General features: G+C 73.5%; 51 protein-coding genes (2 of these 51 only partly in view). 25 read left to right on the top strand and 26 right to left on the bottom strand.

All coding sequences use genetic code 11. The features are described from left to right. The 10 genes from QFW80_RS11030 to QFW80_RS10985 all read right to left on the bottom strand — a co-directional run. Positions 1-212 carry the 5' end (the start) of a hypothetical protein gene (locus QFW80_RS11030; protein WP_280601998.1) on the bottom strand. It extends 256 nt beyond the left edge of the window, so the window shows 212 of its 468 coding nt (coding positions 1-212); its start codon is at positions 210-212; its stop codon lies off the left edge, out of view. An 88-nt stretch (positions 213-300) separates the two neighbouring features. Then, positions 301-1,020 carry a 3-oxoacyl-ACP reductase FabG gene (gene fabG, locus QFW80_RS11025; RefSeq protein ID WP_280601996.1) on the bottom strand — a complete coding sequence of 240 codons (720 nt, stop codon included), beginning with the start codon at positions 1,018-1,020 and terminating at the stop codon, positions 301-303. 109 nt (positions 1,021-1,129) lie between these two features. After that, positions 1,130-1,606 (bottom strand): hotdog family protein, encoded by a 477-nt coding sequence (locus QFW80_RS11020; protein ID WP_331488501.1) that lies wholly within the window; start codon positions 1,604-1,606, stop codon positions 1,130-1,132. Further along, positions 1,603-3,963, bottom strand: a complete 2,361-nt coding sequence (locus QFW80_RS11015) for an MMPL family transporter (protein ID WP_280601994.1) — start codon at positions 3,961-3,963, stop codon at positions 1,603-1,605. The genes QFW80_RS11020 and QFW80_RS11015 overlap by 4 nt, the downstream gene beginning before the upstream one ends. After that, positions 3,960-4,607 (bottom strand): LolA-related protein, encoded by a 648-nt coding sequence (locus QFW80_RS11010; RefSeq protein WP_280601992.1) that lies wholly within the window; start codon positions 4,605-4,607, stop codon positions 3,960-3,962. The genes QFW80_RS11015 and QFW80_RS11010 overlap by 4 nt, the downstream gene beginning before the upstream one ends. Then, positions 4,525-5,541, bottom strand: coding sequence for a lysophospholipid acyltransferase family protein (locus tag QFW80_RS11005; RefSeq protein ID WP_331488500.1), 1,017 nt, complete (start codon positions 5,539-5,541; stop codon positions 4,525-4,527). The genes QFW80_RS11010 and QFW80_RS11005 overlap by 83 nt, the downstream gene beginning before the upstream one ends. Beyond that, complete coding sequence (locus QFW80_RS11000; RefSeq protein ID WP_280601991.1) at positions 5,538-5,837, bottom strand: ApeI family dehydratase; 300 nt, start codon at positions 5,835-5,837, stop codon at positions 5,538-5,540. The genes QFW80_RS11005 and QFW80_RS11000 overlap by 4 nt, the downstream gene beginning before the upstream one ends. Before the next feature lie 7 nt (positions 5,838-5,844). Further along, positions 5,845-6,573 (bottom strand): lysophospholipid acyltransferase family protein, encoded by a 729-nt coding sequence (locus tag QFW80_RS10995; RefSeq protein ID WP_280602221.1) that lies wholly within the window; start codon positions 6,571-6,573, stop codon positions 5,845-5,847. A gap of 122 nt (positions 6,574-6,695) precedes the next feature. Further along, on the bottom strand, positions 6,696-7,379 hold the full coding sequence (locus QFW80_RS10990; RefSeq protein WP_280601990.1) for a ketosynthase: 684 nt from the start codon (positions 7,377-7,379) through the stop codon (positions 6,696-6,698). Next, positions 7,376-7,645, bottom strand: coding sequence for a phosphopantetheine-binding protein (locus QFW80_RS10985; RefSeq protein WP_280601989.1), 270 nt, complete (start codon positions 7,643-7,645; stop codon positions 7,376-7,378). The genes QFW80_RS10990 and QFW80_RS10985 overlap by 4 nt, the downstream gene beginning before the upstream one ends. 179 nt (positions 7,646-7,824) lie before the next feature. Between QFW80_RS10985 and QFW80_RS10980 the strand changes: the two genes are divergently transcribed. The 6 genes from QFW80_RS10980 (at position 7,825) to aroE (ending at position 13,111) form a co-directional block, all read left to right on the top strand. Next, positions 7,825-9,195, top strand: a complete 1,371-nt coding sequence (locus QFW80_RS10980) for an NAD(P)/FAD-dependent oxidoreductase (RefSeq protein ID WP_280601987.1) — start codon at positions 7,825-7,827, stop codon at positions 9,193-9,195. After that, positions 9,192-10,241, top strand: a complete 1,050-nt coding sequence (locus QFW80_RS10975) for a chorismate transformation FkbO/Hyg5 family protein (RefSeq protein WP_280601985.1) — start codon at positions 9,192-9,194, stop codon at positions 10,239-10,241. The genes QFW80_RS10980 and QFW80_RS10975 overlap by 4 nt, the downstream gene beginning before the upstream one ends. 144 nt (positions 10,242-10,385) lie before the next feature. Next, positions 10,386-10,634, top strand: a complete 249-nt coding sequence (locus tag QFW80_RS10970; RefSeq protein WP_280601984.1) for a hypothetical protein — start codon at positions 10,386-10,388, stop codon at positions 10,632-10,634. A gap of 170 nt (positions 10,635-10,804) precedes the next feature. Then, on the top strand, positions 10,805-11,794 hold the full coding sequence (gene hemB / locus QFW80_RS10965) for a porphobilinogen synthase (protein ID WP_280601982.1): 990 nt from the start codon (positions 10,805-10,807) through the stop codon (positions 11,792-11,794). Next, positions 11,791-12,213 carry a GNAT family N-acetyltransferase gene (locus QFW80_RS10960; protein ID WP_280601980.1) on the top strand — a complete coding sequence of 141 codons (423 nt, stop codon included), beginning with the start codon at positions 11,791-11,793 and terminating at the stop codon, positions 12,211-12,213. The genes hemB and QFW80_RS10960 overlap by 4 nt, the downstream gene beginning before the upstream one ends. Positions 12,214-12,268: 55 nt before the next feature. After that, positions 12,269-13,111, top strand: coding sequence for a shikimate dehydrogenase (gene aroE, locus QFW80_RS10955; RefSeq protein WP_280601978.1), 843 nt, complete (start codon positions 12,269-12,271; stop codon positions 13,109-13,111). A 317-nt stretch (positions 13,112-13,428) separates the two neighbouring features. Here the strand turns inward: aroE and QFW80_RS10950 are convergent, their stop codons facing one another. The 7 genes from QFW80_RS10950 to QFW80_RS10920 form a co-directional block, all read right to left on the bottom strand. Continuing rightward, positions 13,429-14,799 (bottom strand): DUF58 domain-containing protein, encoded by a 1,371-nt coding sequence (locus QFW80_RS10950; RefSeq protein ID WP_425603555.1) that lies wholly within the window; start codon positions 14,797-14,799, stop codon positions 13,429-13,431. Beyond that, entirely contained in the window at positions 14,796-15,785 is a 990-nt protein-coding gene (locus tag QFW80_RS10945; protein WP_280601976.1) for an AAA family ATPase, read from the bottom strand. The genes QFW80_RS10950 and QFW80_RS10945 overlap by 4 nt, the downstream gene beginning before the upstream one ends. Further along, entirely contained in the window at positions 15,782-16,903 is a 1,122-nt protein-coding gene (locus tag QFW80_RS10940; protein ID WP_280601975.1) for a DUF4350 domain-containing protein, read from the bottom strand. Before QFW80_RS10940 ends, QFW80_RS10945 begins: the two co-directional genes overlap by 4 nt. Beyond that, positions 16,900-18,507: a DUF4129 domain-containing protein gene (locus QFW80_RS10935; protein ID WP_280601973.1), complete on the bottom strand. Its 1,608-nt coding sequence runs from the start codon at positions 18,505-18,507 to the stop codon at positions 16,900-16,902. Before QFW80_RS10935 ends, QFW80_RS10940 begins: the two co-directional genes overlap by 4 nt. Further along, complete coding sequence (locus QFW80_RS10930; RefSeq protein WP_280601972.1) at positions 18,497-19,555, bottom strand: stage II sporulation protein M; 1,059 nt, start codon at positions 19,553-19,555, stop codon at positions 18,497-18,499. The genes QFW80_RS10935 and QFW80_RS10930 overlap by 11 nt, the downstream gene beginning before the upstream one ends. Then, positions 19,552-20,235 carry an RDD family protein gene (locus QFW80_RS10925; RefSeq protein ID WP_280601971.1) on the bottom strand — a complete coding sequence of 228 codons (684 nt, stop codon included), beginning with the start codon at positions 20,233-20,235 and terminating at the stop codon, positions 19,552-19,554. Before QFW80_RS10925 ends, QFW80_RS10930 begins: the two co-directional genes overlap by 4 nt. 126 nt (positions 20,236-20,361) lie before the next feature. Continuing rightward, the gene (locus QFW80_RS10920; RefSeq protein ID WP_425603554.1) at positions 20,362-20,931 is read right to left on the bottom strand and encodes a gamma carbonic anhydrase family protein; all 570 of its coding nucleotides are present in this window, start codon (positions 20,929-20,931) and stop codon (positions 20,362-20,364) included. A gap of 42 nt (positions 20,932-20,973) precedes the next feature. On the opposite strand from QFW80_RS10920, the gene QFW80_RS10915 reads away from it, so the two are divergent. The 7 genes from QFW80_RS10915 to xth all read left to right on the top strand — a co-directional run bounded on the left by QFW80_RS10915 (position 20,974) and on the right by xth (position 31,109). Beyond that, complete coding sequence (locus tag QFW80_RS10915; protein ID WP_425603553.1) at positions 20,974-22,389, top strand: aldehyde dehydrogenase family protein; 1,416 nt, start codon at positions 20,974-20,976, stop codon at positions 22,387-22,389. A 3-nt stretch (positions 22,390-22,392) separates the two neighbouring features. Further along, a complete protein-coding gene (locus QFW80_RS10910) occupies positions 22,393-23,322 on the top strand; it encodes a hypothetical protein (protein WP_280601969.1) in 930 nt (309 codons plus the stop codon). Between the two features lie 110 nt (positions 23,323-23,432). Beyond that, a complete protein-coding gene (locus QFW80_RS10905) occupies positions 23,433-25,445 on the top strand; it encodes a TonB-dependent receptor plug domain-containing protein (RefSeq protein ID WP_280601968.1) in 2,013 nt (670 codons plus the stop codon). Between the two features lie 29 nt (positions 25,446-25,474). Next, a complete protein-coding gene (locus QFW80_RS10900; RefSeq protein WP_280601966.1) occupies positions 25,475-25,942 on the top strand; it encodes a YfiR family protein in 468 nt (155 codons plus the stop codon). Further along, on the top strand, positions 25,939-27,834 hold the full coding sequence (locus QFW80_RS10895) for a putative bifunctional diguanylate cyclase/phosphodiesterase (RefSeq protein ID WP_280601964.1): 1,896 nt from the start codon (positions 25,939-25,941) through the stop codon (positions 27,832-27,834). Before QFW80_RS10900 ends, QFW80_RS10895 begins: the two co-directional genes overlap by 4 nt. Positions 27,835-28,069: 235 nt before the next feature. After that, positions 28,070-30,217 (top strand): putative bifunctional diguanylate cyclase/phosphodiesterase, encoded by a 2,148-nt coding sequence (locus tag QFW80_RS10890; RefSeq protein WP_280601962.1) that lies wholly within the window; start codon positions 28,070-28,072, stop codon positions 30,215-30,217. A 118-nt stretch (positions 30,218-30,335) separates the two neighbouring features. Next, the gene (gene xth, locus QFW80_RS10885) at positions 30,336-31,109 is read left to right on the top strand and encodes an exodeoxyribonuclease III (protein ID WP_280601960.1); all 774 of its coding nucleotides are present in this window, start codon (positions 30,336-30,338) and stop codon (positions 31,107-31,109) included. 375 nt (positions 31,110-31,484) lie between these two features. Here xth and QFW80_RS10880 read toward each other — a convergent pair whose 3' ends face one another. The 4 genes from QFW80_RS10880 to QFW80_RS10865 form a co-directional block, all read right to left on the bottom strand. After that, positions 31,485-31,958 carry a hypothetical protein gene (locus QFW80_RS10880; RefSeq protein WP_280601958.1) on the bottom strand — a complete coding sequence of 158 codons (474 nt, stop codon included), beginning with the start codon at positions 31,956-31,958 and terminating at the stop codon, positions 31,485-31,487. Then, positions 31,955-32,599, bottom strand: coding sequence for a DUF5671 domain-containing protein (locus QFW80_RS10875; protein ID WP_280601956.1), 645 nt, complete (start codon positions 32,597-32,599; stop codon positions 31,955-31,957). Before QFW80_RS10875 ends, QFW80_RS10880 begins: the two co-directional genes overlap by 4 nt. Before the next feature lie 237 nt (positions 32,600-32,836). Then, positions 32,837-34,981, bottom strand: coding sequence for a hypothetical protein (locus QFW80_RS10870; RefSeq protein ID WP_280601954.1), 2,145 nt, complete (start codon positions 34,979-34,981; stop codon positions 32,837-32,839). A 172-nt stretch (positions 34,982-35,153) separates the two neighbouring features. Further along, a complete protein-coding gene (locus QFW80_RS10865; RefSeq protein ID WP_280601951.1) occupies positions 35,154-35,705 on the bottom strand; it encodes an NADPH-dependent FMN reductase in 552 nt (183 codons plus the stop codon). Positions 35,706-35,824: 119 nt separating this feature from the next. Here QFW80_RS10865 and QFW80_RS10860 point away from each other — a divergent pair, with 119 nt between their 5' ends. Continuing rightward, positions 35,825-36,400 (top strand): dihydrofolate reductase family protein, encoded by a 576-nt coding sequence (locus QFW80_RS10860; protein ID WP_280601950.1) that lies wholly within the window; start codon positions 35,825-35,827, stop codon positions 36,398-36,400. Between the two features lie 70 nt (positions 36,401-36,470). Here QFW80_RS10860 and QFW80_RS10855 read toward each other — a convergent pair whose 3' ends face one another. The 3 genes from QFW80_RS10855 to QFW80_RS10845 form a co-directional block, all read right to left on the bottom strand. Next, entirely contained in the window at positions 36,471-36,905 is a 435-nt protein-coding gene (locus QFW80_RS10855; RefSeq protein ID WP_280601948.1) for a PepSY domain-containing protein, read from the bottom strand. Positions 36,906-37,355: 450 nt separating this feature from the next. Then, entirely contained in the window at positions 37,356-37,622 is a 267-nt protein-coding gene (locus QFW80_RS10850) for a GlsB/YeaQ/YmgE family stress response membrane protein (protein ID WP_280601946.1), read from the bottom strand. A gap of 92 nt (positions 37,623-37,714) precedes the next feature. Further along, the gene (locus tag QFW80_RS10845) at positions 37,715-39,109 is read right to left on the bottom strand and encodes an AMP-binding protein (protein WP_280601944.1); all 1,395 of its coding nucleotides are present in this window, start codon (positions 39,107-39,109) and stop codon (positions 37,715-37,717) included. 82 nt (positions 39,110-39,191) lie between these two features. On the opposite strand from QFW80_RS10845, the gene QFW80_RS10840 reads away from it, so the two are divergent. The 10 genes from QFW80_RS10840 (at position 39,192) to QFW80_RS10795 (ending at position 52,159) form a co-directional block, all read left to right on the top strand. After that, complete coding sequence (locus tag QFW80_RS10840) at positions 39,192-39,809, top strand: 4'-phosphopantetheinyl transferase family protein (protein WP_280601943.1); 618 nt, start codon at positions 39,192-39,194, stop codon at positions 39,807-39,809. 37 nt (positions 39,810-39,846) lie between these two features. Next, positions 39,847-40,488, top strand: a complete 642-nt coding sequence (gene rsmG / locus QFW80_RS10835; protein ID WP_280601942.1) for a 16S rRNA (guanine(527)-N(7))-methyltransferase RsmG — start codon at positions 39,847-39,849, stop codon at positions 40,486-40,488. Positions 40,489-40,648: 160 nt separating this feature from the next. After that, entirely contained in the window at positions 40,649-41,470 is an 822-nt protein-coding gene (locus QFW80_RS10830) for a ParA family protein (protein ID WP_280601941.1), read from the top strand. After that, the gene (locus tag QFW80_RS10825) at positions 41,467-42,378 is read left to right on the top strand and encodes a ParB/RepB/Spo0J family partition protein (protein ID WP_280601940.1); all 912 of its coding nucleotides are present in this window, start codon (positions 41,467-41,469) and stop codon (positions 42,376-42,378) included. Before QFW80_RS10830 ends, QFW80_RS10825 begins: the two co-directional genes overlap by 4 nt. A 29-nt stretch (positions 42,379-42,407) precedes the next feature. After that, positions 42,408-42,794, top strand: a complete 387-nt coding sequence (locus tag QFW80_RS10820; protein ID WP_280601939.1) for a hypothetical protein — start codon at positions 42,408-42,410, stop codon at positions 42,792-42,794. A gap of 256 nt (positions 42,795-43,050) precedes the next feature. Beyond that, positions 43,051-45,750 (top strand): bifunctional acetate--CoA ligase family protein/GNAT family N-acetyltransferase, encoded by a 2,700-nt coding sequence (locus QFW80_RS10815; RefSeq protein WP_280601937.1) that lies wholly within the window; start codon positions 43,051-43,053, stop codon positions 45,748-45,750. Between the two features lie 377 nt (positions 45,751-46,127). Continuing rightward, positions 46,128-46,364, top strand: coding sequence for a 50S ribosomal protein L28 (rpmB, locus tag QFW80_RS10810; RefSeq protein ID WP_146385816.1), 237 nt, complete (start codon positions 46,128-46,130; stop codon positions 46,362-46,364). 13 nt (positions 46,365-46,377) lie between these two features. Next, positions 46,378-46,542, top strand: a complete 165-nt coding sequence (rpmG, locus tag QFW80_RS10805; RefSeq protein ID WP_280576833.1) for a 50S ribosomal protein L33 — start codon at positions 46,378-46,380, stop codon at positions 46,540-46,542. A 529-nt stretch (positions 46,543-47,071) separates the two neighbouring features. Continuing rightward, positions 47,072-48,493 carry a cardiolipin synthase gene (gene cls, locus QFW80_RS10800; RefSeq protein ID WP_280601935.1) on the top strand — a complete coding sequence of 474 codons (1,422 nt, stop codon included), beginning with the start codon at positions 47,072-47,074 and terminating at the stop codon, positions 48,491-48,493. 207 nt (positions 48,494-48,700) lie between these two features. After that, entirely contained in the window at positions 48,701-52,159 is a 3,459-nt protein-coding gene (locus QFW80_RS10795; protein WP_280601933.1) for a NahK/ErcS family hybrid sensor histidine kinase/response regulator, read from the top strand. Between the two features lie 12 nt (positions 52,160-52,171). On the opposite strand, the gene QFW80_RS10790 is transcribed toward QFW80_RS10795, so the two are convergent. Both QFW80_RS10790 and acs read right to left on the bottom strand, forming a co-directional pair. Beyond that, a complete protein-coding gene (locus QFW80_RS10790) occupies positions 52,172-52,840 on the bottom strand; it encodes a response regulator (RefSeq protein WP_280601932.1) in 669 nt (222 codons plus the stop codon). Positions 52,841-53,047: 207 nt separating this feature from the next. Next, a complete protein-coding gene (gene acs / locus QFW80_RS10785; protein ID WP_280601931.1) occupies positions 53,048-54,991 on the bottom strand; it encodes an acetate--CoA ligase in 1,944 nt (647 codons plus the stop codon). A gap of 209 nt (positions 54,992-55,200) precedes the next feature. Here acs and QFW80_RS10780 point away from each other — a divergent pair, with 209 nt between their 5' ends. Beyond that, on the top strand, positions 55,201-56,372 hold the 5' portion of the coding sequence (locus QFW80_RS10780; protein WP_280601930.1) for a DcaP family trimeric outer membrane transporter. 232 nt of this gene lie beyond the right edge of the window; 1,172 of the gene's 1,404 nt are visible here — the first part of the coding sequence; it begins with the start codon at positions 55,201-55,203; the stop codon falls past the right edge of the window.

The following is a 56,372-nucleotide window of genomic DNA, read 5'->3' as shown; positions in this document are numbered from 1 at the left end:
TCGGTCTTGTTCTGCTCGCCGTAGGTGAGCGCGCCACTGGCGACCTCCAGCCGCGCGATCTCCTCGAAGCCGCCCGGCGGCGGACCGTAGTACAGCCGCACCTGCGCCGGATCGATCGGCGGGCGCGGCGTGCCGGTGAGCACGTGGGAACTGGAACAGGCCGCCAGCACGGCGACCGCGGCGAGCAGGACGGGAACCATCAGGCGGCGCATGGGCAACGACTCCAGCCGGAAGGCGGCCATCATCCGCCCGCACGCGTGAACGGGGCGCGACACGCCCGCGCGCCCTCGGCGGGCGCCTTCAGCTCATGCCGCCGTCGATGCCGATCACCTGGCCGTTGATGTAGCCGGCCTCGTCCGAACACAGGAAACCGACCAGCGCCGCCACCTCGTCCGGCGTGCCCGCGCGCCCCGCGGGCACCATCTGCCGGATCGCCTCGGGCGCGAACACGCCTGCGGCCATGCCGCCGCCGATCACGCCCGGCGCGACCACGTTGGCGGTGATGCCGCGCGAGCCCATTTCGCGCGCCAGCGACTTGCTCGCGCCGTGCAGCGCCGCCTTGGCCGCGGCGTAGTTCGCCTGGCCGCGGTTGCCGAGCACCGCGGCCACGCTGGAGATGCTGACGATGCGCCCCCAGCGCATGCGCGCCATCGGCAGCAGCAGCGGCCGGGTGACGTGGAAGAAGCCGTGCAGCGAGACGTCCACCACCCGCTTCCACTGCGCGTCCGACATGCCGGCCATCGGCGCGTCGTCGTGGATGCCGGCATTGTTGACCACCGCCTGGATCGTGCCGCCGCCGAGCAGCCCGTCCATCGCCGCGGCGGCGGCGTCGCCGTCGGCGACGTCGAACGCGATCGCCTCGGCGCTGCCGCCATCGGCAACGATGTCGGCGACGATGTCGCCCGCGCGCGCGAGGTTGGCGTTGGCGTGCACGATCACGTGCCAGTGCGCGGCCGCGAGCCGGCGGCAGATCGCGCTGCCGAGCTCTCCGCTGCCGCCGGTGACGAGGGCACGCTTCATCCGGGTTCCTCCGTATCGAGACGGGATTATGCAGACTCGCGCAGGCGCGCGCCGGGCGATCCGCGGGCGCGCCTCGCTTGGACGTCGTTCCGCGCGGACAGCGCGACCGTCAGCGCAGCATCGCGGTCGCGCGGCCCTCGGCCAGCAGGTCGCCGGCGTGGTGGATGCGGAAGGCGTACTGCTGGCTGGCCTCGCCCGCGGCGAGCAGTTCCGCCGCGCATTCGATCGCGCCGGGCAGGCGATCGATGCGGTCGACGTGCAGGCGCACGTCACGCAGCGCCACCAGCAGGCCGGCGCGCGCCACGCCGCCGGCCCCGCTCGCCAGCAGGCCGCCGTGCACCGCCATGGCCTGGGCGCCGTATTCGCACAGGTGCACCGCGCGCAGCCGGTCGCCGCTGCGCAGCGGATGGCCGGGGTCGCGATGGTTGCGCGCGCGCAGGTGGATGCGGCCCGCGTTCCAGGCCAGCACTTCGTCCCACAGGCACATCGCGTGCTTGTGCGGCACCAGCGCTTCGAGCACGGCGCGGCCGATCGGCGCAACCGGCGCCGTCGCCGGATCGGCGCCTGCAGGACCGGATGTGCTCATGTCGCCTCCCGGGGAGTACCGGCGTGCGCGACTGGTCCGGCGCCCACCGGCGCGCGCGCCACCAGCAGCGCCAGCACGAAGTTGAACACCACGCCCAGCGCCACCGTGCTGCCGATCGCGCGCAGCACCGGGATCGACGACAGCGCCAGCAGGCTGAACACCAGCAGGGTCATCAGGCTGCACACGATCACCGCATGCAGGGTGCGCAGCTGGTCGTCGCGATCCTCGCCGGCATGTTCGAAGAACAGCGCGTAGTCCAGCCCCAACCCGGCGGCCAGGATCAGCGAGACCAGGTGGAACAGGTTGAGTTCGACGCCGACGGCGCGCAGCACCGCCACCACCAGCAGCGTGGTCAGCGCCATCGGCAGCAGCACGCGCACCACCCGGCGCGGCGTGCGCAGCGCGAACCAGACCGTCGCCACCAGCGCCAGCGCCGCCAGCGCCAGCGCACCGAGGATGCGCACCCGGTAGTCGGCCACCAGCGATTCGCTGGCCTGCTTCATGTCGAGCAGCTGCGCGCCGTGCGCGGACGCCACCCGCGCCACCGCGTCCACGTCGCGCAGGCCGGTGAGCGAGACCAGCGCGGTTGCGCGGCCGTCGCCGGCCAGCAGCAGTCCTTCGACGCGCGTGGCCAGCGGCGTGCCCGCCAGGTCCGCCGCCTGCAGCGGCGGCGCGGTGCGCGCGCGTTCGACATCGGCGAGGAAGGGGCCGAACGCGTCGGCGCGGAACGGCGAGTCCGCCAGCGCGGCGTCGAGCGCCGCCTGCAGTGCGTCCGGGGCCGGCAGCGCCTGCTGCCGCGCACGCTGGCGCGCGGCGCTGGGCAGGTAGCGCGCGGCCAGGTCGTAGCCGTCGATCGCATCCTCGGCCACCAGCGCGTCGAGCGCCGGCCGCAGCCGCTCGCTGGCGCCCAGCGCGGCATCGGCATCGGTTGCCTGCAGCGTGAGCACGTAGCGCACGTCGGGCGCGCCGAGTTCATCGCGCAGTTGCGCGTCGCGCTGCAGCAACGGTTCGGGCACCGGGGTCAGGCGCGAGAGGTCGTTCTGCCAGAACTCGCCCGGGCGCAGCGCCACCACCGCCAGCGCCGCCACGGCCAGCGCCAGCAGAGACCAGCGCGGCCGCGGCAGCCGCTCGATCCGCTGCCACAGCGCCAGCAGCCGCGGCGAGGCGGCGGCGTCGCGCTGCGCCGGATCGATCAGCCCCGGCAGCGCGAAGCGCGTGCACAGCGCCGCGGTCGCCAGCGCCACGATGGTGAACACCGCCAGCTGGCGCAGGCCGTCGACCCCGGAGAACAGGAACGTGAGGTACGCGATGCAGGTGGCGGCGACGCCGGTCGCCAGCGCCGGCCACAGCCGGCGCACGCTGTGCCACGGCGACAGCCCCGCGCGCTGGTGGCTGAAGAAATGGATCGGGTAGTCCTGCACCACGCCGATCAGGGTGAAGCCGAAGGCGATGGTGATGCCGTGCACGCGGTCGCCGAACAGCAGCATCAGCGTCGCCATGCCGGCCAGGCCGGCGCTGGCCAGGGGCAGCACGCCCAGCAGCGGGATCTTCCAGCTGCGGTAGGCGAGCAGCAGCAGCAGCACCAGGCCGACGCTGTCGACGGTGCCGATCCAGCGCGCCTCGCGCGCGGTACGGGTGCCGATCTCGTCGGCGAAGGCGCCCGGGCCGCTGATCTCCAGCGCGCTGCCGGTCGAGCCGCGTGCGGCGGCGAACGCGGCCTCGATCGCATCCACCGCCAGGCGCTGGCCGTCGGGATCGAAGCCCGCCGCGCGCGTTTCCGCCAGCAGCAGCGCCTGGGTGCCGGCGCGGTCGAACCAGGCCTCGTGCAGGGTGCGCGGCGCATGCGCCGGCATCCACGCCTCGGCCAGCGCCAGGGTCTCGAGCGTGGGATCGGAGGGCAGCAGCGGCTCGACCAGGTCGGCCGTCGGCGAACCCAGGTCCTGCACCCGCGCCTCCAGCGCCTCGCCCAGGAACGCGGCGTCGAGCGCCTGCGCATCGAGCGTGGGCGACAGCAGGTAGCGGTACGGCCGCAGCCGTTCGGGGATCGCGTCCAGGCCCGCGTCGGCGCCGTTGGCTACGAAGCTGAAGCGGGGATCGCCGGCCAGCGCCTCGCGCATCGCGTGCGACTGCGCCGCCAGCACGTCGGGGTCTGCGCCCGACAGCGCCAGCATCAGCAGGCGCGAGCCGGGGCCTTCGCCCAGTTCATCGATCAGCAGGCGCTGCTCGGGTGTGCGCGCGTCGGGCAGGAAGCGGCGCAGGTCTCCACTGACCGTCAGCGTCTGCGACAGCCACGTGCCGACCGCCAGCAGCAGCGCCAGCCACGCCAGCGCGCAGGCCAGGCGCGCGCGTGCGCTCATCCGCCGGCGGCGCCACCGCGGCACAGCGCGGCAAGGTCGGCGGCGTCGCCGGCGCGGGTCGCGGCCTCGGCCGCGGCGCCCATCAGCGTGCGCTGGACCTCGCCCTTGACCGGCATGTTCTCGATGCAGTGCAGCTCGGCATCGCGACCGTGCAGCACCAGTTGCTGCAGGCGCGCGGCCAGCTTCGGGTCGCGCGGCACCAGGCGCAGCGACCAGCGCTGCGTGTCGCCCTGCGCGTCGACGGTGTAGTGCCTGCGCAGGGCCTCCGCGTCGCCGGCGAGCAGGGCGCCGAAGCTGCCCTGCAGCGCGACCAGTTCCGGCGCCCGCGCCAGCGCGAAGCGCCGCTCGGGCTTGCCCGCACGCGCCAGTACCGCCTCGCCGTCGCGGATGGTGGTGGTCTCCGCGTACGGCGCGCGGACTTCGCGCACCAGGGTCTCGGCGTCCGGCCGGCGGTATTCGCCGCTCACGCGCAGCGGCGCCTTGAGCATCGGCGAGTCGCGCACTTCCACGAACGGCGTGGCCGCCGGCACCGGGCGGGCCAGCGCGCGCAGGATCGCATCGCTATCGGGACTGGCCTGCGCCCACGCCGACGGCGCCATCGCCAGCAGCAGGCACGCCACCGGCCAGCAGCGACGGAGGCGCATCGGCGGAAGCCTGCGGGACGGAACGGAGCTGCTGTTGGTCGACATGCCAGAAATCGTAGAAGTTGAACCAGTTGTAGGGCGCCAGCCGGGCATGATGCTCCAGCCGCGCGGCGTAACCGCGGATGAGCGCGGCCAGCACCGCCTCGCGCCGGCCGCGCGGCGCGTCGATGGGATCGCTGAAGGGCTCGAACTCGAGCGAGTAGCGGTTGCCGCCGCGGTACAGGCCGAAGCCGAGCATGACCGGCAGCTTCAGCACCGCCGCCATCTGCCACGGCGCCAGCGGGAACGGTGCCGGCGCGCCGAGGAACGGCGCCGTGACCGCGGGCTGGCCCGGCAGGGTGCGGTCGACCAGCAGCGCCACCAGCGCGCCTTCGGCCGCGGCCTCCTGGATCTGCAGCATCAGCGCCGGGCCGTCCTGGCTGGCGTCGATCACGCCGGCGGCGATCTCCGGCGCCAGCGCGTCGAGCAGCTGGGTGAGCGCGCGGCTGTGGGCCTTGTCCAGCACCACCCGCAGCTTCAGCCCCGGGCGCTCGCGCGAGAGCACGCGCATCGCCTCGAAGCTGCCCAGGTGCGAGCCGAACAGCAGCACGCCGCGGCCTTCGTCCACCTTCGCGGCGAGCGCTTCCACGCCACGCACCTCGACCTCGAACCGCCCCGGCGCGCCGTCGAGCAGGTACAGCCGGTCGAGGATGGTGGAGGCGAAGGTGTGGATGTGGCGCGCACCGTCCAGCAGCCGCGCCGGCCGGCCCAGCGCGCGGCCGAGGAAGGCGATCGAGGCGCGCCGCTCGGGGCCGCGGCGCAGCAGGAAGTACAGCGTCGTCGGATACAGCAGCAGCCGCGCCAGCGGCCGCCCGCCGTGGCAGGCGACGGCGCGGATCATCGCCAGGGCCAAGCGGTTGCCGCCTTCGGGACGCTGCTTCCAGTCCACGCTCACGGCGCGCTCCCGGCGGCGATCTCGCCGCTGGCGATCAGCATGTCCCCGCGCAGCACGCGGAAGCGCCAGCGTCGACCGGCGTCGGAGGCGAGCGGCTCGAGGGCGATCTCGGCCGCCTCGGCCGGCAGCAGTGGCTGCACGAACTTCACCTGCGGCAGGCGCAGCGCCGCCAGCGGCCCCGCGTCGCGCTCGATCGCTTCCAGCACCCGGTCGAGCACCACCACGCCGGGCACCACTGGCTGCCCCGGGAAATGACCGGGCAGCGCGGGATGGCCGGGGTCGATCACGAACCGCATGCGCCGCTCACGCCCAGGCCTGAAGAAGCGCCAGGACCTCGGCGCGTGACCGATCGGCCAGCGCCTGGCGGGTGACCGGGACACCGTCCACCCGCACCGGCAGCGGGGTGCCGAAACCGAGCCGGATGGTGCCGGGGCGCACGCGGAAGAAGCCGTCGACCGGCAGCACCCGGCCCGCGCCCTGCAGCGCGACCGGCACCACCGGCACGCCGGCGTCGATTGCCGCCTGCAGCGAGCCGGCCTTGAACGGCGCGACCTCGCCGCTGCGGCTGCGGGTGCCCTCCGGGAACAGGCACAGGCTCTGCCCGCCCGCCAGCAGCGCCGCGGCGTCGCGCCGGAACAGCGCGCCGGCACGGGCATTGTCGCGGACGATGAACAGCATGCCGGTGGCGCGCGCATACCAGCCCACGAACGGCACCCGCTTCATCTCTTCCTTCAGCAGGAAGCGCAGCGGCACCGGGATCGCGCGGAACAGCGCGCAGATGTCGATCACCGATTGGTGGTTGGCCACGAACAGGCACGGCTGCGACCAGTCCACCCGCTCCAGCCCCTCCACCTCCAGCCGCGCGCCGGCGCCCCACAGCAGCCCCGGCGCCCAGCAGCGCGAGGCCATGCGCAGCGGCAGCCGCGCCTGCGCGCCGGACAGCGGCCGCAGCATCAGGGCCAGGGTGATCCAGCCGGCCGTCCAGGCCAGCGTGAACGCGAACTGGAGCACGTTGTACAGCCGCCACATCATCGTCCCTGTCCCTGCATGCTCCTTGTCCTCCGCGCGCTCCGGCGCGTGTTGCCCGTCGTGCAGGACGGCCTCGTCCTGCACGCCCATCCGGGCGGACGCGACCGTGGGCGCACCCTCCGGACTCATCGCAGCACGTCCCGCCAGAAGGCCGGACCCAGTCCGCCGAGGCGGCGCAGGAACCCGAAGAAACCCGGATTGCGTTCCGGGAACCGGTGGCGCCGCCACTGGAACTCGAGCACGAAGAAGCCGCCCACCACGCCATAGCCCAGCAGGTTGGCGACCCACGACCACTGTTCATGCGTGATCGGCCACGGCGGGGCGATGCCCGCCTGCGCCAGCAGCCCGCCGGGGCTGGCGAGCAGGGCCAGCACCAGGTTGGCCACCGCCATCAGCACCAGCAGGCCGGCCCAGATCGCGGTCAGGCCGCGGGCATACGCGGCCACGTCCGCCGGCAGGCGGTCGGGCGGCTCGCCGTCGAGGCCGGACACGATCCGGGTGATCAGCGGGACCCGGCCGGCCACCAGGCTGCGCGCGAACACCCAGGCCACCAGCGCCACGAACACCACCGGTACCAGGAGCAGCGGCAGCGTGGCCAGCCCCTGCCGGTACAGCGCCCAGGCGCCGGCCGTGGACAGCGCCGCCAGCGCGAACGCCCACGGCCGCCCGCGCAGCAGCGGCGCGGCCAGCACCATCGCCACCAGCACCAGCAGCGCGGCGAAGGCCAGGCGCGCGTCGTCGCCGCTGCTGGCTCCGTGCGCCAGCAGCGCGTAGGCCACCGCCAGCGCGATCTGCAGGATCGGGATCAAGTCGTTCGGTGTTGCTGGACGTGTTCGGACAGCGCCCGCAGCGAGGCGAAGATGCGCCGGTTCTCGTCGCTGTCCGAACGCAGCTGGAAGCCGTAGCGCTTGCTGATCGCCAGCGCCAGCTCGAGCGCGTCGATCGAATCCAGGCCCAGGCCGGCGTTGAACAGCGGCGCCTCGGGATCGATCCCGTCCGCGGCCACGCCGTCCAGGTTCAGGCTCTCGACCAGGAGTTCGGCGAGTTCGCGTTCGGCGTCGGTTTGCGCGGGCATCGGGATCGGGCGGTTCGGACAGGACCCGCAACAATCCGGCATCGCGCCGCCCGGCGCAACCCGCGCCGTTCCGTTCAGGAACGGCCCGCCCCGCATGCGGCGGGGCATCCGGGCGCGCGCCGGGCGTCCGCTATCATGCGCACCCGCTCCGCCCGCCCCGACCCGCAGACGCCCACCGGATGGCCAGCCACGCCCCGCCCGCCAGCCCCCTGCCCGCACCCGAGGACTGCGACGTCCTGGTGATCGGTGGCGGCCCGGCGGGCAGCACCGCGGCCACCCTGCTGGCGCGCCGCGGCTGGCGCGTGGTGCTGCTGGAGAAGGACGCCCACCCGCGCTTCCACATCGGCGAATCGCTGCTGCCGATGAACATGGCGATCCTGGCCGAGCTGGGCGTGCTGGACCAGGTGCGCGCGATCGGCGTGCACAAGCCGGGCGCGGACTTCCCGCTCGAGGAGATGGGTGGCCGGCGCTACGTCTTCCATTTCAGCCGCGCGCTCGACCCGCGCCACGACTACGCGGTGCACGTGCGGCGCGACCAGTTCGACCAGCTGCTGTTCGAACGGGCACGCGCCTGCGGCGTGGACGCGCGCGAGCGCACCCGGGTGGTGGACGTGGCCTTCGGCCCGGGCGACCGGCCCCGCGTGGTGGAGGCTCGCGAGGCCGATGGCACGGTCCGCCGCTGGGCGCCGCGCTACCTGCTCGACGCCAGCGGCCGCGACACCTTCCTCGCCGCGCGCCGCCGGCTCAAGCGCAAGGATCGTCGCCACCAGTCGGCGGCGCTGTTCAGCCACTTCCGCGGCGTGGCCCGGCACGAGGGCGCGGACGCGGGCAACATCACCGTGGCCCGCTTCGATCACGGCTGGTTCTGGCTGATCCCGCTGCCCGACGACGTGATGAGCGTGGGGGTGGTGTGCACGCCCGACTACCTGCGCCAGCGCGACGCGCAGGCCGGGATCGATAACGAAGCCCTGCTGATGCGCACGCTGCAGGGCAACCCCGGCATCTGGGCGCGCATGCAGGGCGCGCAGCGCGCGGGACCGGTGCACGCGACCGGCAACTATTCCTACGGCGCCACCCGCATGGCCGGCCCGGGCTGGATGCTGGTCGGCGACGCCTACGCCTTCCTCGACCCGATCTTCTCCTCCGGTGTGTTCCTGGCGATGGACGGCGCGCGCGAGGCCGCCGCGGTGGTCGACGGCGCATTGCGCGAGCCGGCGCGCGAGGCGGCGCTGCAGCGCGCGATGCAGGCGCGGCTGCGGCGCGGCATGCGCCACTTCGCCTGGTTCATCCAGCGCTTCAACACCCCGGTGATGCGGCGACTGTTCTCCGCGCCGCGCAACGACTGGCAGCTGGAGCAGGCGGTGATCTCGATGCTGGCCGGCGACGTGTTCGACAACCGCCGCGTGGGCTGGCGCCTGTACCTGTTCCGGCTGGTGTACGCGGCCAATGCGATCGCGATCGCGCCGCGGGCACTGCGCGGCTGGCGCGCGCGCCGCCGCCAGGCGCGGGCCGCGTTCGCCGGCGAGACGCTGCACGGAGACGCGACATGAGCCGCCCGCTGCCGCTGCCACCGTCGGCGCCGCCGCGGCTGCAGGTCGAATACGTGGAGGCGCCCGCGCCCGACGCCCTGCTCGCGCGCGACGACGTGCTGGCGGTGCTCGGTTTCGGCGACGCGGCGCCCCACGCGCAGGACCCGCGCTACCTGCGCGTGCCGCTGCAGCCGCACGGACCGGCGCCGTTCGAGGTCTGGCACGCCTCCGGGCCGGTCCAGTCCGGGCGCGAGCCGGCGACCGGGGCCGATGCCGAGATCGCGTGGGCGTGCGACGGCCAGCTGTTGTTCGGCGCGATCGAGGTCGACGAACCCGCCGGCCATACCGGCGACGGCGACAACAGCGGCATCGCGCTCGCGGCCGAAGCCGCCTATCGCGCGCTGACGCGGTTCGTGGGCGCCAGCGACTATCCGCACCTGCTGCGGGTGTGGAACTACCTCGACGCGATCACCCTCGGCGACGGCGATGCCGAGCGCTACCGGCGCTTCTGCGTCGGCCGCGCCCGCGGGCTCGGGGACTTCGACGCCGGCACGCTGCCGGCCGCGACCGCGATCGGCCGCTGCGACGATGCGCGCACCATCCAGGTCTACTGGCTGGCCGCGCGCACGCCCGGCACGCCGGTGGAGAACCCGCGCCAGGTCAGCGCCTACCGCTATCCGCGCACCTACGGCCCGCAGCCGCCGAGCTTCGCCCGCGCCATGCTGCCCCCACCCGGCGCGCAGATGCCGCTGCTGCTCTCGGGCACCGCCGCGGTGGTCGGGCACGCGTCCTGCCACGACGGCGAACTGCTGGCGCAGCTGGACGAGACCTTCGCCAATTTCGACGCGCTGCTGGGCGCCGCGCGCAGCCGCGCCCCGACGCTGCCGGACCGGTTCGGCGCCGGCACCCGGCTCAAGGTCTACGTCCGCGACGAGGGCGACCTACCGCTGGTGGCCGACGCGCTGCAGGCGCGCTTCGGCGACCGGGTGCCGCGGATCGTGCTGCACGCGGCGATCTGCCGGCGCGAGCTCGCGATCGAGATCGACGGCGTGCACGGCGCCGGCTGAGCGCCGGGCCCCGGCGCTCCCGCCCCGTGTCGGCCGCGGCCCGGCCGGACCCCGGCGCGCGGCTGCCGCTTCGGTCACAATCGCCGCGCACGCGTCGTCCTGTCACCACGGGCATCGAGCCCGGCACCGAGGAGAACCGTCACCATGGGACTGATCAGCCTGGTCTGGGGCATCATCGCGATGATCTGGATGGTGCTCGCCCTGATCCCGATCGTCGGCATCACCAACTGGCTGCTGATTCCGTTCGCCGCGGTCGGCGCGATCATCGCCGCGATCGGCCTGCTGGTGACCCGCACCGGCCGCCGCGGGCGCGCCAAGGCGGGCCTGATCATCAACGGCATCGTCATCTTCGTCGCCATCTGGCGGCTGGGGCTGGGCGGCGGACTGATCTGAGGGTCCGGCACGGCGGCGTTCGCGCCGCCGTGCGCCATCGCCGCGCACGCGGGCGGAGTCGCCCGCAGCTGCCGCACGGCACCGTGCGGCCGGTCCCCGCGCATGATCCCCAGGCGTCGCGCCGGACCGTCCTCCGCGACGTCCATGGCCGAAGCGCCTAGAATCCGCGCATGGCCTACCCCGATACCCGCCCGCGGCGGATGCGTCGCGATGCGTTCTCGCGCCGGCTGATGCGCGAGACCGTGCTCACCGCCGACGACCTGATCTACCCGGTCTTCGTGCACGAATCCGACGGCCGCGCGCCGGTGGCGTCGATGCCGGGCGTGGAACGGCTTTCGATCGACGAGCTGCTGCGCGTGGCCGAGGCCGCGAGCGAACTGCGGATCCCGGCGCTGGCGCTGTTCCCGGTGACCGCGCCGGAGGCCAAGTCGCTCGACGCCGCCGCCGCCTGGTACGAGGGCGGCCTGGCGCAGCGCGCGGTGCGTGCGCTCAAGTCGCGGTTCCCGGAGCTGGGCGTGATCACCGACGTCGCGCTCGACCCCTACACCGCGCACGGGCAGGACGGCCTGCTCGACGACACCGGCTACGTGGTCAACGACGCCACGGTCGACGCGCTGGTGAAGCAGGCGCTCTCGCACGCGGCGGCGGGCGCCGACGTGGTCGCGCCGAGCGACATGATGGACGGGCGCATCGGCGCGATCCGGCTCGCGCTGGAAGAGGCCGGCTTCGTGCACACCCGCATCCTGGCCTACGCCGCGAAGTACGCCAGCGCCTTCTACGGCCCGTTCCGCGATGCGGTCGGCTCGGCGGCCGCGCTCGGCAAGGCCGACAAGACCACCTACCAGATGGACCCGGCCAATTCGGACGAGGCGCTGCGCGAGGTCGCGCTGGATCTCGACGAGGGCGCGGACATGGTGATGGTCAAGCCCGGCCTGCCCTACCTCGACATCGTGCGCCGGGTGAAGGACACCTTCGGCGTGCCGACCTTCGCATACCAGGTCAGCGGCGAGTACGCGATGCTCAAGGCCGCCGCCGCCAACGGCTGGCTGGACGAACGCGCCTGCGCGCTGGAGGCGCTGCTGGCGTTCAAGCGTGCCGGCGCCGACGGCGTGCTGAGTTACTTCGCGCTCGATGCGGCGCGCTGGCTGCGCGCGTCGTGATCCGCCGCGCCGCCAGCGACGATCTTCCCGCGATCGCTGCGCTCGCGGGGGAACTCGATGCCGAGGCCGACGCCGCCGGCCTCCAGGCGCGCCTGTCGCGGATCCTCGACCTGGCCACCCACGCGGTGTTCGTGGCCGAGGGCGATGCCGGCCCCTGCGGCTTCGCCGCCGCCGAGCACCGCCTGCTGCCCGCGGGCGAACGGGTCGAGCTGACCTGGCTGGCGGTCGCCGCCGACGCCCGCCGCCGCGGCGTGGGCACCCAGCTGGTGGCCGCCACCGAAGCCTGGGCGCGGCGCCGCGGCGTGGGCCAGGTGCTGGTGCGCGCGGCGCTGGCGCGCGATGCCGCGCACGGCTTCTACCCGGCCCTGGGCTACGCGCCGCTCAAGACCCAGCACGTCTACGTCCGGGCGCTGCGCTGAGCGCCCGCGCTGCGGGTAGACTCGCAGCCGGGTCCGTGCACACAAGCGTTCCGCCATGAGCAGCCACTACGCGGTCTTCGGCCACCCCGTCGCGCACTCGCTGTCGCCGCAGATCCATGCGACGTTCGCCCGGCAGGCCGGTATCGACCTGCGCTACGAGGCGATCGACGCCACCCTCGACACGTTCTTCGACGCACTCGAGGCCTTCGCCGCGGCCGGCGGCCAGGGCGCCAACGTGACCCTGCCGCTGAAGGAATCCGCCTTCGCCCTGAGCGCGACCACCACCGAGCGCGCCCGCCGCGCCGGCGCGGTCAACACCCTGGCGCGCATGGGCGACCAGTGGCACGGCGACAACACCGACGGTCCCGGGCTGGTGCGCGACCTCACCGAACGCCGCGGCCTGGACCTGCGCCAGCGCCGCACCCTGATGATCGGCGCCGGCGGCGCCGCGCGCGGAATCGCGCCCTCGCTGCTGGATGCCGGCATCGGCGAGCTGTACATCGTCAACCGCACGCCCGAGCGTGCCGACGCGCTGGTCGACACGCTCGGCCAGCCCGGGCGCGTGCACGCGCGCTACCTGGCCGACCTGCCGGCGCTGGGCGATTTCGGCCTGCTCATCAATGCGACGTCGGCCGCCCGCGGCGGACAGCTGCCGCGGCTGCCGATGTCGCTGCTGGGCCCGCGCAGCGCCGCGGTGGACCTGAGCTACGGCGAGGCGGCGATCCCGTTCCTGGCCTGGGCCCGGGCGGCGGGCGCGCTCGAGGCGGTGGACGGCCTGGGCATGCTGGTCGAACAGGCGGCGGAAAGCTTCGCCCTGTGGCACGGCGTGCGTCCGCAGACCGATGCGGTCTACGAGGACCTGCACGCCCGCCACGCGGCGCTGGTGACGGCCGACTGACGCCGGCCGGCGACGGCGCCGCGGACCGGGCCACCGGTCGGCCTGCCCGCTGCCGTCCTCAGCACGTTGTCGGAGCCATCTCCGACACACTGGACAGGCGAGCCTTGGCCGGACCCGGATGCGGCCTGCGGCCTTATCCGGGCTACGCGGGGCTTCGCGACTGCGCTGGCGAATCCGCGGATGGCTTGCCCGGGCGTGAGCGCCGTAGCCCGGGTAAGCGCAGCGCACCCGGGAGCCGCGTGATCGTTTTGTATCGAAGAAGCCAACGCACGCTGCAAGACGCCCGGGGCTGGCAGCCTGTCGCCGGCAACGGTCGGCTACAGCAGGCCTTCGCGCTTGATCGCGAGGTAACGCTCGACCAGGGCGCCGGGGAGCTGCGCGGCGGTGACGTCCAGCACCGCGACGCGGTGGCGGCGCAGCGCGTCGTGTGCGGCGGCGCGCTGGGCGAGGTAGCGCGCGGTGGCGCCGGCGCGCACCGCGGCGGCGAGGTCGGGCACGTCCTGCTCCAGCACCGCGTCGAGCTCGCGCTCGCGCAGCGAGGCGACCACCACCAGGTGCCGCTTCTGCAGCAGGCGCACCGCGGCGAGCAGGTCGTCGAGGTCCTCGTCGCGCAGGTTGGTCACCAGCATCAGCAGGCCGCGGCGGCGCTGGCGCAGCGACAGTTCGGTGGCGGCGGCGAGATAGTCGGTGGCCACCGGCGCCGGCTGCAGGTCGTAGCTGGCGCGCAGCAGGGTGTCGATCGTGGCCATGCCGCGCCGCGGCGGCACCCAGCGGCGCTCGCCGCCGGTCGCGTACAGCCCGACCGCGTCGCCGCGGCGCAACGCCAGCCAGGCGACCAGCAGGCTGGCGTCGAGCGCGTGGTCGAAATGCGACAGGCCGTCGCTCCCGCCATCGCCCGCCGGTTCGCGCGCCAGCATCCGCCGGCCGGTGTCGAGCACCACCACCAGCTGCTGGTTCTGCTCGTCCTGGTATTCGCGTGAAATGAGCTTGCGCGCGCGCGAGGTCGCCTTCCAGTCGATCTGGCGCAGGCTGTCGCCGACCCGGTACTCGCGCATCTGGTGGAAATCGGTGCCCTCGCCGCGCCGCCGGCGCAGGTGCGCGCCGATCATGCGCGAGGCGCGTTCGGCGCTGACCAGGGCGAACTTCGACAGCGGCGCGAAGTCGGGGAACACGCGCACGCGCTGCGCCGCGCCGGCCAGGCACAGGCGCCGCCACAACCGCAGCGGCGAATGCAGCACCAGGTGCACGCCGTCGAAGGCAAATGTGCCGCGCACGTCCGGCCGCGCCAGGTAGCGCACGGTCGACACCGTGCCGGGCGCCAGCGCGACGCGACGCGGCAGGCCCGAGACCGCCCACCCGCCGGGATGCAGGTCGTGCACGTCCACGCGCACGGCGCGCGCGCCCGGTTCGAGCTCCAGCGCCACCTCGCGCTCGACCCCGAGCGCCAGCGCCTCCGGCACCCGCCGCGCCACGTCCGGCACCGCGGTGCGCCACAGCCAGGCGAGATCGCCCGCGGCCAGCAGCGCCAGCGCGGCGCCGGCCACGGCCCACGCCTGCGCCGGGATCCAGCCCAGGCTGGCGGTCGCGCCCGCGGCGCCCCAGCCCACCGCCGCCCACACCAGCGCCGACGCGGGCCTGGGCAGGAAGCGGCGGCGCACGGGCGTCGTGCTGGCGGCCGCGACGCTCACCGGCGCGGTGCGTCCACCCGGGCCAGCAGCGCGGCCAGCACCTGGTCCGCGTCCTGGCCCTCGATCTGCAGCTCCGGCGCCAGCGCGATGCGGTGGCGCAGCGCCGGGATCGCGACGTCGCGCACGTCGTCGGGGGTGACGAAATCGCGCCCCGCCAGCACCGCCTGCGCGCGCGCGGCGCGCACCAGCGCCAGGCTGCCGCGCGGGCCCGCGCCCAGCGCGACGCCCGGCCAGGTGCGGGTGGCGGCGGCGATCCGCACCGCGTAGTCGACCACCGCCGCATCGAGCGTGGTCGCCGCGGTGCCGCGCTGCAGGGCGACGATGCCGTCGGCGTCCAGCACCTGCGCCACCTGCGACAGGTCGAACGCGGCGGCCACGCGCCCCTCGCTGATCGCGCTCACCATCGCCACCTCGTCCGCATGGTCGGGGTAGCCGATCACCACCTTGAGCAGGAAGCGGTCGAGTTGCGCCTCGGGCAGCGGGTAGGTGCCTTCCTGCTCGACCGGGTTCTGGGTGGCCAGGGTCATGAACGGCGGCGGCAGCGCGAAGCCCTGGCCTTCGATCGTCACCTGCAGCTCCTGCATCGCTTCGAGCAGCGCGGACTGCGTCTTCGCCGGCGCGCGGTTGATCTCGTCGGCCAGCAGCAGGTTGGTGAAGATCGGGCCGCGGCGCACGCTGAAGGTCTCGCTGCGCGCGTCCCACACCGCGTGGCCGCTGACGTCGCTGGGCATCAGGTCGGGCGTGAACTGCACCCGCGCGTGGCCGCAGCCCAGCGCCTGCGCCAGCGCGCGCACCAGCAGGGTCTTGCCCAGGCCGGGCACGCCCTCCAGCAGCACGTGGCCGCCGGCGAGCAGCGCCACCAGCACCTGGTCGAGCACCTCGTCCTGGCCGATGAAGGCGCGCGAGACTTCGGCGCGCACGCGCGCCACGCGTTCGGCCAGGGCGTCGCCGGTGAGGGCGGGCGGAAGGGAAGGAGCGTCGGTCATAGTCGTCTTCTCATGTCGATGAGCCGGGCCACGCGCTGGCGGAAGTCGTTGCCGTCGCGCGGCCGCGGCTCGCGCAGGGCGTGTTCGATGTCGGCCGCGGCCAGCCCGGTGCGCGCGGCGATCGCCGCGACGCGCGCGGGACCGTCGAGCGCGGCGGCCAGCGGGTCGCGCCGGCGCAGGCGGTCGAGGAAGGCCTCGCGCACCGCCGCGTGCAGCAGCGCGGCGCGGCCGTAGCGGCGCAGGTGCTCGCCGCTGGCCTGCACGTGCTCGAGCAGCGAGCGGCGCTGCTCCGGCGGCGACGGCAGCACCGGGCCGATGCGCTGCAGCCGCATCCACAGCCACGCGGCCAGCGCCAACAGCAGCGGCGCCCACGCCATCCACGCGCGCTCGAGCAGCAGCCGCCACAGCCCCGGCATGCTCGCCGCGTACACCAGGTGGATCGTGCCCCGGCCGTAGTTGCGGTCGAGCAGCTGGCGAGTGAGCGCGGCGTGCGGCGCTTCGTCGAGCGCGCCGTTCACCACGAAATCGTGCGCGGCCAGCACGTCGACCGCGCCTTCGCCGCGCCGCAGGCGCGCGAACACGAAGCCGGCGGCGAAATCGCCCCAGGCCAGTTCCGGGTCCACGCCGCGCGGGATGAAGCGGGTGCCGCCGCAGAACTCCACGTGCTGCTCCTGGCCGGGCAGGTGCATGCGCTCGCAGCCGCCGGCCGCGCGCAGTTCGATGCCCAGCCGCGTCAGCAGTCCCGACGCCGGCGCGGCTGCCATGCGCCGCCCGCGCGGGGTGGACACCAGCAGGTGGCCACCGCCGTCGACCCACGCCAGCAGCGCCTCGACCTCGCGCGGCGCGAGCGTGCCCGGATCGCCCAGCAGCAGCACCGTGTCGCGCGGGCCGGGCGGATGCGCGTCCAGGTCCAGGCGCTGGCGCGAGGTGGCCTCGACCCCGTCGGCGCGCAGTGCCAGCCGCAGGGCGTACAGCGGGTTGTAGGCCGCTTCGCCCGCGGGCGGGAGCGGCAGGCGGTGCTCGACACGTTCGTAGCTGTGCAGCCACCACGCCGCGAACGCGCCCGCGCACAGCAGCCCCAGTGCGACCAGCGCGACACGCGGGGCCCAGCCGTTCATCGCGCCCATCCGAAGCGCAGCGACAGTTCGTCGAGCAGCGCTTCGAACCCCGCCTCGTCCGGCAGGCGCCGCGCGTAGGCGGCGTGCTGCCACACCCGCACCGCGCGCGCGAACGCGTCGCGGTCGCCGGCGTCGGGCAGCCGGCGCGCGGCGCGCAGGCATTCGGCCTCGGTCGCGCCGGGCACCAGGTGCACGCCCGCGCGCACGACCATCGCCTCCACGGCGCCGCGGTACAGCAGCGCCAGCGCGCGCCGCGGACGGCCCTCGCGCCACAGCCGGCGCACGTGCGCGGCCAGATCGTCGGGCAGGCTGTCGGGTTCGACCACTGCCGCGCGTTCGACCGGCGTTTCCGGCATGCGCGGCGCGGCCAGCCCGCGCATCCACGGCCACCAGCGACGCGCGGTGAGCGCGGCCACCAGCACCGCGACGCCCAGCAGCAGCCACAGTCCCCACTCGGCGATCATCGCGATCACGCGGCCCGCCGCCAGCAGCCATGCCGGCACGTCGGCGGGTGGGCGCGGCTTGGCGGGGTTGCGCGGCTCCCAGCTGCGCACGACGCGGCTGCGGTCGAGCAGCGGATCCTCGTGCGCGCGGCGAACCGCCTGCCGGAAGGCGCGCGAATCCACCCGGGCGGGTTCGCCGAACACGCGTGCGAGCGTGTCGGTCTCGGTGTCCGGGGTGGCGGCATCGGCATCCGGCCGCGGCGGCAGGTGGGCGCGACGTTCGCGCTCGGCCTCGATCCGCTGCGCCGGGCCCGCCTGCGCATGGGCCGGCGTGGCGGGCAGCATCAGCGCCGCTGCCAGCGCGCAGGCAGCGACAGCTGCCGCGGACGTGGCGCCGGCGGGCGCCGCCAGGCGCGCGCGCATGCGCCGCAGCGCCAGTTCGATGTCCCAGGCCTCGATCCGCACCCGGCGGCTGAGGTACAGGCCGAAGCCGGCGCCGACAACAAACGGCTCGATCGCCGACAGCGCCAGCCACAGCGCCAGGTTGAACGCGAGCTGGGCCCAACGCGGCGGTGCCTCGGTGACCAGGGACCATATCGCGCGCGCCGATTCGGACAGCAGTTCGGACGGCACGAACATCAGCACCAGCGCCAGCAGCGACACCAGCAGCGCGAGCACGAACAGCTGGCCCGTCAGTGCGAGCAGGAACGCATGCCCCTGCAGGCCGTCGGCCATGACGCTGCGCCGCTGGCGCAGCGCCGCGCCGTCCAGGCCTTCGAGCAGTTCGACCGGCATCGCGATGCAGCGCCACGGGCTCGGACGCGCCCAGGCCAGGCGCGCGCCGGTGCCGCGCCAGCCCAGGCGCCACTGCGCCGCCAGCACCTCGCGCGCCGCGGGCGCATCGCCGAACACCGCGCGCGAGAGCACCAGCAGCACGATCCGGTCGAACAGCGGCAGCAGCCACCACATCGCCAGCGCCGCCAGCCACAGTGCGTCGATCGCCCACGCCGCGGCGTTGAGCAGTGCGAACACGGGCAGCGTCGCGATCGCCCAGGGACGCCAGACCGCGCGCGCGTGCCGGCGCACCAGCGCGGTGCCCAGCTCCATCGCCTCCCACGCCGAGCGCGGGCGCAGTTCCACCCGGGCCTGGTCAATCCGCATGCGTCGACGCTCCACGCCGGCGTCGGCGCGCCGCGCGCCCGACGGTCGCGGTCGACGCCTCGCCGTCGCCGCGCCCGGCCAGCGCCAGCCAGCCCAGCACCAGCGCCCACAGCCCGCCGCCGACGCCGAACTTCACCGCCGCCGGCAGCGACCCGGTGGACGACCAGAACGCCTCGACGAACGCGGCGAACACCAGCATCGCCAGGATCCCCAGGCACAGCTGCGCGCCCACGCGGCCGGCCTGCACCAACGCATCCACGCGGCGCAGGCGCCCGGGCACCAGCAGCGCCAGCCCCAGGCGCAGGCCCGCCGCGCCGGCGATCACGATCGCCACCAGTTCCGGCGCCGAATGCCCGGCGACGAAGCGCCAGAACGGATCGCCGTGGCCCACCGCCTGCAGGTGCCCGGCGACCACGCCGAACACCACGCCGTTGAACACCAGCACGAACGCGGTGCCCACGCCCGCCAGCAGCCCGGAGGCGAAGGTGCGGAAGCCGATGCTGACGTTGTTGAGGATGTAGTAGCCGAACATCGCCAGGTCGCTGCCGCTCTCGCGGCCCAGCGCGTGGCGCGGATCGGACGGGTCGTACATCGCCTCGAACCGCGCCAGCTCGTGCGGCGCGAACACGCTGTGCGCCAGCTGCGGCGCGGCCAGCACCGCGGCGAACATCGCCAGCGTTGGCAGCACGAACAGCGCCGCCGACAGCCACAGGCAGCCGCGCTGCGCGCGCACCAGGCGCGGGAAGCCGACCGCCAGGAACCGCAGGCCGCGTCGCCACGGCGCCGGCGGCGCGCGGTAGAGCACGTCGTGGCCGCGCTGCACCAGCGCCTGCAGGTGCTCGACCAGCTGCGGGCTGTAGCCGCGCCGACGCGCCAGCGCGAGCTGCTGGCACAGGCGCCGGTAGCGCACCGGCACGTGTTCGTCGGCCAGTGCCGCGGAGTCGCCCGCGGGCCGGCGGCGTGCGGCGCGGCCGCCGCGGCGCTCGAGCCAGGTCTCGAACTCGCGCCATTCCGGGCCGTGGCGGGCGGCGAACGCCTCCTGCCTCACGTCGACCGCCCCAGCAGCCAGCGCGCGATGCCGAACAGCCGCTGCATGCCCGCCTCGCCGGGCGCGCCGGTCAGCGGCGCGGCGATGTCGGCCAGTTCCTCGCGCCGCTGCGGGGTGAGCGTCCAGGCGCGCTCGGCGAAGGCCACCACCGCCGCCTGTTCGGCGGGCAGCAGCGCGACCGCGGGCGCCGCCACCGGCCCGCCCGGCAGGTCGACGCCGGGACGTGGACGTGCCACGTGCACCACCAGCGTGCGCGCCACCAGGTCGCCAAGGCGCCGGCCCCAGCGGTCGACCAGGGTCGAGGCCAGCCCGAAGCCGTAGCCGACCGGCAGCATGTCGACGGTGCGCATCAGGTTGCGCGTGAACGACGCCAGCCAGCCCACGGGCGCGCCATCGCCCGCCACCACCCGCAGCCCCAGGGCGCGCTTGCCCGGCGTCTGCCCGTCCCACAGCACTTCGAACAGCACCGGATAGGCCCAGATCACGAGGAACAGGAAGCCCAGGTACAGGCCGCTGCCGGCCCGACCCAGCAGGGCAAGCGTCATCGACGCCACCACCAGCAGGCCGAAGCGGATCGCGAGGTCGATCAGCCAGGCGCACGCGCGAGGCACCGGGCCGGCCGCGGCCAGTCGCAGCGCGATGCCTTCGGGGGTGTGGATCTCGCGCAGCGTATCGAGCACCGCGCCATCGCGTGCAGGCCTGTCCGCCGCGTCCGTTGCGGTGGTGCCGTCTCCCAAGTGCCCGTCTCCCCGTCGCCGTGCCGTCGCCGCCACGCGGCTACTGTACGCGAGCGCGCGTGCCGCGGTTCAGGCGCCGGCGGCGTCGGCCAGGTAGTCGTCCTTGAGCCGCACGTAGTGCTGCGCGCTGTAGTACAGCGCCGCGATCTGGGCCTCGTCCAGGCGGCGCACGAAGCGTGCCGGATTGCCCAGCCACAGCTCGCCCTCGCCCACCACCTTGCCCGGCGAGACCAGCGCGCCGGCGCCGACGAAGCCGTGCTTCCTGACCACCGCGCCGTCCATCACCACCGCGCCCATGCCGATCAGGCAGGCGTCCTCGATCCGGCAGGCGTGGATGATCGCCTTGTGGCCGATGGTGACGTCCTCGCCGATCACGGTGGCGAAGCCGCCGGCCTTCAGGTGCGGACCGTCGTGGCTGACGTGGATCACCACGCCGTCCTGCACGTTGCTGCGCGCGCCGATGCGAATGTAGTTGACGTCGCCGCGGATGACGGTCATCGGCCAGATCGAGACGTCGTCGCCCAGCACCACGTCGCCGATCACCTCGGCCGAGGGGTCGACGTAGACGCGCTGGCCCAGTTCGGGCAGGCGGCCGCGGAAGGGACGCAGACGGGTGGGCATCGGAGTCATGGCGCGCATTGTAGGGCCTGCGACCCCGCGGCCCCGTCTACACTGCATTCCATGCAGCCCGCCGCGGACACGCCGCCCGCCGATCTCGCGCCCACGCTGGCGCGGCTGCGCGGCGCGTGGCGGGCGCGGACGCCGGACCTGGTCCAGCGCCGCGGCGACCTGCAGCGCCTGCGCGACGCGCTCAAGCGGCGCCTGCCGGAGATGGCCGACGCGATCGCCGCCGACTTCGGCCACCGCTCGCGCCACGAGTCGCTGCTGGCCGACGGCATGACCGTGCTGACCGAACTCGACCACCTGCGACGGCACCTGCGCCGATGGATGCGGCCGCGGCGCGTGCCCACCGGCTGGCGCTTCTGGCCCGCGCGCGCGGAGCTGCGACACGCGCCGCTGGGCGTGGTGGGCGTGATCGCGCCCTGGAACTATCCGGTCAACCTGGCGCTGATCCCGCTCGCGACCGCGATCGCGGCCGGCAACCACGTCTACCTCAAGCCCTCCGAGCACACGCCGCGCAGCGCGGACTTCCTGCGCGCGCTGCTGGCCGAGGTCTTCCCGGCCGACCGGGTGGCGGTGGCCACCGGCGACGCGGAGGTGGGCGCGGCGTTCGCCGCGCTGCCGTTCGACCACCTGGTGTTCACCGGCTCGACCGCGGTCGGGCGCAAGGTGATGGCGGCGGCCGCGGCCAACCTCACGCCGCTCACCCTGGAACTGGGCGGCAAGTCGCCGGCGATCGTGTGCGCGGATGCGGACGTGGCGCGCGTGGCCGCGCGGCTGGCCACCGGCAAGTGGTTCAACGCCGGGCAGACCTGCATCGCGCCGGATTACGTGCTGGTGGTGGGCGATGCCGCGCGCCGCGATGCGCTGGCGGCGGCGCTGGCAGCCGAGGTCGCCGCGCGCTACGTCGGCGCCGATGCCGGCGACGACTACACCCGCATCGTCAACGACGCCCAGTTCGCGCGCCTGCAGGCGCATCTGGACGACGCCCGCGGGCGCGGCCTCGAGGTGCGCACGCTGGCGCCCTGGCACGACCGCGCGCGGCGCGTGTTCGCGCCCACGCTCGTGCTCGACCCCGGCGACGAGGCCAGCGTGATGCAGGAGGAACTGTTCGGCCCGATCCTGCCGATCCGCCGCGTGCCCACCCTCCAGGCCGCGATCGCCGAAGTGGATGCGCGCGACCGGCCGCTGGCGCTGTATCCCTTCAGCGACGACCGCGACAGCGTCGAGGCGATCCTGCGCGGCACGCTGGCCGGCGGCGTCACCGTCAACGACACCCTGCTGCACTTCGGCATCAACGCGCTGCCGTTCGGCGGCGTCGGCGCCAGCGGGATGGGCGCCTACCACGGCCGCGCCGGATTCGACGCGATGTCCAAGCAGCTGCCGGTGCTGTGGCAGCCGCGGCGCGCGGCCAGCGACCTGCTCAGGCCGCCGTACGCGAAGCTGTCGCGGCTGATCGACCTGCTGGTGCGCTGAGCCGTGCCCGCGCCGCCGCCCGTCGCGCTGACCGACGACGAACGCCGGCTGCGCGACGGCCTGCCGCGCCCGCCGCCGCTGCGCGACGTCGCCACCACCGGGGTGTGGGTCGTGGAATGGCGCAGCGAACACGGGCCCCGCCCGGGCACCGCGCTGCACCGCTGGCTCGAGCCGCGGCATCCGGGCTGGTCGCGGCTGGTCGGCTGCCAGGGCCGGACCGACGTCGTCTCCGCGATCAAGGCCGCCACCTGGTTCGCCCGCGACGGCAAGGCCAGCCCGATCCTGCACCTGGAGGCGGACTGCGACGCCGACGGGCTGAGCGGTCCCGGCCGCGACGGCGCCACCGAACGCATCGCCTGGCACGAACTGGCGCCGCACCTGGCGCGGCTGAACCTCGCCACGCGCTGCAACCTGGTGCTGGTGTGCACCGCCGGCGAGGGCGTGGCCGCGCAGTTGGCGGCCGCGGCGGGCCAGCGCATCGCCTGCGTGGCGGTGATCGCGCCGGCAAGCGCCTTCGCGCCCGCGCCGGCGCAGTGGCTGATCGCGATCCAGCGCCTGTACCGCTGCTGGCAGGCCGGGCAGCCGGGGCTGGAGGAAGCCTCGGTATCGCTGGCGCCGATGCGGCTGGAGGCGACGTCCATGCCGGCCTGCGCCTATGCGCACCTCATGGACGCGCTGCTGTCCGCCACCCGCGCCGACCCGGCGACGGACGCGCGGCCGCGCGCGGCCGCCACGGACATCGCCGCCCTGCTCGCGGGCGGCGACGGAACCCGCGCGTCGCGCAGCGCCGGATGGCCCACGTTGCCGCGGCAGCTGCAGCGGCACTGGCGCATGCTGTTCATGGCCGACCTGTATCCGGCCAACCTGGTGCGCTTCGACTTCGACGCCCGCACCGCGGCCTGGCGCATCCTGCAGGCGCGCGGCCTGGCCTGAGGGCGCTCCCGACGGCCGGTCCGCGGCCGGACGCAGGTCAAGACACGGGGCGGACCGCCGATAACGGGCGCGAGACGCCTCTTCCCGCCCCGACGCCCATGACCATCCCCGTGCCCCGCCCCCGGCAGGGCCATCGCCCCGGCTTCCGGCCGCCATCCGCGCGCCGCTTCGCCGTCCTGTGGCTGCTGAGCGGACTGGCGCCGGCAGTGGGCGCGCAGGACGCCCCGGACCTGGCGACGCTCTCGCTCGAACAACTGCTCGACGTCGAGATCGTGACCGCGTCGCGCTTCCAGCAGAGCGTCGCGCAGGCGCCCTCGGTCGTCCAGGTGATCGGCTCGGACGAGATCCGTCGCCATGGCTGGCGCACGCTGGCAGAGGCGCTCGACAGCCTGCCCGGGCTGTTCCTGAGCGACACCGGCCTCTATACCTACCTCGGCACCCGGGGCCTGTTGCGCGCCGGCGACTACAACACCCGCTTCCTGGTACTGGTCAACGGCCAGCGGATCAACGACGCGGTCTACAGCCAGGGACCGGTGGGCGTCGAGTTCCCGGTCGACATGGCGCTGGTGGACCGGATCGAGTACGCGCCGGGCCCGGGCTCGGCGGTCTACGGCTCCAATGCCTTCTTCGGCGTGATCAACGTCCTCACCCGCGACGCGCGGAGTTTCGGCGACGGCCAGCTGCGCGCGGTCGCCGGCAATGCCGGGAGCAGCGGCGCGCAGGTCACGGTACCGCTGTCCGGCGGCGACGGCTCCACCCTGCTGTCAGTGCGCCAGTTCCACCGTCGCGGTCGCGACCTGTTCGTGCCCGAATTCGCCGACGGCCCGTCGCGCGGGTGGAGCATGGGGAACGACGACGAACGCGTGCGCCAGCTGTTCGCGCGCCACGTTGAGGGCGCGCTGGCGCTGCAGCTGTTCGCCGGCGACCGCCGCAAGGAAGACCCGGTGGCGCCTTACCTGCAGACCTTCGGCGCGCCGGGCGGGCAGGTGCAGGACCGCTGGGTCGGCTTCGGCGCGCACTACAGCGCGCGTCTGGGCGACGCCAGCGAGGCCAGCGCGCGCCTGGAGGTCAACGACTTCCGGTACGTCGGCGATTACGTCTACGGCGAAGCGGGCGATCTCTACCTCAACCGCGACATCGCGTCGGGGCGCTCCTTCTCGATCGGGGGCCAGGTCGTCACGCGCCTGGGCGCGCGCCACACACTGGTCGCCGGGGCCGAGGCGCAGCTGGACCGTTCGATCGAACAGCGCAACTTCGACCTCGACACCGGTGCCGTGTACCTCGACTCGCGCCAGGACATGGCCAGCTGGGGCGTGTTCGTGGACAGCCAGGTGAGGCTCGACGACCACTGGAGCTTCAGCGGCGGCCTGCGCGCCGACCGCAGCGACCTCGGCACCGTGCGGCTCAGCCCGCGCATGGCGCTGGTGATGTCGCGCCGGGACGACCGCGTGTTCAAGCTGATCGTCGGCCAGTCGTTCCGCTCGCCCAATGCGTACGAGCGCTATTACCAGGTCGAGTACGAGGATGGCTCGCAATTCGCGAATCCCGCGCTGGGGGCCGAGCACGTGCGCACCGCCGAGCTGTTCTACGGCATCGGCCTGTCGGCGCACAGCCGCGCCGAACTGAGCGTCTACCACTACCGGCTGCGCGACCTGATCACCCTGGTCCCGGTCGGGGACGACTCGCTGATGCTGACCAATGCCGGCAGCGCCGCCTCGCGCGGCGCGGAACTGGCATACGCCTACCAGCGCCCGTCGGGCATGTCGCTGCGCGCCAGCTACGCTTACAGCGACGTCAGCGATTCGGAAACCGCCCGGCCGCTCGATGCCCCGCGCGGCATCGCCCGGGTGTCCGGCTACTGGCCGGTCGCCGCCGACTGGGGCGTCGCCGTGAGCGCCCAGCGCATGGGCGCGCGCGCGAGCCGTGCGGGCACGGCGCCGGCCTACGGCGTGGTCAACGCCAACCTGCACTGGCGGCCTGCCGCACTGCCGATCGCGCTTTCGCTGGGCGTGCGCAATCTGCTCGACGAGCGCGCATTCGACCCCGTCGGCCCGGAGTTCACCCAGGATCTGTACCCGCGCGGCGGGCGACAGGTACTGCTCGAGGCGACATGGCGCTTCTAGGCCATCGACTCCGGACCCTGAGCGGCGCGATGCTCGCCGCGGGGCTCGGACTGGGGCTGTGCGCGGCGGGGACCGCCCGCGCCCAGGTGGACGAGCACGCGCTCAAGGCCGCGTTCGTCTACAACATCGCCGCGTTCTCGCACTGGCAGGCGCCCGCGGCGGAGGCGCTCACCATCTGCCTGCAGGTGGACGCGCAGCTCGAAGGGGCGATCGCAGGCCTCGCCGGTCGGCAGCTGGCCGGCCGGCCGGTGAAGGTGCGCTGGGCGAGCCCGGTGACCGGATGCGATGTGCTGGTCCACGGCGCGCAGACGCCGGTGGTCGCCGCCGCCGGGACCCTGGTGATCTGCGATGCCTGCACCCTGCCCGACGGCGCCAGCGCGATCGCCCTGGTCCGCGAAGGCAACCGGATCCGGTTCGATGTCGATCCCGCGCGCGCGCGCGATCGTGGCATCACCCTCAGCAGCCAGCTGCTGAAGCTGGCCAGGCGCGTGCTGTGAGCGCCTCCGCGCTGAGGGCGGGGCTGCCGGGCGTGCGGATGAACACGCTGGCCGCGGCGCTGGTGCTGCTGCTTGCCGGCGGCGTGCTGATGCTGATCCAGTGGGTGGGCATTCGCGCCGAATACCTGGCCGACGCCGAGGCCCAGGCGCGGGTGGTCGCGTCCAGCAGCGCCGCGGCCGTCATGTTCCGCGATGCCGCCGGGGCCGCCGACACCCTGGCCCCGCTGGCCTCGGTGCCGATGGTGCGGCGGGCGCGAATCCTCGACGACACCGCTGCGGTGATCGCGCGCTATCCGCAGACCGACGGCGCCGCGCCTGCCGACGCCACGACCGACTGCCGTCGCGGCTGTACCTGGGTCAGCGCGCCGGTTCGGCTGCACGATCGCCAGGTGGGCGTCGTGCAGCTGCAGATCGACATGGCACGCGCGCATGCGCGCGTGTGGGGCCTGTTGCTGGCGTTCTGCATCGCCGCGCTGGTCGCCTACGCCCTGGCCTATCCGCTGATGCGGCGCATGCGCGAGCGCGCGCAGGGGGCGGAGGCGCAGCTGCGCTACCTGGCCCACTTCGACCCGGTGACCGGCCTGCACAACCGCAATGCCTTCAACGCGCAGCTCGAGGATGGACGCGCGCGCGGCGGTCGCATGGCGCTGATCCAGCTCGACCTGGATCGCTTCAAGGACGTCAACGACAAGCTCGGCCACCAGGGCGGCGACCAGCTGCTCCGGCAGGTGGCCGCGCGCCTCGTCGAGACCCTGGGCGAGGGCGAGCACCTGTTCCGGCTGGGCGGCGACGAGTTCGCCGTGGTGGTGCTGGAGCCCGCGCGCGTCGCGCAGGTGATCGGAACCGCCGAAGCGATCCTGGCCCGGTTCGCCGCGCCGTTCGTGGTGGACGGGGTGACCCTGAGTATCACCGCCAGCGCCGGGACCAGCCTCTGGCCCGACGACGCCGACCGGCTGGACTCGCTCGCCGCCAACGCCGACATGGCGATGTACTGCGCCAAGCGCGAAGGCCGCAATCGCGCGACCGCGTTCGAACCGCGACTGCGGGAGGCGCAGCTGGCGCGGATCGGCATCCGCGACGCCCTCGGCCTGGCGATCGCCGCCGGCCAGCTGGCGCTGCACTACCAGCCGCAGGTCTGCGCGCGGACCGGCCGCCTCCAGGGCGCGGAAGCGCTGCTGCGCTGGACCCACCCCGACCTGGGCACGGTGCCGCCGTCGATGTTCATCCCCATCGCCGAGGAAGGCAGGCTGATCATCGAACTGGGACGCTGGGTGGTCGCCGAGGCCTGCCGCCAGATGGCGGCGTGGCACGCCGCAGGCCACGGATACGTGCGGGTGGCGGTGAATCTCTCCGTGCGCCAGACCCGGGACGAGGCATTGCCGGCGTTCATCGACCACGTCCTGCGCACGACCGCGGTGCCGGCGCGCTGCCTGGAACTGGAGGTGACCGAAAGCGTGCTGATGGAGGACACGGACCTGGCGGTGTCGCAACTGGCTCGGCTGCGCGCGCGCGGCCTCCAGCTGTCCATCGACGACTTCGGCACCGGCTACTCCTCGATGGCCTACCTGCGTCGGCTGCCGATCGACAAGCTGAAGATCGACATGGCATTCGTCCAGGCCGTGCCGGGCGAAGGAGAGGCGATCGCCAGCGCGATCCTGGCGATGGCCGACGCGTTCGGCCTGCAGGTGGTGGCCGAGGGCGTGGAAACGACGGCGCAGCGGGACTTCTTCCGCGATGCCGGCTGCCAGCACCTGCAGGGCTACCTGTTCGGGCGGGCCCTGCCGGCGACCGAGTTCGCGGCGTCCTGGCTGGTCGCCCACGGGACTCCGGGCGCCCCGGGCGACGACAGCGGCCGCCACCCGGACACCACCATGCAAGCGCGTGCCGGTTGACCCGCCCTATCCAGCCGGGCACAGCGGCCCGTGACGGTTTCAAGACATCGCGCGGGTAGCCGTTACCGGAGACGACCCACCGTGCGTCGCCGCCCATGACCGTCCCCTGCACCCGCACCGCGCCATGCCCATGCGTCCCCGTCCGCGCGACGGCGGCGCGCGCGCGGCGCGTCGACCGGCGGCCGCGACCGTGACCTGCCTTCCCGAGCGCTCGTCCCCGCAGCGTGCCGTGTCCATGGGCGAGCCCCAGCCGGACCGCATCTGGATCCGCAACCTGCTGGACGCCTCCGACGAGGCGATCTACTTCAAGGACCTGGACAGCCGCTTCCTGCGCGTCAGCCTGGGCCTGGCGAACCGGCACGGGCTGATCCAGGCGCACATGTGCGGCATGACCGATGCCGACCTGTTCGCCGGCGTGCACGCGGCCGAGGCGCTTGCCGACGAGCAGGCGATCCTGCGCACCGGCCGGCCGATCCTGGACAAGGAGGAATGCGAGGACTTCGACGACCGCCCGGCGCGCTGGGTCTCGACCAGCAAGTTCCCGCTGCGCGACGCCGACGGCGCGATCATCGGCACCTTCGGCGTGTCCCACGACATCACCCGCCGGGTGCTGGCCGAGCAGGAGATGGTCCGCCTGGCCGAAGCGTCCGCTGCGGCCAGCGCACGGCTGGCGCGGGCGGAGGCGCAGCTGCGTTCGGTGCTCAACGGCTCGGCCGACGCGATCGCGCAGTACACGCCCGACCTCACCTACCGCTACATCAATCCCGCCGGCGAGCGCCTGCGCGGCCGCTCGCTCGCGCAGCTGGTGGGCCGCACCGACCGTGAGGTCGGGCCCGCGCACGAGGCGGCCGACTCCTGGGAGGCGGCGCTGCGCCAGGTGCTGGAGACCGGACGCCAGGGCGAGCACGAATTCTGCATGGCGCTGCCCGGCGGCAAGCGCGGCTGGTTCCACACCACGCTCTCGCCCGAGACCGACGAGTCCGGCGCGGTGGTCGGCGTGCTCACGTCGACCCGCGACGTCACGGTGAGCAAGGAGGCCGAACTCGCGCTCGCCCACCAGGCGCTGCACGACCCGGTCACCGGGCTGGCCAACCGCTACCTGCTGATGGACCGCCTGGACCAGGCGCTGCTGCGGCTGGAGCGGGTGCGCGGCCGGGTGATGCTGACCTTCATCGACCTGGACCACTTCAAGTCCGTCAACGACGGCTACGGCCACGACGTCGGGGACGAGGTGCTGGTGGAACTGGCGCAGCGGCTGTCGGCGCTGACCCGGCGCGAGGACACCGTCGCCCGGCTGGGCGGCGACGAATTCGTGGTGCTGTGCGAACACGTGACCCGCGACGAGGACGTGCGCGCGATCGCGGCGATCCTGGTCGAGGCGATGGCGGCGCCGTTCACCGTCGGCGAGGGCCTGCAGGTGCAGCTGTCGGCGAGCATCGGCGTCGCGGTCACCACGGATGCGTCGATGCGCGCCGGCGACCTGCTGCGCAACGCCGACAGCGCCATGTACCGGATCAAGCAGCAGGGCCGCAACGGCTTCCACGTCTTCGACCCCGCGGCCGACGCCGCCACCACCGGCGCGGTGCAGCTGGAGGCCGAGCTCCAGCACGCGCTGTCGCGCGACGAGTTCGCACTGGTCTATCAGCCGCTGCTGTCGCTGTCGGACCAGCGCGTGATCGGCTTCGAGGCGCTGCTGCGCTGGCGCCATCCGGTCCGCGGCACGCTGGCGCCGGGCGAGTTCCTGGCCGCGGCCGAGCGCATGGGGCTGATGGGGCGGATCGGCGACTGGGTGCTCGACACCGCCTGCGGCCGCCTCGCGACCTGGTCGTCGCGCCACGGCACGCACCCGGACGCGCAGCCGCTCAGCATGGCGGTGAACATCTCCGGCAGCCAGTTGCGTGCCTGCGGCTTCGCCGCGCGCGTGCGCGCCGCGCTCGACGCCCACGGCGTGGCGCCGGCCGCCCTGCGGCTGGAGATCGGCGAACGCGAACTGATCCATGACGACCCGCGTGTGCTCGCGGCGCTGGCCGACCTCGGCGAGATCGGCGTGCAGCTGGTGGTGGACGACTTCGGCGCCTCGGTGACCTCGCTCTCGCGGCTGCCGCGCATCCCGGTGAGCGTGGTCAAGCTGGCGCGCTTCGCCGACCTGCACCAGCGCGGCATCGTGGCCGCGGTGATCGCGACCGCGCACGGGCTGGACATGAGCGTGGTCGGCGGCGGCATCGAGGACGCCACGCAGCTGGCCGAACTCAAGGCCATGGCCTGCGACGACGGCCAGGGCTTCCTGCTTGGCCGCCCGCTGGACGAGTGCGCGGCCGAAGCGCTGCTGCAAGGCAACCGCGAGGTGGCCGGCATCGTCGCGGGCGAGGCCGCTGCCTGCTGAGCGGCGCGACGGCCGGCGGCGCGCGCGTCGACCGGCGTGGCTGCGCAAGGCGCGGCCGCGGTTTCGCACCCCGACGCGCCACGGTAGAGTGCGGGCGCCAATGGACTCCGCCGCGCCCATGAAAATCGCCAGCTGGAACGTCAACTCGCTCAACGTGCGCCTGCCGCACCTGGAACAGTGGCTGCGCGATGCGGCGCCGGACGTGGTCGGGCTGCAGGAAACCAAGCTCGAGGACGCGAAGTTCCCCGACACCGCGCTCGCCGGCCTGGGCTACCGCAGCGTGTTCCACGGGCAGAAGACCTACAACGGGGTGGCGATCCTCGCCCGCGAGCGCGCGATCGAGGACGTGCAGGCCGGGATCCCCGGCTTCGAGGACGACCAGAAGCGGGTGATCGCCGCGACCGTCGACGGCGTGCGCATCGTCAACCTGTACGTGGTCAACGGCCAGGACCTGGGCACCGACAAGTACGCCTACAAGCTGCGCTGGCTCGACGCCGTGCACGGCTGGCTGGCGGACGAACTGCAGCGGCACCCGAAGCTGGTGGTGCTGGGCGATTTCAACATCGCGCCGGATGCGCGCGACGTGCACGACCCGGATGTCTGGAACGACGACCATATCCTGACGTCCAGCGCCGAGCGCGACGCGCTGCGGCGGCTGCAGTCGCTGGGCCTGCACGACGCCTTCCGCCTGCACAGCGGGGAGGCCGGCGTGTTCAGCTGGTGGGACTACCGCCAGGCCGCATTCCGCCGCAACCTCGGCCTGCGCATCGACCTCACGCTGGTGTCCGAGGTGCTGCGCCCGCAGGCCACGGCCTCGGGCATCGATCGCGAACCGCGCACCTGGGAACGTCCCAGCGACCATGCCCCGGCATGGGTGACGCTGGCCGGCTGACGCGGGGTCTTCCCGGCGCGCCTGCGCATCGGATCTCCGCGTCGCCAATCCGCGTAGCCCGGATAAGCGGAGCGCATCCGGGGGCCCCTGAGGATCCGGCCTCCAACGGTGTACATCCCGTCCGCGCAGCCCGCACAAGCGACGCGCGTCCGGAGCGCTTCCGGAATCCCCGAGAACCGCCGCGTCTGCGGAGACCGACGTCGTCGGTCGGGTCCGGATCACGTTTGCGCGGCGCGTGCCTCACGCATCCGGGACCTGTGGATTTGCCGCCAGTCATTGTCACCCGCGACGGCGCGACGAAAGAGTTGCGCCGCGCGAATGGCGTTGCGATGTCCCGACGCCCGCAAATCCCCGGATGCGCTGCGCTTATCCGGGCTACGGCGTGGATGCTCGCGGGAGCATCGGCTGCACGGCGTCCGCCCTGACGGCGCGACGTTCGATCGCGCGCTCGAAGCAGTGGTGCCCGGCCGGGTGCCGCCAGCCTTCGCCGGCGAAACCGCCCGGCGTCCGGTCCTCGCGGGTGTCGGTGGCGAAGCGCGCGCACAGGCGGTAGCGGCGTCCGTCGCGCGGTTCGTAGGCATACGGCGTGCCGTCGACCGGATCGACCAGCGACAGCGCGCGGCCGGTCTCGGCGCCGAGCGATGCGATCGACTCCGGCAACCGGTCCTCGCGGCGCGCGTGGTCCTCGATCGCGTCCTGCAGCTGCACCAGGTCCTGCACCCGGCGCTCGTCCAGCCGCGCCTCGCGCTGGACCCAGGGCGGCCCCATCACCACCACCGCGGCGGCCACCGTGGCGACGATCGCCACCGCGGCCGCGATCACCAGCACTCGCCCCGTGCCGCCGCTCACGACGCCACCTCTTCGCGGCGCAGGTCGCTCAGGTAATAGCCGAACACGGTGCCGGCGATCACCGCGACCACCGCCACCTTGAGCACGAAGCGCAGGCTCGCCTCGCCCCCGAGCACGTTGTAGACCAGCACGATCACGTCGCCCACCAGCACGCCCGCCGCGACGAACAGCGTCAGGTAGGTCAGCCAGCGCCGCACCGGAGACAGGCGCTTGACCGGATGCCGCGCGACATCGCGGCCGATGTGCCGCGCCAGCCAGGCGAACAGCGGGAACGCGACCAGCAGCGTCGCCACCGACCAGCGCATCGACTGCCCGCTGGCCTGCAGCCGGTAGGCCGGATCAGCAGCATCGGGCAGCGCGTGGTTGACCAGGTCGAACAGCAGGCTGCCCAGGTGCCAGGCGGTGAGGTACAGGGTCGCGAACAGCAGCAGGTACTCGAACGCCTCGCGCGCCGACAGTTGCGGCCGCGGCCGCGGGACCGGCACCGGGAACTCGATCTCCGCGTAGCCCGACAGCGCCACCCGCGCCTGCTCCGGCGACCAGCCGGCGCTGGCGAGCGCCGCCTCGACCTGTGCCCGCGTGGCACCGGCGGCGAGCGCATCGCGCACGAAGCGCTCCAGTTCCTGCGTGGGCTGGCCCATGGCCTGGCTCCGGTCGAAGAGGGGGCGCTACCGTGGCGCCGCGGGCCATCAGCGTCAACCCCGACCGGCGAAGTCGACGCTGGCGTCCCCGCGCGGCCACGAACGCGCGTCGCGATGCCCGGCGCAGCGCAAGGACGGCGCCAGCCGGCGAACCGCCGGCGCGACCGGTCGCGTGGTGAAGCCGGTCGGTCCGGGCGCGCTCGCCCAGGCACCGGCCGGACCCGGGTGGCGCTGGACTTACCCCGCGTCGCGCACCGTCAGCGTGCCGGCCGGTGGCGTGCCCAGCTCCAGGCTCATCGCCAGCAGGTCGCCCGACAGCTCTTCCTGGTAGAAGTCGTTGGACAGCACGCGGAACACCTCGTCCGGCGTGGTGGCCGCGGCCAGCGACTCGGTCAGACCGAAGGCCACGATCGGATCGCGGTCGATCGCCTCGAGCTTCTGCTCCCCGTACTCGCCCTGCAGCCGCACGATGTAGTCGCGCGCGTCCTGGCGGATCCGCATCAGGTCGGCCTCGGTGAACTCCAGGCGCACGTGCTGGCCGCCGTCGAAGCTGCCGTAGGAGGACTCGGGATTGGCGATGTCGCGGTTGTAGGCGTCGTTGATGTAGGCCGACAGCGTCGGGTCGTAGTTCGCCAGCACCATGCCGTAGCGGGTGGTGCCGGGCACCGGCTGGCCGGCGGCGTCGCTGGTCCATGTGACCTGGCTGTAGTGGTTGTCGCCCACCTGGTAGCTGCTGGTGTTCTCGGTGGTGCCGTCGGCCCAGCGCGTGGACACGATCTCCAGCTCGCTGCTGTTGATCTCCGTGCCCCAGCCGAAGCCGCCGATCTCCAGCCCGAAGCGCGCGGCGTGGTCGGCGGCGAGCACTTCTGTGGTCCCGGCCTGCAGCACACCCGGCGGCGACCACTGCGGCATCTGCCCGCCGCTCATGAAGGCCTGGTAGGCGGCCTGGCCTTCCTCGGTGCGCAGGTCCAGGCGCGCGACCGACATCGAACGCTCTTCCAGGCTGCGGTCGGAACTGAGCCCGATCGCGGCGATGCCGCGGTAGCCCAGGCCGACGAACATCTCGTTCTCCACCGTCTCCACGTCGCCGGCGACGATCTCGAAGGTGTTGGCGTCGATCCGGCGCACGCCGAAGCCCTGTCCCGACAGGTCGGTGCTGGTGCCGTTGACGTGCAGCAGCTTGTAGTTGGCCTCGAAGTGGCTGCCGGTGAGCGTCTGCCCGCGCATCAGGGTGCCGGTGCCGATCGGCATCGACATCGGGTCGAGCGGATTGGGCGCGGCCGACAGGTCGCCGTCTGCGATGCGCGCGCCCTGCTCGGGCGTCACCACCGCCTCGTAGCTGACGCGGGTGCCGGCGAACTGCTCGTAGCTGCCGGAGACCGGGATCGGCAGGCCCTTGACCACGTTGCGCAGCAGCGGCGAGCTGTCGACCATGTTGCGCAGTTCCGGGAACGCGTCGAAGCGTTCGGCGATGCGGCTGCCCCACTCGTAGTACTTGTTGAGCGGCGTGCGCCCGACCGCCGCGGTGGCCGTGCCCTGCATCTGCACTTCCATCTCGAAGGTCTGGGTCTGGCGGAAATCCATGCCGGTCTGCACCCCGGACAGGTCGACCTGGCCGACCAGGGTGAGGTCGACGCCGCCGCGCACCGGCAGCGGCAGCGTGGCGGCGCCGGCGACCGGCGTCTCGAAGCGCACCTGCTGGCCGGGATTGATCGCCCAGGCGAGCACCCCGTCGGGCGCCAGCGCCAGCACCTCGTAGCCGGCCTGCACCTGGGCCGGGGTGGCGTCGGCGGGCAGTTCGATGCCGAGCGCGCCCAGCGCGGTGCGCACCTGGGTGATGTCGAGCCGGGTGACGTCGGTCGACGGCCCGTCGCCGGTGCGCAGGTAGGCGGGAATTTCGGTAGGGTTGGCGGTCGCTTCGTCGACGATCCGGCGCAGCTGCTGCACGTGGGGGTCGTTGTCGAACGCGCTGCGCGCCTGGCCGTACTCGTACGCGCGGGTGGCGCCGTTGAGGCCGTCGTAGTCCGACAGCTGCGGCTCGAGCCGGTCGAGCGCCGCCTGCGCCTGGGCGGCGCGGCGGTCGTTGAAGGTTTCCACCCGCGACTCGTAGATCGAGCGCCGGTCCTCGTCGGGGAAGCCGGTGGGGATGTCCGACCAGGTCGGCAGCGGCAGGTCGTGGATCGCCTCCACCGCCTCGGCCGGGGTCTGCGCGGTGGCGAAGGTGACCGGCTCGGCGGCCGGCGCCTCCGGACCCGCGGGCGCCTCGGGCGCCGGGGCGGGCGTTTCGGCCTGCGCCGCCTGGTGGCTGCTGCGGATCGCCTGCTGGTCCTCCGGCGGCAGCCGGTGGTAGGTACTCGAATCGATGCCGTAGATCTCGGACACGGGGCGCGCTCCGCGGGACGTGGATGCCGCGGACCTTAGCGTTCGCACCTGCGTCCGCGGTATCCGGTGCGACCCTAGGGGGGGCCCGGCGCGGCGGGCTCGACGCCCCGCCTTCGTCCCTCGCGCCAGCGAGGCGGCCGGCCGCTAACGGCCGGATCCGCGCGGCGCATGGTCAGCGCGCGGCGAAGGCGGCGAACCCGGCCATGAAGTCGCGCAGCTGCGCGTCCACCTTCGCATCGACCAGCGCACCCTCGGCATCGAATACGCCGCCGGCGCGCGAGACCATCAGCCGCCCGCCGAACCAGACCCGCGCGCGCAGCGTCCGCAGCACCGGCCACCAGGCGTCCTGGGCCAGCTGGGTACCGAAGCCGCCGGGCGAGGCGCCGATGACCGCGAACGACCGGTCACCGAACACCGCGGGGATGTCGGCGCCCGGGCGCGAGAGCCAGTCGATCGCGTTCTTGAACACGCCCGGGATGCCGTTGTTGTACTCCGGGGTCACCAGCAGCACGCCATCGGCCGCGCGCACGCGGTCCTTCAGCGCCTGCACCGCCGGCGGCAGGCCCGAGGCCGCCTCGAGGTCGCCGTCGTAGAGCGGGATGCCGTGGAGGGTGGCCGCCTCCAGCGTGGTGCCGGCCGGCACCCGCGCCGCCGCCGCGTGCAGCAGCGCGGTATTGAGCGAGGCGGCGCGCAGGCTGCCGGAAATGCCGAGCAATCGAACCATGGCCGTGGTCTCCCGGGGAACGCCCCATCCTAGCGGCCGGACCCCGCGTCGAGCAGTGGCGCGTCGAACCCGACGCCCGTCGTTCGTCTTCCATGGACTTGACCGGAACGGGAGTCCGCATGGGCAGGATCATCGTCGAACAGATCGTCAGCGCCGACGGTTTCGCCGCCGAGACGGATGGCGGCATCGGATTCTTCGCCGCGGCCGCCGAGCTGACCACGCCCGAAGTGGAAGACGAGCAGCTGCGCATGGTGGAGACGGTGGATGCGATCGTGCTCGGTCGCACCACGTACGCCATGTTCGAGGCCTACTGGCCGGACGTCTCGCCGCAGGTGGAGCGCGTGGCGGCGCCGATCAACGCGCTGCCCAAGTACGTGGTCTCCTCGACGCTGTCACAGGCGCCATGGGGCCGCGGTGGCGACCACGCCCACATCCTGCGCGGCGACGCCGTGGCGTCGGTGTGCGCGCTGCGCGAACGCGGCGCCGGCGATCTGATCGTATGGGGCAGCCTCACCCTGACCGATGCCCTGCTGCGCGCGGGGGCGGTCGACCTGCTGCGCCTGCGCGTGGTGCCGGTCCTGATCGGCGCGGGCCGTCCGTTCGTCCCCGCGGACCTCGGCCAGCGCGGGCTGGTCCTCGACTCCCTGCACCGCTTCGCCTCGGGCGCCCAGCTGGTGGCGTGGCGGTTCGCCTGACGCGGTCCCCCGACGCGACGATGCCCGGCGGCGCCGGGCATCGTCCTGCCGCCGCGCGCGGCGGGGGCGCTCAGTCCTTCGCCTTGCCGATGACCTCGCCGGTGTTCGGATCCAGCCGCAGTTCGACGTCCTTGCCGGCCTGATCGTCGGCCTCGGCCTTCCACACGCCGCCTTCGAATTCCACGTCGTGCACGTTGGTGTACCCCGCCGCCGCGAGCTTGGCCTCGACATCGGCCTTGCCCAGGGTGGCGACCTGTTCGTCGGGATAGATCTCGCCGGTCGACGGATTGATCGACAGGTCGACGCGGTTGCCGTCGGCGCTGCGCGCATCCGCGCTCCACACACCGTCCTCGAACTCGACGTCGTTGATGTTGGTGTAGCCCTGCGCCTCGAGCTTGGCGCGCACTTCGGCGGCCGTCAGCGCGTCCTGGGCCAGCACGGTACCGGCGGCCGCCACCAGTGCCAGTGCGAGCAGGGCCTTGCGGCCATTGCGGATCGAATGCATCACCCACTCCTGTCGTGTCCTGTCGGGAGCCCGATCGTGGCGAGCGGGCATGCAAGCCGCCGTGAACCCGCTCGCCGCGAACGGCTGCCGTTCAAGCTTGCGAAGATTGCGCGAACCCGCAGGACGCGCCCGGAAGCCGCCGCCCGACGCGGCCGGGTGGCCTCCGCGCGAACGCAAGGAGGAGGCCACCGCCTGCAGGCGGTGGCCGGGGGACATTCGCAGCGGGGGCCACCCGGTCGCGGCGGGCGCCGTCCGGTCGCATCGCAAGGTGGCAGCGCCGTGAGTCGGACACCGGGGGAGCGAGGCGCGAGATCGCAATGATCGAGCCCCATGCGGGGGCTCGCCCCGCAACGAAAATGGACCGAGTCCGCCATCAACTTCCATAGAAGGGCTGACCCAAAAAAAAGCCCGGCATGCGCCGGGCTCTTCTCGTGTTCGACGACGCTGCAATCAGCGCACGTTGCCGCGTCGGAACAGGTTGACGATCGCCAGCAGGATGATGGCACCGATCAGCGAGACCACGAAGCTCATCACGGTGATGCCGTCGTTGATCGAACCCGCACCGAGGAGGGGACCGATCAGCCAGCCGCCGATGATGGCGCCGACGATGCCGACCACGATGTTGAGGATGATGCCCTGCTGCGCGTCGCGCTTCATGACGATGCTCGCCAGCCAGCCGACGATGCCGCCGACGATCAGCCAGATGATGATGCCCATGCGCTGTCTCCTGTCAGGTGAATCCGTTGAACGAGGCTCGGCACTCGCGTGCGGAGTGGGCGCATGCTGACAGCGGGATCGTGACGGCGACGTCAGCGCAGGGTGTCGTCCTCGCCGCACTGCAGCAGGCGCTGCAGCGCCGCGCGCGGCAGCTTGCCGGTGTCGTTGCGCGGCAGGGCAGGGACCCGCCGCAGCGGCCGCGGCAGGAACACCGGATCGATGCAGCGTCGCAGCGCGTCGCGCATGGCGCGCTCGTCCAGGGTGTCGCTGACGTAGGCCGCCGCGATCCGGCGCACGCCCGCGTGCTCGTCGGCGAGCTGGAACACCACCCCGTCGCGCACGCCCGGCACTTCGAGCAGGCGGCGGGTGAGATCGGCCAGCGAGGCGCGCTTGCCCGCGATCTCCAGCAGGTCGGCCTGGCGCCCGCGCAGCAGGAAACCACCGTCGGCGCGGAGTTCGACCAGGTCCGCCAACAGCACCGGCGCGGCAAGCTGGGCGGCCGACACCAGGGTGCCGTCGGGCCGCGGCTGCAGCCGCACGCCCGGGAACGGCGTCCACGCCTCGTCGACGGCGGTTCGCCGGCTGGCGATGATGCAGGTCTCGGTGGAGCCGAAGGTCTCGCGCACCTCGCAGCCCCAGGCCGCCTCGGCGTCGGCGGCGAGTGCCTGCGGCAGCGGCGCGGTCGCGGTGACGATCCCCGCCAGCGGCGGCAGCGCCACGCCCGAGGCCAGCAGCGCGCGCAGGTGCACCGGCGTGGTCACCAGCACGCGCGCGCCCGCGGCGTCGTGCAGCGCGCGCGCGATGTCGTCGGGGAAGAACGGGCGTGCGCGGTGCACCGCGACGGACGTGAGCAGCGGCAGCATCACCGACAGCTCCAGCCCGTACATGTGCTGCGGGGGCACCGTCGCGACCACGTGCGGCACCGCGCCGGGCGGCCACAGGCTCGCGAGCGCGGCGAGGTTCTGCGCGGTGCTGGTGCGCAGCGAACCCAGGGTCTTGGCATTGGGCACCGGCGTGCCGGTGCTGCCGGACGTGAAGCCGATCGCGACCACGGCCGCATCGTCGACCTGCAGCGGCGCGCCCTCGACCGCGATCAGTTCGGCCGCCAAGTGCACGAAGTGCGCGTCGGGCGCGGCCAGTTCGGCGTCGCAGCCGCAGGCCTCGCCGTCGCCGATGCAGTAGCTGTCGGGATGGCGCGCGCGCACCTCGTCGATCGCGGCGCGGGTGCGCGTGGGCGGCAGCAGGTTCACCTGCCCGCGCACGGCGACGGCGCAGAACGCGACCAGGAACCGGTAGCGGTCCTCGCACAGGTTCACCGCGTAGGCGGCGGCCGGCAGTCGCGCGGCCAGCGCGCGCACTTGCGCGGCGAACTGCGCCCGGCTGACCCTGCCGCCGGCGTCGAAGGCGAACGCGTCCGCGCCCCCGCCCCCGGGTAGCAGGAAGGCCCCGTGTCCTAGTGCCGTGCTGTGCTGGATGACTGCCGACATCGTCCCCGACCGGCGGCGAAGGTTCACGCCGCCCGGCCGCTAGCTTACGCTGGCCCGCCCCCGCCGGCCGAACCGACTGTTCATGCTCACCGTGCACGACAGCCTCGACCTCGGCCCGGTGCGCTGCGCCTGGGGCCCGTACCGTCGCGGCGAACCGGCCGAGCCGCTGGCCCGGCGCTGGCTGGCCGACCAGCTGGGCGTGCCCGAACCCGCGCTGGGCCTGTGGCGCGACCCCTACGGCCGTCCCCACCTCGACGCCACGTACGCGGGGCTGGACGCGAACTGGAGCCACAGCGGCGGGCGGCTGCTGGTGGCGCTGGCGCGCGGCGCGCGCGTGGGCGCGGACATCGAATGGCTGCGTCCGCGTCCGAACGCGATGACCCTGGCCCGCCGCTTCTTCACCGCCCACGAGTCCGCGCAGCTCGCGGACCTGCCGCGCGACGCCGGCGAGCGCTGGTTCGTGCGTCTGTGGTGCGCCAAGGAGGCGGTGCTCAAGGCGCACGGGCGCGGCATCGCCTTCGGGCTGGAGAAGCTGGAGTTCGCGCACGAGGGCGACGGCTGGCGACTGGCCGCCTGCGATCCCGCCCTCGGCGCCCCGGGCGACTGGCACCTGCACGCGTTCACGCCCGCGCCGGGCTACCTGGCCACGCTGGCCTGGCGGACGGGGCATGTCGGCCACACCGGCGACGCGGCGCCGTAGCGCCGGTGCCCCCGGCGCGCCCTCCTACAATGGCGCGATGACCGCACCGTCCCCCGACCCCCTGCGCGCGGCGCTCGAAGCCGGCCTCGCGGCGCTTGCGCAGCCAGCCGCGCTGGCCGAGCCGCTGCTGGCCTACCTGGCGCTGCTGGTGCGCTGGAACGCGACCTACAACCTCACCGCGGTGCGCGATCCGCTGCAGATGGTGACCCTGCACCTGCTCGATTCGCTGGCGCTGGCGCCGCACGTGGCCGGCGTCGCCCGGCTCGCCGACCTGGGCACCGGGCCCGGACTGCCCGGCATCCCGCTGGCGATCGCCTGCCCGGCGCTGGAGGTGACCCTGGTCGAGTCCAACGGCAAGAAGGCCCGCTTCCTGCGCGAGGCGGTGCGCCAGCTGCCGCTGCCCAACGCACGGGTCGCCGAATCGCGGGCCGAAGCGCTCGACCTGCCGGGTGCGTTCGACGCGATCACCGCCCGGGCGCTGGCGACCCTGGCCGACATCATCGCCGTCGGCGGCCACCTGCTGGCCCCCGGCGGCCGCCTGCTGGCGATGAAGGGCGTACTGCCCGAGTCCGAGATCGCGGCCCTGCCCGCCGGCTGGCGGGTGGAGTCGATCCATCCGCTGCAGGTGCCGGGGCTGGCGGCGGAGCGGCACCTGGTGGTGGTGGCGCGCGACGCCTGACCCTGCGGCCACGCGGGGTGCCGGCGGACGCGCCACCCGGCCGGCGCGCCACGCGGTTTTCACCCCGGCGCGGGAAGATCCCGGCCGGGCGCGGCATAATCCCCCGTCCGGACCGCCCGCTGCGGCCGCTCCCCCGCCGCAACCGAGGCACCCGGACCCCATGGCCCGCATCATCGCCATTGCCAACCAGAAGGGCGGCGTCGGCAAGACCACCACCGCGGTCAACCTGGCCGCGGCGCTGGCCGCGTCCCCCAAGCGGGTGCTGCTGATCGACCTCGACGCCCAGGGCAACGCCACCATGGGCAGCGGCATCGACAAGCGCGACCTCCACGCCTCGACCTGCGACGTGCTGCTCGAGGAGCTGCGCGCCGAAGACGCGATCATGGAGACCGCCGAAGGCTACGACCTGCTGCCCGGCAACACCGACCTGACCGCGGCCGAGATCGAACTGATGGACGAGGATGCGCGCGAGCAGCGGCTCAAGCGCGCGCTCGACCCGCTGCGCCCGCGCTACGACTACATCATCGTCGACTGCCCGCCGGCGCTGTCGTTGCTCACGCTCAACGCGCTGACCGCGGCCGACTCGGTGCTGGTGCCGATGCAGTGCGAGTACTACGCGCTGGAAGGCCTGACCGCGCTGCTGCAGACCATCGACGCGCTCAAACAGCGGCTGAACCCGGCGCTCGAGATCGAGGGCGTGCTGCGTACCATGTTCGACGTGCGCAACAACCTCGCCAACGCGGTGTCGGCCGAGCTCGTCGAACATTTCGGCGACAAGGTCTTCCGCACCATCGTGCCGCGCAACGTCCGCCTGGCCGAAGCGCCCAGCCACGGCCAGAGCATCATCGGCTACGACAAGGCCTCGCGCGGCGGCATCGCCTACCTGGGCCTGGCCGGCGAAGTGGTGCGGCGCCAGCGCGAACGCGAACAGGCCGCGCGCCAGACCGACAAGGAACCGAACGTGACGGAGACCCAGGCATGAGCACCGCGAAGTCCACGCCCGCCAAGAAGCGCGGCCTGGGGCGCGGGCTCGAGGCCCTGCTCGGCCCCAAGGGCGCGGCCGAAGCGCCGAAACTGGAGGCGGCCCCCGACGACGTGCTGCGCACGCTGCCGGTCGACGCGCTGCGCCCCGGCAAGTACCAGCCGCGCAAGCACTGGGACGGCGAGAAGCTCACCGAACTGGCCGAATCGATCCGCTCCCAGGGCGTGATCCAGCCGATCGTGGTGCGCGCGCTGGCCGACCGCACCTACGAGATCATCGCCGGCGAACGCCGCTGGCGCGCGTCGAAGGAAGCCGGCCTGGCGGAGATCCCGGCCGTGGTGCGCGAGGTCGACGACCGCACCGTGGTGGCGATGGCGCTGATCGAGAACATCCAGCGCGAGGACCTCAATCCGCTGGAAGAGGCGCAGGCGCTGCAGCGGCTGATCGACGAGTTCGACCTGACCCACGCCGCGGCCGCCGAAGCGGTGGGCCGCTCGCGCGCGGCGGTCTCCAACCTGCTGCGCCTGCTGGAGCTGCCGCCGGCGATCCGCGCCCTGGTCGAGGCCCGCAGGATCGAGATGGGGCACGCGCGCGCGCTGCTCACGCTCTCGCCCGAACTCGCCGCGAAGCTCGCGCGCGAGGCCGCCGAGCAGGGCTGGTCGGTGCGCGAGGTCGAGCATCGCGCGGCCCAGTTCGCCGCCGGCAAGCTGCCCGGCGCGGCGAAGAAGAAGCCGGCCGCGAAGCACGCCGCCTCGCCGGACCTGGCGTCGCTGGAGAACGAGCTGTCCGAAACGCTGGGCGCGAAGGTGGCGATCCAGAACGGTCGCGGCAACAAGGGCAAGCTGGTCATCCACTACACCGGCCTGGACGCGCTCGACGGCGTGCTGGAACGGCTGCGCCGGCGCTGACGCGCCCCGCCCGACGCACAGGCGCCCCCATGTTCAGCCTCGAACAGTTCCACCGGCTGGCTTTCCTGGAAGGGCGCTGGATCGGCACCGCCCCGGATGGTGCGGAATTCCACGAGGAATATGCGTTCACCGCGCCCGGCGCCCTGGCCTGCACCCGCCACGCGACCGCAGCCTTCGCCGAGCCCGTGGATACGAGCACCGTCACGCTGCTGGAGGGCGAGGTGCTGTCGCAGTGGAACGTGTTCCGCTGGCGAGCGGTTGCGCTGGACGATGGCCACGCACGCTTCGAGCCCGTCGACGCACCGAGCGCATTCTCCTGGACGCGCCTGGCCGACGGCCGTATCGAGGTGGTGCAACGCTGGACCGACGAGGGCGGTGCCTCGCAGTCGATGACGATGCACCTGCGTCGCGCCTGAGGCCACGCGCGAGCGCCTGGGCGCTCGCTGCGCGCCCCATGCAGTCCGATCGCGACGATCCAGCGCTTGCGCCAACGGGCGGACAAGTGCGGTGCCTCAGTCGCGCGCCGGCCCATGCGGTCCGCGCAAGCCCGGCGATGCCGGTCACGGTCTCCGCGCGCGAGCCCGCCGCGTCGCCCAGCGCCGGGAGGGACCGGGCGCACGTCCCGATGACGCTCCGCCGCTACCATGGCCGCCATCACGCCCGGATCTCCGCATGAGCACCTACCGCCTCGAATCGGTGTTCGCACCCGCCGCGGTCGCGGTGGTCGGCGGCAGCCCGCGCGAGCGCTCGGCCGGGCGCGCGGTGATGCGCAACCTGCGCGAGGGCGGCTATGCCGGCAGGGTCGGCTGGGTCAGCCCGCGCCACCGCGAGATCGACGGCATCGCCACCGTGCGCCGCCTGCGCGACCTGCCCTGGGTGCCGGACCTGGTGGTGATCACGGCGCCCGCCGCGGTGGTACCGCAGCTGGTGGCCGAGGCCGCGGAACTGGGCGTCGGTGCCGCGGTGCTGCTCACGGCCGCGCCGGCGCCGGAACGCGACGCCCTGCACGCCGCGATCGTCTCGGCCGCGCGCCCGCACGGCATGCGCATCCTCGGGCCGCATTGCCTCGGCATCCTGTCGGCCCACGCGGGCCTCAACGCCAGCATCGCCGCGCGCGCGCCGCAGCCGGGCGACCTGGCGCTGGTGTCCGAATCGAGCGCGATCGCCGCGGCGCTGGTGGAATGGGGCGTGGCGCGCTCGATCGGGTTTTCCAAGGTGGTCTCGCTCGGCGACGCGCTCGACGTCGACTTCGCCGACCTGCTCGACCACCTCGCCACCGACCGCCATACCCGCGCGATCCTGCTCTACGTCGAGCACGTGGGCAACGCGCGCAAGTTCATGTCCGCCGCCCGCGCGGCGGCGCGCGCCAAGCCGGTGGTGGTGGTGCGGGCCGCGCGCCCGCAGCCGCCGGCACGCATCGCCGAGGTCGGCCTGCGCGCACTGGCCCCGGCCGACGCGGTGCATGCGGCCGCGTTCCGCCGCGCCGGCCTGCTGCAGGTCGACGCCCTGGACGAACTGTTCGCCGCGGCCGAAACCCTGGCCAACCTGCGCACCTTCCCCGGTCGGCGGCTGGCGATCCTGGGCAACGGCGGCGGCGTCGGGTTGCTCGCCGCGAAGCGGCTGCAGCGCTTGGGCGGCACCCTGGCGACCCTGTCGCAGGCCACGGTCGACGCGCTCGACGCGCTGCTGCCCGGGGGCTGGTCGCACGCCAATCCGGTCGACCTGGTGGTGGATGCCGACGGCGCGCGCTACGCCACCGCGGTCGACGCACTGCTGGCCGATCCCGAGGTCGACGCGCTGCTGGTGATCAACGTGCCCACCGCGTTCTCGGCGCCGCTGGACTCGGCGCAAGCGCTGGCCGACGCGCTCGCCCGCCGCGGCGGGGCGGCCGCGCGCAAGCCGGTGTTCGCGGTGTGGCTGGCCGACGACGACGACGCCCACGCCACCCTGCATGCCGCCGGCGTGCCGAGCTACGCGACCGAGACCGAGGCGGTGAACGGCTTCATGCACCTGGTGCGTTATCGCGAGGCGCAGCAGGCGCTGATGGAAACGCCGCCCAGCCTGCCGTCGGATTTCGCCGTCGATGCCGCCGCCGCGCGCAGCCTGGTGCACGACGCGATCGCGCGCGGCGAGGTGCAGCTCGATCCGCAGGCGACCGCGCGCATCCTCGGCGCCTACGGACTGGACTGCCAGCCGCCACTCGCCGCGCCCGATGCGGACGCCGCGGTGCGCGCCGCCGAGCCGCTGCTGGCCGCCGGCCGCACGGTCGCGGTCAAGCTCGATTCGCCGGACGTGGCGCACAAGACCGTGGTCGATGGCGTGCGCCTGAACCTGGCCAGCACGCAGGCGGTGCGCGATGCCGCCGACGACGTGCTGCGCCTGGCCCGCGAACGGCGCCCGGACGCGCGCGTGCGCGGGGTGACCGTGCAGGCGATGGCCGCGCGCCCCGACGCGCGCGAACTGATCGCCGCGATCGCCGACGATCCGGTGTTCGGCCCGGTGGTCGTGTTCGGACGCGGCGGCACCGCGGTGCGCGTGATCGACGACCTGGCCTTGGCGCTGCCGCCGCTGGACCTGCGCCTGGCGCACGAACTGATCGCGCGCACGCGGGTGGCGCGGCGGCTCGAGGCGCACCGAAACCAGCCGGCCGCCGACGTGGACGAGGTGGCGCTGGCGCTGGTGAAGCTGGCGCAGCTGGCGGCCGACGTGCCGGAGATCCGCCAGCTGAGCGTGAACCCGCTGCTGGCCGACGCCGACGGCGTGCTCGCGGTGGATGCGCGCATCCTGGTCGGCCCGGTGGAGCCGCTGCACCGCGGCCGCGGCCATCCGCGCTTCGCGATCCTGCCCTATCCCAGCGAGTGGGAGCGCCGCATCGAGCTCGGCAACGGCGCCCCCGCGTTCGTGCGTCCGGTGCGGCCCGAGGACGAAGCGCTGTTCCGCGAGTTCTTCACTCATGTCACCGAGGAGGACCTGCGGCTGCGGTTCTTCCAGGCGGTGAAGCACTTCAGCCACGAGTTCATCGCCCGGCTGACGCAGATGGACTACGCGCGCTCGATCGCGCTGCTGGCGCTGGACGAGGGCGGCGCCATGCTCGGCGCGGTGCGCCTGCACGCCGACGCCAACTACGCCGCCGGCGAGTACGGGATCCTGGTGCGCAGCGACCTCAAGGGCCAGGGCCTGGGCTGGCAGCTGATGACGATCATGATCGAGGTCGCCGGCTGGCTCGGCCTGCGCGAGGTCGAGGGCCAGGTGCTGCGCCAGAATCGCGGCATGCTGGCGATGTGCGCACAGCTCGGCTTCGACATCGCGCCCGACCCGGACGAACCCGGGCTGATGCGGGTCCGCCTGCCGGTGCCGACGGCCCGGGGCTGAGGCGACCGGGCCGCCCGGGCTGCGCCGTCCACCGCATGGGACGCCGGTCCGGGTCCCGCGGACGCGGACCGCACCGGCATCGCCCACCCCGGCGGCAGGCCAGGCCCGGGGCGACGGCCGACGGCCGCCGCCGGGCCGCCGATGCCTGTCCCGGGGTCGACTTGTCCACAGCCCCGCTGCCGGGCATAATGCCCGGCTCGCTGCGCCCGGGACCGTCGTGTCCCTGGCACGGACCGGCCGGGAACGCGATCCCGCCCCCCGTCCGGCGAGCCCGAACACCCGTATTGCGTGGCAGGTGCCGGCCCTGGTGGCCAGCGCCCGCCGGGGCCGCCGCCTCCCTGGCCAAGGGGGGCACCATGACACTTTCGAGGTGTGCAATGTCCCGAGTCTGCCAAGTCACCGGCAAGCGTACGACGACCGGCAACAACGTGTCGCACGCGATGAACAAAACCCGCCGCCGCTTCATGCCCAACCTGCACGAGCGCCGGTTCTGGGTCGCCAGCGAGAACCGCTGGGTGAAGCTGCGCGTTTCCACGGCTGCCCTGCGCACCATCGACAAGAACGGCATCGACGCCGTGCTCGCCGACCTGCGCAAGCGCGGCGAGAAGGTCTGAGGAGTAGAGAGTCATGGCAACCAAGCGCGACAAGATCCGTCTGATTTCGTCGGCCAACACCGGCCACTTCTACACCACGGACAAGAACAAGAAGAACACCCCCGGCAAGATGGAGATCAAGAAGTACGATCCCGTCGTCCGCAAGCACGTGATGTACAAGGAAGGCAAGATCAAGTGACGCATTGACCTGCGCGCAGCGCAGCCGACATCGCGTCACCCCCGCGCAGGCCGGGGTCCAGGGGCCCGCCGCAAGGCGGGCCTTTTCGTAGCCGAGTCAGTGGCTGAAACACGGCCATCCCGCGCCCCCATTGCATGCGTCCGCCTGTCGAGGGGTGTGCCGAGGTCCATCCACGGGTCGGCCGTCATCGACCCGCGCGCGCCCGCCTAGTCGCGTCTTCGGAAGCTCCATCCCTGAGGAAGCGAAGACGAAGGCGTCGGACGGACGCTGTGCCGTGGCGGCCGGGGGCCGCTCTCCCTCGGTCAGGGCTCCTGCCCTGACTCGGGCGCGCGCCATCCATGCGCGCTCGCCTCGGCCCCCGGCCGCACGGCACGGCTCATCCCTTCGGTCCTCCACTGCCTTCGGCGGCGGAACCGCCGCCAGAGCGCAGATCCAGGTGCATGGCGGCGCATGGCTCCACCCGGTCGCGGCCCCGGCATCAGGGCGATCGCCACTGACGCACCCGCACCCGAGCCGGCACAATCGGCCGATGACGCTGCCCGATCTCAACCTGGGCCTGTGGCTGCTGGTCGTCGACTGGCTGGTGCGGATCGTCGCGCTCGCCTGGATCCCCACCCGGACCACGCCCGGCGCCGCGCGCGCCTGGCTGCTGCTGGTGTTCTTCCTGCCGCTGCTGGGCCTGCCGCTGTACCTGCTGCTCGGCCATCCGTGGCTGTCGCGCGAGCGCATCGCGCGCCAGCGGCTGGCCTCGCAGGTGATCCGCGAGGAGCAGGCGCCGCTGGCCGACCAGCGCTGGACGCCCGCGCCCGGCGGCGCCGACACCGAGATGGTGCCGCTGGTCGAATGCCTGGGCGATTTCATGGCCACGCACGGCAACCAGGTCGAGCTGCTCGACGGCTACGACGACGCGCTGCGGCGGCTGGTCGCCGACATCGACGCCGCGCGCGAACGCGTGCACCTGCTGTACTACCTGATGTTCGACGACGCCGTCGGCGACGTGGTGGCGGCCGCGCTCGCGCGTGCGTCGGCGCGCGGCGTGCAGTGTCGGCTGCTGCTCGACGCGGTCGGCGCCAAGCGCGGCCTGCGGCGCTATCGCAAGCCGCTGTCCGCGGCCGGAGTCCAGGTGCAGGACATGCTGCCCGGTGGCCTGCGCTGGCGCCGCAGCGGACGCATGGACCTGCGCAACCACCGCAAGGTCGCGGTGATCGACAACCGCGCCGGCTGGATCGGCTCGCAGAACCTGGCCGACGCCGACTTCATCCGCGGCGTCCCCAACCGCGAACTGGTGGCCCGCGTGCAGGGCCCGGTGGTCGGCCACCTCGAGGGCGTGTTCGCCAGCGACTGGTTCATCGAGACCGGCGCACGGCTCGATGTGGCGCCGACCTCGCCGGTGCACGATGCCGACATCGCCACCCAGTTGCTGCCCAGCGGGCCGGCCTATCCGTTCGCCAACGCCCGCGACGCCGTGAATGCGCTGATCCACCTCGCGCGCCACCGGCTGGTGCTGGTCACGCCGTACTTCGTGCCCGACGACGCCACCCTGAGCGCGCTGCGGATCGCGGCGCTGTCGGGGGTCGAGGTGCAGCTGATCCTCTCGCGCAGCAACAACCAGCGTCTGAGCGCGTGGGCGCAGGCGTCCTATTACGCCGAACTGCTGGCGGCGGGCGTGCGGATCGCGCTGTACCGGCCGCACTTCCTCCACGCTAAGCATCTGAGCGTCGACGACGAGATCGCCCTGGTCGGCTCGATCAACCTCGACATCCGCTCGTTCGCGCTCAACGCCGAGATCGGCATGCTCTGCTACGACCGCGACGTGGTGGCGAGGATGCGCGGCATCGAAGCGGACTACCTGGCCGACGCCGACCACCTCGACGCCGCGACGTGGGCCCGCCGCCCCGCCTGGCAGCGCAGCCGCGAAGGCATCGCGCGACTGGCCGATCCGCTGCTGTAGCGCAGCGGAGTCCACCGAGCGGCGGCGCGGCGGCGCGGCGTCGCGGCCGGCCGATCCGGCCGGGCGCAGCGACCGGCCGGTCCGCGACGCGGCACCACGGCGGCATCGCCGGACCGGTTGCGGCCATCCGGTCGCGGGACACGGTGCGGGGCGACCGCGGCGATTTGCGTACACTGCCCCGCACGGTCTGGTCCGGGGGGAGGCGCCTTGCTGCCAGGATGGGTCCTGCTGCTGGTGTCGGTCGGCTACGCCGCGCTGCTGTTCGCGGTGGCGTGGATCGGCGACCGCTATCCGCTGTATCCGCAGCGGCCGTGGCTGCGCCCGCTGGTCTACAGCCTGGCGCTGGCGGTGTACTGCTCGTCGTGGACGTTCTACGGCGCGGTCGGCACCGCGGTGCGCTCGGGCATCGGCTACCTGCCGATCTACGTCGGCCCGCTGCTGCTGCTGCTGTTCGGCTGGCGCATCCTGGAACGCATGGCGCGGGTGGCGCAGACCCAGAACACGGTCTCGATCGCCGACTTCATCGCCTCGCGCTACGGCCGCTCGCAGCCGCTGGCGGCGCTGGTGGCGACGATCGCGCTGATCGCCGCGGTGCCGTACCTGGCGCTGCAGTACAAGGCGGTGGCGATCAGCCTCGGCGTGCTTGGCGGCCAGGATCCATCCGGGCCCGCGCTGGGCGACCCGGCACTGTACGTGGCCGCGCTGATGGCGCTGTTCGCGATCCTGTTCGGTACCCGCCAGGTGGACGCCACCGAGCACCGGCCCGGCATGATGCTGGCGGTGGCGCTGGAGTCGCTGGTCAAGCTGGTGGCGCTGGTGGCGGTGGGGCTGTTCGCCTCGAACTGGCTGGGCGAGCGCCAGCTCGACTACGTCGCGGCCACCCGCTCGCTGATGGACGTCGCGCCGCCGGTGGGCTTCGTGGCGCAGACGCTGCTCGCGTTCGTGGCCATCATCTGCCTGCCGCGCCAGTTCCACGTCGCGATCGTGGAATGCGGCAACGTCGACGACATCCGCCGCGCGCGCTGGCTGTTCGGCGCCTACCTGGTGATCGTGAGCCTGATGGTGGTGCCGATCGCCGCCGCCGGCATGGCCCTGTTCGGCCAGGGTTCGGGCGTGGCGCCCGACAGCTTCGTGCTCGCGCTGCCGCTGGCCGAGAAACGCGACACCCTCGCGCTGCTGGCCTACGTGGGCGGGTTCTCCGCGGCCACCGGCATGGTGATCGTGGCCAGCGTGGCGCTGGCGACGATGGTCAGCAACGACCTGGTGATGCCGCTGCTGCTGCGCCGGGGCTGGGCCGACAGCCACGATGGCGACGTGGCCTCGACGGTGCTGTGGATCCGGCGCGTGGCGATCGTCGGCATCGCCGGCCTGGCCTGGGGCTACTACCGCACCAGCGGCAGCGACGCCTCGCTGGCCTCGTTCGGCCTGATGGCGTTCGTAGCCGTCGCCCAGTTCGCACCGGCGCTGATCGGCGGGCTGTACTGGCACGGCGCCAGCCGTCGCGGCGCGGAGGTCGGTCTCCTGATCGGCTTCGCGGTCTGGGTGTACACGCTGCTGCTGCCCACGCTGACCGACGCCGGCTGGTTCGACCCGGCCTGGGTGCGCGACGGCCCCTTCGGCATCCACTGGCTGCGGCCGCGGCAGCTGTTCGGCCTGTGGGGCTGGGACCCGCTGACCCACGGCACGTTCTGGTCGCTGCTGGCGAACGTGGGCGCGCTGCTGCTGGTGTCCGCGCGCTGGCGCCCGAGCCTGGACGAACGCCTGCGCGCCGCGCCGTTCCTGGAACCCTATGCCGAGCGCAGCGCGCTGGCCGCGGGCGAGTGGAAGGGCAACGTCACCATCGGCGACCTGCTCACGCTGGCCAGCCGCATCGTCGGCGAACGCACCGCGCAGCGCGCGTTCGCCGACTACGCGCGCGAGCAGTCGCTGGAACTGGCGCCGCAGGCGCGCGCCGACCGCAAGTGGGTGCAGTTCACCGAGCGCCTGCTGGCCGCCGCGGTCGGCGCGGCCTCGGCGCGACTGGTGCTGACCAGCGTGCTCAAGGGCTCGGGCATGGAGGTGGGCGAGGTGGTCGCGGTGCTGGACGAGGCCGGGCAGGAGCTGCGCTTCAACCGCGAGATCCTGTCCAACACCCTGGAGAACATCGACCAGGGCGTGAGCGTCGTGGACAGCGACATGTGCCTGGTGGCCTGGAACCGGCGCTACCAGCAGCTGTTCGGCTATCCCGACGGCATGCTCTACGTCGGCAGGCCGGTCGCGGACCTGATCCGCTACAACGCGCAGCGTGGCGAACTCGGCCCGCTGGGGCCGGAGGAGATCGAGGCCGAGGTCGACAAGCGCATCGACTACATGCGGGCCGGCTCGCCGCACGTGAGCGAACGCGTGCGCGGCAACGGCCAGGTGCTGGAGCTGCGCGGGCAGCCGCTGCCGGGCGGCGGCTACGCCACCAGCTACAGCGACGTGACCGACTACAAGCGCGCCGAGCGCGAGCTGCGCGAGATCAACGAGCACCTCGAGCAGCGCGTCGCCGAGCGCACGCGCGAGGCGGAAATCGCGCAGGAGACGCGCTCGCGCTTCCTCACCGCGATCAGCCACGACGTGCTGCAGCCGCTCAACGCCGCGCGGCTGTTCACCTCGGCGCTGCGCGAGAGCACCGCGCCGCAGGAACAGGCGCACCTGGCCGAACGCGTGGACGCGGCCCTGCGCGCGGCCGAGGAACTGCTCGACGGGCTGCTGGACGTCTCGCGCCTGGATGCGGGCAAGCTGAAGCCGGAGATCACCGACTTCGACGCCGGCGCCCTGCTGCGCGAACTCGCCGCGCAGTACGCGCCGATGGCCGCGGCGCGCACCATCAGCATGCACGTGCACGCGCCGCCGCTGCCGGTGCGCAGCGACCGCCGCCTGCTGCGGCGCGTGCTGCAGAACTTCATCGCCAACGCGCTGCGCTACACCCCGCGCGGGCGCGTGGTGCTCGCCGCGCGCCGGCGCGGCGACGGCGTCGCGCTGCAGGTGTGGGACACCGGCCCGGGCATCCCCGAGCACCACATGCGCCAGATCTACGACGAATTCCACCGCTACGAGCAGCCCTTCGACTGGGACGGCCGCGGGCTGGGCCTGGGGCTGTCGATCTGCCAGCGCATCTCGCGCCTGCTCGGGCACGCGCTCGATGCCCGTTCGCGGGTCGGCCACGGCAGCATGTTCTCGATCGTGGTGCCGCGTGGAGCGGCCGGCGCGCAGCTCGGGCCGGCGCAGTCCGACGCGCCGCGGGTGGATATCGACCAGGCCCTGCACGGGCTGACCGTGCTGTGCGTGGACAACGACCGCGACATCCTCGCCGGCATGCAGGCGCTGCTGCCGCGCTGGGGCGTGCGCACGGTGCCGGCCACCACCGTGGACGAGGCGCTGGAGCGCCTGTCCGAGCAGCCCGACGTGCTGCTGGTCGACTACCACCTGCACGACCGGCTCGACGGCCTGGATACCCTCGACGCGCTGCGCGCCGCCGCCGGCCAGCCGATCCCCGGCGCCCTGCTCACCGCCGACGGCAGCGACGCGCTCAAGCAGGCCGCGCGCGAACGCGGCTACCGGGTGCTCACCAAGCCGGTGAAGCCGGCCTCGCTGCGCGCCTTCCTCACCGCGCAGCGGCGGCGGATCGACGCCGACGCCTGATCGCCGCGCGATTCAGTCGTCGGTCTCGTCCGGCGCCACGACCTTCTCGGGGTCGACCGACAGCTTGCCCGCCATCAGCACCGCCTGGGTGCGGTTGGAGGCGCCGAGCTTGCGCAGGATCGCGCTCATGTGGGCCTTGATCGTGGCCTCGGATACGCCCAGCTCGTAGCCGATCTGCTTGTTGAGCTTGCCCGAACCGAGCATCTGCAGCACCCGGAACTGCTGCGGCGTGAGCTCGCGCACGCGCGCCGCGACGTCCTGTTCGTCCGTGCCGGTGCGCGGCGCGGAATCGGCGCTGTCGGGCACCCAGCGGTCGCCGTCGAGCACGCGCCGCAGCGCGGTGCCCAGGGTTTCGGCGTTGGAGGACTTGGGAATGAAGCCCATGGCGCCGTGGTCGAGCGCGCGACGGATCACCGCCGGCTCCTCGCGCGCGGACACCATCACCACCGGCAGCTGCGGGTGCAGGCCGCGCAGGTGCACCAGGGCGCTGAAGCCCTGCGCGCCGGGCATGTTGAGGTCGAGCAGCAGCAGGTCGGCGTCGGGATGTGCATCGGCCATCGCGTACAGGCCTTCGGCATTCTCGGCCTCGTGCAGCCGCGCGTCGGGAATGACGCGGACGACGGCGCCGCGCAGGGCCTCGCGGAACAGGGGGTGGTCGTCGGCGACGAGGATGGTGGGCATCGGTCCGTGATGGGGTCAGGGGTCAGGGGGGATGAATGGCGATCGGTGGTGCCGGCCCGGTGAGCGGTCAGGGGTGACGCGGCGATCCGCGGGCGGTGCCCGACGCTTGCGCATGCGCTCTCCGGGCGCGATCGCCGGTTCGCCGCCGCTGCCGAGCCGGCGCCAGGCTCCGCCGTTCCAGCGCGCACGTCGCCCGGCGCGCCACGGTCACGCCCCGTGCCGATGCCTGACCAGCGAATCGACCACCGACGGATCAGCCAGGGTGCTGGTATCGCCGAGCTGGTCGGGCGCGTTCTCGGCGATCTTGCGCAGGATGCGGCGCATGATCTTGCCCGAGCGCGTCTTCGGCAGGCCCGGCGCCCACTGCAGGAAATCGGGCGAGGCGATCGGCCCGATCTCCCGGCGCACGTGCGCCACCAGTTCCTTCAGCAACTCGTCGCTCTCGGCCTCGCCCGCCACCAGGGTGACGTAGGCGTAGATGCCCTGGCCCTTGATGTCGTGCGGGAAGCCGACCACCGCGGCCTCGGCCACCTTCGGATGCGAGACCAGCGCGCTCTCCACCTCGGCGGTGCCGATGCGGTGGCCGGAGACGTTGATCACGTCGTCCACGCGCCCGGTGATCCAGTAATAGCCGTCGGCGTCGCGGCGGCAGCCGTCGCCGGTGAAGTACATGCCCGGATAGGCCTTGAAATAGGTGTCGATGAAGCGCTGGTGGTCGCCGTAGACGGTGCGCATCTGCCCCGGCCAGGAATCGAGGATCACCAGGTTGCCCTCGGTGGCGCCCTCGAGCAGCTGGCCGGCGGCGTCGACCAGCGCCGGCTGCACGCCGAAGAACGGCAGCGTCGCCGAGCCGGGCTTGAGGTCGATCGCGCCCGGCAGCGGCGAGATCAGGATGCCGCCGGTTTCGGTCTGCCACCAGGTGTCGACGATCGGGCAGCGGCTGTCGCCCACGACATCGAAGTACCAGCGCCAGGCTTCCGGGTTGATCGGCTCGCCCACGCTGCCGAGCAGGCGCAGCGAGGCACGCGAGGTCGCCTTCACCGGGCCCTCGCCCTCGCGCATCAGGGCGCGGATCGCGGTCGGCGCGGTGTAGAAGATGGTGACCTTGTGCCTGTCGATGACCTGCCAGAAGCGCGAGTAGTCCGGGTAGTTGGGCACGCCCTCGAACATCAGCGAGGTCGCGCCGTTGGCCAGCGGGCCGTAGACGATGTAGCTGTGGCCGGTGACCCAGCCCACGTCGGCGGTACACCAGTAGACGTCGTCCTCGCGCAGGTCGAACACCGCCTCGTGGGTGTAGCTGGCGTAGAGCAGGTAGCCGCCTGTGGTGTGCAGCACGCCCTTGGGCTTGCCGGTGGACCCGGACGTGTAGAGGATGAACAGCGGGTCCTCGGCGTTCATGCGCTCGGCCTCGCACTCGGCCGGCTGCGGATCGACCACCGCGTCGTACCAGCGGTCGCGCGGCATCTGCATGTCGACCGCGGCGCCGGTATGGCGCACCACCAGCACGGTCTCCACGGTGCTGGTCCCGGGCAGCTTCAGCGCCGCGTCCACGTTCGCCTTCAGCGGCACCTTGCGGCCGCCGCGCAGGCCCTCGTCGGCGGTGATGATCAGCTTGGACGCGCAGTCGGACACGCGGTCGGCGATCGAATTCGGCGCGAAGCCGCCGAACACCACCGAATGCACCGCGCCGATGCGGGCGCAGGCCAGCATCGCCACCGCGGCCTCGACGATCATCGGCAGGTAGATGGTGACGCGGTCGCCCTTCTCCACGCCCAGCGCGCGCAGGGCGTTGCCCAGCCGGCACACGCGCTCGTGCAGTTCGCGATAGCTGACGTGGCGCGGCGCGGTCTCGGGGCTGTCGGCTTCCCAGATCAGCGCGGTCCGGTCGCCGCGCGTGGCCAGGTGGCGGTCCAGGCAGTTGACGCTGGCATTGAGCTCGCCGTCGTCGAACCAGCGGATGCGGAAATCCTCCAGCGCGAAGCTCACGTCGCGCACGCGGGTGGGGGCTCGGAACCAGTCCAGCCGCTGCGCGGCGCGGCCCCAGAACGCGTCGGGGTCGTCCACCGAGGCCCGGTAGTCGCGCTCGTACGCGGCGCGATCGATGCGCGCGTGCGCGGCGAACTCCGGATTGACGGGGTAGATGTCGCTCATGTCGCCCTCCCGAGGCAGTGTTGCCAGCCACCGACCGGCGTCCATGCGCCAGTGTGCCGCATCGCGTGCGTGTTGCGACGCAACAGCGCGCTTGGACTTTGGTCGCACGCGGCGGCCACCCTCGACCAAAGACGAATAGGCACCGCCGCCCCCGGCGCGCAGCCTCGCCGTGCGGGTGTGTGACCAACATTCTCTGGGAGGGGAACTTCATGACTAGACGCAGGCCGATCCGGCCGCTTGCGGCCGCTTTGACGCTGGCCCTGATCGCGCCGGGGGTGGCGTTCGGGCAGACCGCGAAGGAACGCGAACTCGAGGCGCGCATCGCCCAGCTCGAGGCGCAGGTGCAGGCGCTGCTGCAGGGCCAGCAGCAGACCCAGGCCACGGTGGAACAGACGCAGGCGTCGGTGGCCGCCACCCAGACCCAGCTCGACGAAGTCCGCGTGGCGCAGGGGGCTCCGGGCGACGGCAAGCCGCGCATCCAGTCCGCGCCGATCCTGACCGGCGGCAACCCGGGCAGCGTGTTCTCGTACGGCGGCTTCATCAAGCTCGACGCGATGACCACCGACACCAGCGACGGGGCGATCGCGGAGGGCTCGGCCGGACGCCTGTTCTACGTGCCCGCCACGATCCCGGTGGTGGCCAACGGCGCCGAGCCCGACACCGATCCGTACACCGACTTCCACGCCGCATTCTCGCGCTTCTGGCTGGCGGCGGACTGGACCAGCGAGGGCGGCGACAAGTTCCGCGGCTTCATCGAGGCCGACATGTTCGGCGGCGGCAGCGCCAACCTCGGCAACGAGGTCGCCACCAACACCCATGGCGTCACGCTCCGGCACGCCTACGTGACCTGGAACAAATGGCTGGCCGGCCAGACCTGGTCGAACTTCCAGGACGTCGCGGCCCTGCCCGAGGCGGTGGACTTCGTCGGCGTCACCGAGGGCACCACCTTCGTGCGCCAGGCGCAGGTGCGCTACACCAGCGGCCCGTTCTCCATCGCCCTGGAGAACCCGCTCACCACCGTCAGCAGCGTCGACACCGCCGCGCGCAACAGCGCCGGCGGCAGCAACCTGATGCCGGACGTCACCGCGCGCTGGGTCGGCAAGGGCGACTGGGGCCACTTCAGCGTCGCCGGCCTGCTGCGCCAGCTCAAGAGCGGCGACGAGAGCACCAGCGGCGCGGCGGTCAGCCTGTCGGGCCGCTTCAACCTCGGCGACAGCGACGACATCCGCTGGATGGCGAACTACGGCTCGGGCATCGGCCGTTACCTGGCCTTCGGCCTCGGCGCCGATGCGGTGCTCGACGCCAATGGCGAACTGCACTCGCAGACCGGTGCCGGCGGCTTCGTGGCCTGGCGGCACGCGTTCACGCCGCAGCTGCGCAG

It is taken from the genome of Luteimonas rhizosphaericola (assembly GCF_029888045.1).
In the GTDB taxonomy this organism is placed as follows: domain Bacteria; phylum Pseudomonadota; class Gammaproteobacteria; order Xanthomonadales; family Xanthomonadaceae; genus Luteimonas; species Luteimonas rhizosphaericola.
This window is presented reverse-complemented; position numbering and strand designations above follow the sequence as displayed.

What these genes read in the sequence shown, in the direction of transcription:
- QFW80_RS10850 (WP_280601946.1), bottom strand. Translation starts at nt 37,622, where the DNA reads ATGGGCATCATCATCTGGCTGATCGTCGGCGGCATCGTCGGCTGGCTG.
- QFW80_RS10845 (WP_280601944.1), bottom strand. Translation starts at nt 39,109, where the DNA reads ATGTCGGCAGTCATCCAGCACAGCACGGCACTAGGACACGGGGCCTTC.
- QFW80_RS10830 (WP_280601941.1), top strand. Translation starts at nt 40,649, where the DNA reads ATGGCCCGCATCATCGCCATTGCCAACCAGAAGGGCGGCGTCGGCAAG.
- QFW80_RS10945 (WP_280601976.1), bottom strand. Translation starts at nt 15,785, where the DNA reads ATGACCGACGCTCCTTCCCTTCCGCCCGCCCTCACCGGCGACGCCCTG.
- QFW80_RS10875 (WP_280601956.1), bottom strand. Translation starts at nt 32,599, where the DNA reads ATGGGCCAGCCCACGCAGGAACTGGAGCGCTTCGTGCGCGATGCGCTC.
- QFW80_RS10970 (WP_280601984.1), top strand. Translation starts at nt 10,386, where the DNA reads ATGGGACTGATCAGCCTGGTCTGGGGCATCATCGCGATGATCTGGATG.
- QFW80_RS10820 (WP_280601939.1), top strand. Translation starts at nt 42,408, where the DNA reads ATGTTCAGCCTCGAACAGTTCCACCGGCTGGCTTTCCTGGAAGGGCGC.
- QFW80_RS10790 (WP_280601932.1), bottom strand. Translation starts at nt 52,840, where the DNA reads ATGCCCACCATCCTCGTCGCCGACGACCACCCCCTGTTCCGCGAGGCC.
- QFW80_RS11010 (WP_280601992.1), bottom strand. Translation starts at nt 4,607, where the DNA reads ATGCGCCTCCGTCGCTGCTGGCCGGTGGCGTGCCTGCTGCTGGCGATG.
- QFW80_RS10825 (WP_280601940.1), top strand. Translation starts at nt 41,467, where the DNA reads ATGAGCACCGCGAAGTCCACGCCCGCCAAGAAGCGCGGCCTGGGGCGC.
- QFW80_RS10940 (WP_280601975.1), bottom strand. Translation starts at nt 16,903, where the DNA reads ATGAACGGCTGGGCCCCGCGTGTCGCGCTGGTCGCACTGGGGCTGCTG.
- QFW80_RS10815 (WP_280601937.1), top strand. Translation starts at nt 43,051, where the DNA reads ATGAGCACCTACCGCCTCGAATCGGTGTTCGCACCCGCCGCGGTCGCG.
- aroE (WP_280601978.1), top strand. Translation starts at nt 12,269, where the DNA reads ATGAGCAGCCACTACGCGGTCTTCGGCCACCCCGTCGCGCACTCGCTG.
- QFW80_RS10920 (WP_425603554.1), bottom strand. Translation starts at nt 20,931, where the DNA reads ATGCGCGCCATGACTCCGATGCCCACCCGTCTGCGTCCCTTCCGCGGC.
- rpmG (WP_280576833.1), top strand. Translation starts at nt 46,378, where the DNA reads ATGGCAACCAAGCGCGACAAGATCCGTCTGATTTCGTCGGCCAACACC.
- QFW80_RS10900 (WP_280601966.1), top strand. Translation starts at nt 25,475, where the DNA reads ATGCTCGCCGCGGGGCTCGGACTGGGGCTGTGCGCGGCGGGGACCGCC.
- QFW80_RS11000 (WP_280601991.1), bottom strand. Translation starts at nt 5,837, where the DNA reads ATGCGGTTCGTGATCGACCCCGGCCATCCCGCGCTGCCCGGTCATTTC.
- QFW80_RS10840 (WP_280601943.1), top strand. Translation starts at nt 39,192, where the DNA reads ATGCTCACCGTGCACGACAGCCTCGACCTCGGCCCGGTGCGCTGCGCC.
- rsmG (WP_280601942.1), top strand. Translation starts at nt 39,847, where the DNA reads ATGACCGCACCGTCCCCCGACCCCCTGCGCGCGGCGCTCGAAGCCGGC.
- QFW80_RS11015 (WP_280601994.1), bottom strand. Translation starts at nt 3,963, where the DNA reads ATGAGCGCACGCGCGCGCCTGGCCTGCGCGCTGGCGTGGCTGGCGCTG.
- QFW80_RS10890 (WP_280601962.1), top strand. Translation starts at nt 28,070, where the DNA reads ATGGGCGAGCCCCAGCCGGACCGCATCTGGATCCGCAACCTGCTGGAC.
- hemB (WP_280601982.1), top strand. Translation starts at nt 10,805, where the DNA reads ATGGCCTACCCCGATACCCGCCCGCGGCGGATGCGTCGCGATGCGTTC.
- fabG (WP_280601996.1), bottom strand. Translation starts at nt 1,020, where the DNA reads ATGAAGCGTGCCCTCGTCACCGGCGGCAGCGGAGAGCTCGGCAGCGCG.
- QFW80_RS10995 (WP_280602221.1), bottom strand. Translation starts at nt 6,573, where the DNA reads ATGATGTGGCGGCTGTACAACGTGCTCCAGTTCGCGTTCACGCTGGCC.
- QFW80_RS10915 (WP_425603553.1), top strand. Translation starts at nt 20,974, where the DNA reads ATGCAGCCCGCCGCGGACACGCCGCCCGCCGATCTCGCGCCCACGCTG.
- QFW80_RS10980 (WP_280601987.1), top strand. Translation starts at nt 7,825, where the DNA reads ATGGCCAGCCACGCCCCGCCCGCCAGCCCCCTGCCCGCACCCGAGGAC.
- QFW80_RS10975 (WP_280601985.1), top strand. Translation starts at nt 9,192, where the DNA reads ATGAGCCGCCCGCTGCCGCTGCCACCGTCGGCGCCGCCGCGGCTGCAG.
- QFW80_RS10865 (WP_280601951.1), bottom strand. Translation starts at nt 35,705, where the DNA reads ATGGTTCGATTGCTCGGCATTTCCGGCAGCCTGCGCGCCGCCTCGCTC.
- QFW80_RS10985 (WP_280601989.1), bottom strand. Translation starts at nt 7,645, where the DNA reads ATGCCCGCGCAAACCGACGCCGAACGCGAACTCGCCGAACTCCTGGTC.
- cls (WP_280601935.1), top strand. Translation starts at nt 47,072, where the DNA reads ATGACGCTGCCCGATCTCAACCTGGGCCTGTGGCTGCTGGTCGTCGAC.
- acs (WP_280601931.1), bottom strand. Translation starts at nt 54,991, where the DNA reads ATGAGCGACATCTACCCCGTCAATCCGGAGTTCGCCGCGCACGCGCGC.
- xth (WP_280601960.1), top strand. Translation starts at nt 30,336, where the DNA reads ATGAAAATCGCCAGCTGGAACGTCAACTCGCTCAACGTGCGCCTGCCG.
- rpmB (WP_146385816.1), top strand. Translation starts at nt 46,128, where the DNA reads ATGTCCCGAGTCTGCCAAGTCACCGGCAAGCGTACGACGACCGGCAAC.
- QFW80_RS10860 (WP_280601950.1), top strand. Translation starts at nt 35,825, where the DNA reads ATGGGCAGGATCATCGTCGAACAGATCGTCAGCGCCGACGGTTTCGCC.
- QFW80_RS10935 (WP_280601973.1), bottom strand. Translation starts at nt 18,507, where the DNA reads ATGCGGATTGACCAGGCCCGGGTGGAACTGCGCCCGCGCTCGGCGTGG.
- QFW80_RS11020 (WP_331488501.1), bottom strand. Translation starts at nt 1,606, where the DNA reads ATGAGCACATCCGGTCCTGCAGGCGCCGATCCGGCGACGGCGCCGGTT.
- QFW80_RS10855 (WP_280601948.1), bottom strand. Translation starts at nt 36,905, where the DNA reads ATGCATTCGATCCGCAATGGCCGCAAGGCCCTGCTCGCACTGGCACTG.